At 70.7% G+C, this 54,910-nt stretch carries 53 protein-coding genes, 1 tRNA gene and 1 pseudogene (2 of these 55 running past the window's edge); 30 read left to right on the forward strand and 25 right to left on the reverse strand.

Annotated features, from left to right (window positions below):
* The 4 genes from AC3WXD_RS20105 to gcl form a co-directional block, all read right to left on the reverse strand.
* Positions 1–526, reverse strand: the 5' portion of a protein-coding gene (locus tag AC3WXD_RS20105; protein WP_492324525.1) for a glycerate kinase type-2 family protein. 785 nt of this gene lie to the left of the window's left edge; 526 of the gene's 1,311 nt are visible here — the first part of the coding sequence; it begins with the start codon at positions 524–526; its stop codon lies off the left edge, out of view.
* 82 nt (positions 527–608) lie between these two features.
* Complete coding sequence (gene glxR, locus AC3WXD_RS20110; protein ID WP_454732334.1) at positions 609–1,532, reverse strand: 2-hydroxy-3-oxopropionate reductase; 924 nt, start codon at positions 1,530–1,532, stop codon at positions 609–611.
* A 338-nt stretch (positions 1,533–1,870) separates the two neighbouring features.
* Positions 1,871–2,653, reverse strand: coding sequence for a hydroxypyruvate isomerase (gene hyi, locus AC3WXD_RS20115; RefSeq protein WP_020200380.1), 783 nt, complete (start codon positions 2,651–2,653; stop codon positions 1,871–1,873).
* 67 nt (positions 2,654–2,720) lie between these two features.
* On the reverse strand, positions 2,721–4,496 hold the full coding sequence (gene gcl, locus AC3WXD_RS20120) for a glyoxylate carboligase (RefSeq protein ID WP_492324526.1): 1,776 nt from the start codon (positions 4,494–4,496) through the stop codon (positions 2,721–2,723).
* Positions 4,497–4,851: 355 nt separating this feature from the next.
* Between gcl and AC3WXD_RS20125 the strand changes: the two genes are divergently transcribed.
* From AC3WXD_RS20125 to AC3WXD_RS20150, 6 genes are all read left to right on the forward strand, one after another.
* Positions 4,852–5,787: a hypothetical protein gene (locus AC3WXD_RS20125; RefSeq protein ID WP_492324527.1), complete on the forward strand. Its 936-nt coding sequence runs from the start codon at positions 4,852–4,854 to the stop codon at positions 5,785–5,787.
* A gap of 254 nt (positions 5,788–6,041) precedes the next feature.
* A complete protein-coding gene (locus tag AC3WXD_RS20130) occupies positions 6,042–6,881 on the forward strand; it encodes a hypothetical protein (RefSeq protein WP_492324528.1) in 840 nt (279 codons plus the stop codon).
* Positions 6,878–7,384 (forward strand): hypothetical protein, encoded by a 507-nt coding sequence (locus tag AC3WXD_RS20135; RefSeq protein WP_231586383.1) that lies wholly within the window; start codon positions 6,878–6,880, stop codon positions 7,382–7,384. The genes AC3WXD_RS20130 and AC3WXD_RS20135 overlap by 4 nt, the downstream gene beginning before the upstream one ends.
* Positions 7,385–7,888 carry a hypothetical protein gene (locus AC3WXD_RS20140; RefSeq protein WP_492324529.1) on the forward strand — a complete coding sequence of 168 codons (504 nt, stop codon included), beginning with the start codon at positions 7,385–7,387 and terminating at the stop codon, positions 7,886–7,888.
* A gap of 59 nt (positions 7,889–7,947) precedes the next feature.
* The gene (locus AC3WXD_RS20145) at positions 7,948–8,865 is read left to right on the forward strand and encodes a LysR family transcriptional regulator (protein ID WP_020200374.1); all 918 of its coding nucleotides are present in this window, start codon (positions 7,948–7,950) and stop codon (positions 8,863–8,865) included.
* Entirely contained in the window at positions 8,862–9,233 is a 372-nt protein-coding gene (locus tag AC3WXD_RS20150) for a DUF2784 domain-containing protein (protein ID WP_492324530.1), read from the forward strand. The genes AC3WXD_RS20145 and AC3WXD_RS20150 overlap by 4 nt, the downstream gene beginning before the upstream one ends.
* 3 nt (positions 9,234–9,236) lie before the next feature.
* On the opposite strand, the gene AC3WXD_RS20155 is transcribed toward AC3WXD_RS20150, so the two are convergent.
* From AC3WXD_RS20155 to AC3WXD_RS20170, 4 genes are all read right to left on the reverse strand, one after another.
* Positions 9,237–10,073 carry a crotonase/enoyl-CoA hydratase family protein gene (locus tag AC3WXD_RS20155; protein ID WP_492324531.1) on the reverse strand — a complete coding sequence of 279 codons (837 nt, stop codon included), beginning with the start codon at positions 10,071–10,073 and terminating at the stop codon, positions 9,237–9,239.
* Positions 10,074–10,245: 172 nt separating this feature from the next.
* Complete coding sequence (locus AC3WXD_RS20160; RefSeq protein WP_492324532.1) at positions 10,246–11,022, reverse strand: enoyl-CoA hydratase-related protein; 777 nt, start codon at positions 11,020–11,022, stop codon at positions 10,246–10,248.
* 605 nt (positions 11,023–11,627) lie between these two features.
* Positions 11,628–12,317, reverse strand: coding sequence for a GntR family transcriptional regulator (locus tag AC3WXD_RS20165; protein WP_020200370.1), 690 nt, complete (start codon positions 12,315–12,317; stop codon positions 11,628–11,630).
* Positions 12,318–12,362: 45 nt separating this feature from the next.
* On the reverse strand, positions 12,363–13,787 hold the full coding sequence (locus AC3WXD_RS20170; RefSeq protein ID WP_020200369.1) for a C4-dicarboxylate transporter DctA: 1,425 nt from the start codon (positions 13,785–13,787) through the stop codon (positions 12,363–12,365).
* A gap of 401 nt (positions 13,788–14,188) precedes the next feature.
* Here AC3WXD_RS20170 and AC3WXD_RS20175 point away from each other — a divergent pair, with 401 nt between their 5' ends.
* The 3 genes from AC3WXD_RS20175 to AC3WXD_RS20185 all read left to right on the forward strand — a co-directional run bounded on the left by AC3WXD_RS20175 (position 14,189) and on the right by AC3WXD_RS20185 (position 17,612).
* Positions 14,189–15,451, forward strand: a complete 1,263-nt coding sequence (locus AC3WXD_RS20175) for an allantoate amidohydrolase (protein WP_492324533.1) — start codon at positions 14,189–14,191, stop codon at positions 15,449–15,451.
* A gap of 53 nt (positions 15,452–15,504) precedes the next feature.
* Positions 15,505–16,773: a M20/M25/M40 family metallo-hydrolase gene (locus AC3WXD_RS20180; protein ID WP_492324534.1), complete on the forward strand. Its 1,269-nt coding sequence runs from the start codon at positions 15,505–15,507 to the stop codon at positions 16,771–16,773.
* 377 nt (positions 16,774–17,150) lie between these two features.
* Positions 17,151–17,612: a carboxymuconolactone decarboxylase family protein gene (locus AC3WXD_RS20185; RefSeq protein WP_020200366.1), complete on the forward strand. Its 462-nt coding sequence runs from the start codon at positions 17,151–17,153 to the stop codon at positions 17,610–17,612.
* A 129-nt stretch (positions 17,613–17,741) separates the two neighbouring features.
* On the opposite strand, the gene AC3WXD_RS20190 is transcribed toward AC3WXD_RS20185, so the two are convergent.
* Entirely contained in the window at positions 17,742–18,371 is a 630-nt protein-coding gene (locus AC3WXD_RS20190; RefSeq protein ID WP_020200365.1) for a GNAT family N-acetyltransferase, read from the reverse strand.
* 149 nt (positions 18,372–18,520) lie between these two features.
* On the opposite strand from AC3WXD_RS20190, the gene AC3WXD_RS20195 reads away from it, so the two are divergent.
* Both AC3WXD_RS20195 and arsC read left to right on the forward strand, forming a co-directional pair.
* Positions 18,521–19,426: a LysR family transcriptional regulator gene (locus AC3WXD_RS20195; RefSeq protein WP_059410864.1), complete on the forward strand. Its 906-nt coding sequence runs from the start codon at positions 18,521–18,523 to the stop codon at positions 19,424–19,426.
* Between the two features lie 109 nt (positions 19,427–19,535).
* Positions 19,536–19,895 carry an arsenate reductase (glutaredoxin) gene (gene arsC, locus AC3WXD_RS20200; protein ID WP_020200363.1) on the forward strand — a complete coding sequence of 120 codons (360 nt, stop codon included), beginning with the start codon at positions 19,536–19,538 and terminating at the stop codon, positions 19,893–19,895.
* Positions 19,896–19,980: 85 nt separating this feature from the next.
* On the opposite strand, the gene AC3WXD_RS20205 is transcribed toward arsC, so the two are convergent.
* The 3 genes from AC3WXD_RS20205 to AC3WXD_RS20215 form a co-directional block, all read right to left on the reverse strand.
* Complete coding sequence (locus AC3WXD_RS20205) at positions 19,981–20,283, reverse strand: hypothetical protein (RefSeq protein WP_492324535.1); 303 nt, start codon at positions 20,281–20,283, stop codon at positions 19,981–19,983.
* 234 nt (positions 20,284–20,517) lie between these two features.
* Positions 20,518–21,168, reverse strand: coding sequence for an exonuclease (locus tag AC3WXD_RS20210; RefSeq protein WP_492324536.1), 651 nt, complete (start codon positions 21,166–21,168; stop codon positions 20,518–20,520).
* Positions 21,169–21,209: 41 nt separating this feature from the next.
* A complete protein-coding gene (locus tag AC3WXD_RS20215) occupies positions 21,210–21,860 on the reverse strand; it encodes an MBL fold metallo-hydrolase (RefSeq protein WP_020200360.1) in 651 nt (216 codons plus the stop codon).
* A 356-nt stretch (positions 21,861–22,216) separates the two neighbouring features.
* On the opposite strand from AC3WXD_RS20215, the gene AC3WXD_RS20220 reads away from it, so the two are divergent.
* Entirely contained in the window at positions 22,217–23,026 is an 810-nt protein-coding gene (locus AC3WXD_RS20220; protein ID WP_492324537.1) for a septal ring lytic transglycosylase RlpA family protein, read from the forward strand.
* A 112-nt stretch (positions 23,027–23,138) separates the two neighbouring features.
* On the opposite strand, the gene rsmI is transcribed toward AC3WXD_RS20220, so the two are convergent.
* Positions 23,139–24,059 carry a 16S rRNA (cytidine(1402)-2'-O)-methyltransferase gene (gene rsmI, locus AC3WXD_RS20225; protein WP_059410859.1) on the reverse strand — a complete coding sequence of 307 codons (921 nt, stop codon included), beginning with the start codon at positions 24,057–24,059 and terminating at the stop codon, positions 23,139–23,141.
* Positions 24,060–24,074: 15 nt separating this feature from the next.
* Between rsmI and AC3WXD_RS20230 the strand changes: the two genes are divergently transcribed.
* The 14 genes from AC3WXD_RS20230 (at position 24,075) to AC3WXD_RS20295 (ending at position 34,146) form a co-directional block, all read left to right on the forward strand.
* Positions 24,075–24,458 carry a YraN family protein gene (locus AC3WXD_RS20230; protein WP_029043042.1) on the forward strand — a complete coding sequence of 128 codons (384 nt, stop codon included), beginning with the start codon at positions 24,075–24,077 and terminating at the stop codon, positions 24,456–24,458.
* Between the two features lie 100 nt (positions 24,459–24,558).
* Positions 24,559–25,146, forward strand: coding sequence for a phosphoheptose isomerase (locus AC3WXD_RS20235; RefSeq protein WP_020200356.1), 588 nt, complete (start codon positions 24,559–24,561; stop codon positions 25,144–25,146).
* A gap of 77 nt (positions 25,147–25,223) precedes the next feature.
* Positions 25,224–26,072 carry a BON domain-containing protein gene (locus tag AC3WXD_RS20240; protein ID WP_492324538.1) on the forward strand — a complete coding sequence of 283 codons (849 nt, stop codon included), beginning with the start codon at positions 25,224–25,226 and terminating at the stop codon, positions 26,070–26,072.
* 181 nt (positions 26,073–26,253) lie between these two features.
* Entirely contained in the window at positions 26,254–26,613 is a 360-nt protein-coding gene (locus tag AC3WXD_RS20245) for a c-type cytochrome (RefSeq protein ID WP_492324539.1), read from the forward strand.
* Positions 26,614–26,651: 38 nt separating this feature from the next.
* Positions 26,652–27,920 (forward strand): NAD(P)/FAD-dependent oxidoreductase, encoded by a 1,269-nt coding sequence (locus AC3WXD_RS20250; protein ID WP_059410854.1) that lies wholly within the window; start codon positions 26,652–26,654, stop codon positions 27,918–27,920.
* A 257-nt stretch (positions 27,921–28,177) separates the two neighbouring features.
* Positions 28,178–28,507, forward strand: coding sequence for a c-type cytochrome (locus tag AC3WXD_RS20255; RefSeq protein WP_454723602.1), 330 nt, complete (start codon positions 28,178–28,180; stop codon positions 28,505–28,507).
* A 124-nt stretch (positions 28,508–28,631) separates the two neighbouring features.
* Positions 28,632–29,087 carry a thiosulfate oxidation carrier protein SoxY gene (soxY, locus tag AC3WXD_RS20260; protein WP_029044342.1) on the forward strand — a complete coding sequence of 152 codons (456 nt, stop codon included), beginning with the start codon at positions 28,632–28,634 and terminating at the stop codon, positions 29,085–29,087.
* Between the two features lie 60 nt (positions 29,088–29,147).
* Entirely contained in the window at positions 29,148–29,459 is a 312-nt protein-coding gene (gene soxZ / locus AC3WXD_RS20265; protein ID WP_029044341.1) for a thiosulfate oxidation carrier complex protein SoxZ, read from the forward strand.
* Positions 29,460–29,572: 113 nt separating this feature from the next.
* Positions 29,573–30,046, forward strand: coding sequence for a DsrE family protein (locus AC3WXD_RS20270; RefSeq protein WP_059410852.1), 474 nt, complete (start codon positions 29,573–29,575; stop codon positions 30,044–30,046).
* A gap of 108 nt (positions 30,047–30,154) precedes the next feature.
* Entirely contained in the window at positions 30,155–30,979 is an 825-nt protein-coding gene (gene soxA, locus AC3WXD_RS20275) for a sulfur oxidation c-type cytochrome SoxA (RefSeq protein ID WP_059410851.1), read from the forward strand.
* 16 nt (positions 30,980–30,995) lie between these two features.
* Positions 30,996–31,700 (forward strand): sulfur oxidation c-type cytochrome SoxX, encoded by a 705-nt coding sequence (gene soxX, locus AC3WXD_RS20280; RefSeq protein WP_492324540.1) that lies wholly within the window; start codon positions 30,996–30,998, stop codon positions 31,698–31,700.
* A 10-nt stretch (positions 31,701–31,710) separates the two neighbouring features.
* A complete protein-coding gene (locus AC3WXD_RS20285; protein ID WP_492324541.1) occupies positions 31,711–32,214 on the forward strand; it encodes a TlpA family protein disulfide reductase in 504 nt (167 codons plus the stop codon).
* Positions 32,215–32,297: 83 nt separating this feature from the next.
* Positions 32,298–34,019, forward strand: a complete 1,722-nt coding sequence (gene soxB, locus AC3WXD_RS20290; RefSeq protein ID WP_492324542.1) for a thiosulfohydrolase SoxB — start codon at positions 32,298–32,300, stop codon at positions 34,017–34,019.
* Between the two features lie 51 nt (positions 34,020–34,070).
* Positions 34,071–34,146: transfer RNA gene (locus tag AC3WXD_RS20295), tRNA-Ala, on the forward strand.
* Positions 34,147–34,227: 81 nt separating this feature from the next.
* On the opposite strand, the gene AC3WXD_RS20300 is transcribed toward AC3WXD_RS20295, so the two are convergent.
* Together AC3WXD_RS20300 and AC3WXD_RS20305 are read right to left on the reverse strand one after the other, a co-directional pair.
* A complete protein-coding gene (locus tag AC3WXD_RS20300; RefSeq protein ID WP_492324543.1) occupies positions 34,228–34,602 on the reverse strand; it encodes a hypothetical protein in 375 nt (124 codons plus the stop codon).
* Positions 34,603–35,115: 513 nt separating this feature from the next.
* Entirely contained in the window at positions 35,116–35,745 is a 630-nt protein-coding gene (locus AC3WXD_RS20305; RefSeq protein ID WP_492324544.1) for a DNA-3-methyladenine glycosylase I, read from the reverse strand.
* Between the two features lie 142 nt (positions 35,746–35,887).
* Here AC3WXD_RS20305 and AC3WXD_RS20310 point away from each other — a divergent pair, with 142 nt between their 5' ends.
* Positions 35,888–36,250, forward strand: a complete 363-nt coding sequence (locus AC3WXD_RS20310) for a hypothetical protein (RefSeq protein WP_029044339.1) — start codon at positions 35,888–35,890, stop codon at positions 36,248–36,250.
* Positions 36,251–36,359: 109 nt separating this feature from the next.
* Here AC3WXD_RS20310 and AC3WXD_RS20315 read toward each other — a convergent pair whose 3' ends face one another.
* A complete protein-coding gene (locus AC3WXD_RS20315) occupies positions 36,360–37,676 on the reverse strand; it encodes an MFS transporter (protein ID WP_454732312.1) in 1,317 nt (438 codons plus the stop codon).
* Positions 37,677–37,946: 270 nt separating this feature from the next.
* Positions 37,947–38,186 (reverse strand): hypothetical protein, encoded by a 240-nt coding sequence (locus tag AC3WXD_RS20320; protein ID WP_492324545.1) that lies wholly within the window; start codon positions 38,184–38,186, stop codon positions 37,947–37,949.
* A 356-nt stretch (positions 38,187–38,542) separates the two neighbouring features.
* Here AC3WXD_RS20320 and AC3WXD_RS20325 point away from each other — a divergent pair, with 356 nt between their 5' ends.
* On the forward strand, positions 38,543–39,433 hold the full coding sequence (locus tag AC3WXD_RS20325) for a DODA-type extradiol aromatic ring-opening family dioxygenase (RefSeq protein WP_492324562.1): 891 nt from the start codon (positions 38,543–38,545) through the stop codon (positions 39,431–39,433).
* Between the two features lie 25 nt (positions 39,434–39,458).
* On the opposite strand, the gene AC3WXD_RS20330 is transcribed toward AC3WXD_RS20325, so the two are convergent.
* The 4 genes from AC3WXD_RS20330 to AC3WXD_RS20345 form a co-directional block, all read right to left on the reverse strand.
* Positions 39,459–40,595: an MFS transporter gene (locus AC3WXD_RS20330; RefSeq protein ID WP_492324563.1), complete on the reverse strand. Its 1,137-nt coding sequence runs from the start codon at positions 40,593–40,595 to the stop codon at positions 39,459–39,461.
* A gap of 297 nt (positions 40,596–40,892) precedes the next feature.
* On the reverse strand, positions 40,893–42,185 hold the full coding sequence (locus AC3WXD_RS20335; protein ID WP_231586378.1) for an MFS transporter: 1,293 nt from the start codon (positions 42,183–42,185) through the stop codon (positions 40,893–40,895).
* A gap of 106 nt (positions 42,186–42,291) precedes the next feature.
* The gene (locus AC3WXD_RS20340; RefSeq protein WP_020206461.1) at positions 42,292–42,702 is read right to left on the reverse strand and encodes a VOC family protein; all 411 of its coding nucleotides are present in this window, start codon (positions 42,700–42,702) and stop codon (positions 42,292–42,294) included.
* Positions 42,703–42,728: 26 nt separating this feature from the next.
* A complete protein-coding gene (locus tag AC3WXD_RS20345) occupies positions 42,729–43,148 on the reverse strand; it encodes a GNAT family acetyltransferase (protein ID WP_492324546.1) in 420 nt (139 codons plus the stop codon).
* Between the two features lie 127 nt (positions 43,149–43,275).
* On the opposite strand from AC3WXD_RS20345, the gene AC3WXD_RS20350 reads away from it, so the two are divergent.
* Complete coding sequence (locus AC3WXD_RS20350; RefSeq protein ID WP_059410839.1) at positions 43,276–43,890, forward strand: HD domain-containing protein; 615 nt, start codon at positions 43,276–43,278, stop codon at positions 43,888–43,890.
* Positions 43,891–44,006: 116 nt separating this feature from the next.
* Here AC3WXD_RS20350 and AC3WXD_RS20355 read toward each other — a convergent pair whose 3' ends face one another.
* Positions 44,007–47,600: an indolepyruvate ferredoxin oxidoreductase family protein gene (locus AC3WXD_RS20355; protein WP_492324547.1), complete on the reverse strand. Its 3,594-nt coding sequence runs from the start codon at positions 47,598–47,600 to the stop codon at positions 44,007–44,009.
* 326 nt (positions 47,601–47,926) lie between these two features.
* Here AC3WXD_RS20355 and AC3WXD_RS20360 point away from each other — a divergent pair.
* Positions 47,927–48,784, forward strand: a pseudogene (locus tag AC3WXD_RS20360) (NYN domain-containing protein); the annotation flags it as partial.
* Positions 48,785–49,993: 1,209 nt separating this feature from the next.
* Here the strand turns inward: AC3WXD_RS20360 and gspF are convergent.
* The 3 genes in view from gspF to gspD are tightly spaced (at most 20 nt apart) and all read right to left on the reverse strand, a layout consistent with a single transcriptional unit that may run on beyond the window.
* On the reverse strand, positions 49,994–51,211 hold the full coding sequence (gspF, locus tag AC3WXD_RS20365; protein ID WP_020206952.1) for a type II secretion system inner membrane protein GspF: 1,218 nt from the start codon (positions 51,209–51,211) through the stop codon (positions 49,994–49,996).
* Between the two features lie 20 nt (positions 51,212–51,231).
* Positions 51,232–52,758 carry a type II secretion system ATPase GspE gene (gene gspE, locus AC3WXD_RS20370; RefSeq protein ID WP_492324548.1) on the reverse strand — a complete coding sequence of 509 codons (1,527 nt, stop codon included), beginning with the start codon at positions 52,756–52,758 and terminating at the stop codon, positions 51,232–51,234.
* 8 nt (positions 52,759–52,766) lie between these two features.
* Positions 52,767–54,910 carry the 3' portion of a type II secretion system secretin GspD gene (gspD, locus tag AC3WXD_RS20375; RefSeq protein WP_492324549.1) on the reverse strand. It continues 337 nt past the right edge of the window, so only the last 2,144 of its 2,481 coding nucleotides appear in the window; the start codon falls outside the window, past its right edge — the gene reads right to left on this strand; the stop codon is at positions 52,767–52,769.

Consider the following 54,910-nt stretch of genomic DNA (forward strand, 5'->3'; position numbering starts at 1 on the left):
GCTTGCGCACGCAGTTGATCTCGCCGATGTCGGCGCCGCTCCTGAGCAGCGCGCGGTTCACCGCCTGCTTGTCGGCCAGCGTGATGCCGGGCGCGGGCGCGGCCAGCAGCGCCGAGCCGCCGCCCGAGATCAGGCACAGCACGAGGTCGTCGGCGCCCAGGCCGCCGACCAGTTCGACCATGCGCCGGGCCGCCTGCTGGCCGGCTTCGTCGGGCACCGGGTGCGCGGCTTCGACGACCTCGATCCTGCTGCACGGCGCGCCGTGGCCGTAGCGCGTGACCACCAGCCCGGACAGCTCGCCCTGCCAGTGCCGCTCCACCGCCTGCGCCATCGCGGCGGCGGCCTTGCCCGCGCCGATCACCACGGTGCGCCCCCTGGGCGGCGCCGGCAGCCGCGGCGGCAGGCAGTGGCTGGCGCTGACGGACGCCACGGCCGTGTCGAACAGGTCGCGCAGCAGCGCGCGGGGATCGCCGAGGCCGGCCGGGCGCGGCGCCAGCAGGGCGGAGTAGGAATCGGTGGCGTACATGGATGGGTCCGGAAATGCGGTCTCCCCGGCGCCGCCGGGGAGCGGTACTGGCCTGCCGGCGCGGCAGGCCGCGCTGGCGTGCTTACTTGCCGCCCTTGGCGATCTCGTGGTTCGACATGATCTCGATCGCGCGGCACAGCGCCGAGTGATCCTGCTTGCCCAGCCCGTTGGCCGCGCAGGTGTTGAACAGCTCCTGCGCGGTGGCGGTGTTGGGCAGCGCCACGCCGAGCGTCCTGGCGCCCTGCAGCGCGAGGTTCAGGTCCTTCTGGTGCAGCTCGATGCGGAAGCCCGGCTCGAAGGTGCGCTTGACCATGCGCTCGCCATGCACTTCCAGGATGCGCGAGCTGGCGAAGCCGCCCATCAGCGCCTGGCGCACGCGCGCCGGATCGGCGCCGGCCTTCGACGCGAACAGCAGCGCCTCCGACACCGCCTGGATGTTCAGCGCCACGATGATCTGGTTGGCCACCTTGGTGGTCTGGCCGTCGCCGTTGCCGCCCACCAGCGTGATGTTCTTGCCCATCAGCTCGAACAGCGGGCGCACCTCGTCGAACGCTTCCTGCGGGCCGCCCACCATGATGGTCAGCGAGGCCGCCTTGGCGCCCACCTCGCCGCCCGACACCGGCGCGTCCAGGTAGGCCGCGCCCAGCTTGTTGATGCGCGCGGCGAAGTCCTTGGTGGCGATCGGCGAGATCGAGCTCATGTCCACCACGATCTTGCCGTGCGCGGCTTCCTTGCCCGCGGCCTTGAGCGCGGCGGCCACGCCCTTGTCGGCGAACAGCACCGCTTCGACGTGCGGGGTGTCCGGCACCATGATGACGATGATGTCGGCGCGCTTGGCCACTTCCTCGGCGCTGGTGCAGACCGTGACGCCGGCCTCGACGAGCGCCTGCGGCGCGGGATTGACGTCATGCACGAACAGCGTGTGCCCGGCCGCGCGCAGGTGGCCCGCCATCGGCGCGCCCATGATGCCCAGGCCGATGAAGCCGACGTTGCGTTGGTTTGCCATGTGTTGTCTCCTTGGAGCGAAAAAATGAAATGAAGCCAGCGGTTTTTTTGAGTGGGCCCAAGCCGCCAGAGCCAGCCCAGGCAAGGTGTTCCCCCTCTCCCCCCACGGGGAGAGGGCCGGGGAGAGGGGCGGTTTGACTAGGAGCCACATCAAGCGGGGCCAGCGGTGTTGTCCAGCATGGAGGCCAAAAATGAAGCCGATGGTTTTTTCCCGCACGGCGGCATTCGCAAGCACCAGCCCTCTCCCCCGGCCCCTCTCCCGCGAGCGGGAGAGGGGAGCAAACAAGCGCGGTCTGCATCCTCTCCGGGGGAGGGGAGCAAACAAGCGGCGGGCAGTCTTTACTGCACGCCAAGCTCCGCGCGCCACCCCAGCCCGTCGACCGTGGTCGTCTTCGGCTTGTACTCGCAGCCGACCCAGCCGTCGTAGCCGATCTGGTCGAGCCACTGGAACAGGAAGCGGTAGTTCAGCTCGCCGGTGCCCGGCTCGTTGCGGCCCGGGTTGTCGGCCAGCTGCACGTGCCTGATCTTCGGCAGGTTGGCCTTGAGCGTGGCGGCGATCTCGCCCTCCATGCGCTGCATGTGATAGATGTCGTACTGCACGTAGAGGTTGGGCGCGTTGACCTGCGCGATCAGGTCCAGCGCCTGGCGCGTGCCCGACAGGAAGAAGCCGGGAATGTCGAAGGTGTTGATCGGCTCGACCAGCAGGTCGATCTGCTCGGCCGCGAGCGCCTGCGCGGCGAAGCGCAGGTTTTCCACCAGCGTTTCCTGCGCCTGTTCCTGCCTGACGTTCTGCGGCTGGATGCCGACCAGGCAATTCAACTGGCGCACGCCCAGCACCCTGGCGTACCGGAGCGCCTCGCCCACGCCGTCCTGGAACTCGCCGACGCGGTCGGGGTGGCAGGCAATGCCGCGCTCGCCCGCGTCCCACTTGCCGGCCGGCAGGTTGTGCAGCACGAGGTCGAGCTGGAAGCGGTTGAGCCGGTCCGCGATCTGGTCGGCGTGGAAGGCGTAGGGAAACAGGAACTCCACGCCGCGGAAGCCCGCGCGCGCGGCGGCTTCGAAGCGGTCGAGGAAGCCCGTTTCGGTAAACAGCATGGTCAGGTTGGCGGCCAGTCTTGGCATGTCTTCTCTCCGGAAAAATGGCATCCGCGCGCGCCCGCAAGCGCGCGCCGTGTGCTTGCGTTGCGGGTCAGGCCGTTTCGGCCTCTTCGCCGAGGACGGCTTCCTCGATGTCTTCGACCGGCTCGAACTCGTTGATGTTGTCGATCTCGGTGCCCATCGCGATATTGGTCACGCGCTCGAGGATGACTTCCACCACCACCGGCACGGAGAACTCGGCCATCAGCTCGCGCGCCCGCGCGAAGGCCGGCGCGATGTCCTCCGGCCTGAACACGCGCAGCGCCTTGCAGCCCAGCCCTTCGACCACCTTCACGTGGTCCACGCCGTAGCCGTCGAGCTCGGGCGCGTTGACGTTGTCGAACGCGAGCTGCACGCAGTAGTCCATGTCGAAATTGCGCTGCGCCTGGCGGATCAGGCCGAGGTAGGAGTTGTTCACCACGAGGTGGATGTAGGGCACCTTGAACTGCGCGGCCACGGCCAGTTCCTCGATCATGAACTGGAAGTCGTAGTCGCCCGAGATGGCCACCACGTCGGATTCCGGCGCGGCCACCTTGACGCCGATGGCGGCGGGAATGGTCCAGCCCAGCGGGCCGGCCTGGCCGCAGTTGATCCAGTGGCGCGGCTGGTTGACCGAGAGGAACTGCGCCGCGGCGATCTGCGACAGGCCGATGGTGGAGACGTAGCGCACGTCGCGCGGGAAATACCGGTTCATCTCGCGGTACACGCGCTGCGGCTTGACCGGCACGTTGTCGAAATCGCTCTTGCGCAGCATGGTGCGGCGGCGCTTCTGCACGTCCACCACCCAGCGCTTGCGGCACGGCAGGCGGCCGGCCATCTTCATCTCGCGCGCGATCTCGACGAACAGTGCCAGCGCGGCCTTCGCGTCGGACACGATGCCCAGGTCCGGGCCGAACACGCGGCCGATCTGCGTCGGCTCGATGTCCACGTGCACGAACTTGCGGCCCTTCGTGTAGACGTCGACGCTGCCGGTGTGGCGGTTGGCCCAGCGGTTGCCGACGCCGAGCACGAAGTCCGACGCCAGCAGGGTCGCGTTGCCGTAGCGGTGCGAGGTCTGCAGGCCCACCATGCCGGCCTGCAGCGGATGGTCGTCGGCCAGCACGCCCCAGCCCATCAGCGTCGGCACCACCGGCACGTTGACCAGCTCGGCGAACTCGACCAGCAAATCGGCCGCGTCGGCGTTGATGACGCCGCCGCCGCACACGATCAGCGGGCGCTCGGCCGCGTTGAGCATGGCGATGGCCTTTTCAATCTGCGCGCGCGAGGCGCTCGGCTTGTACGGCTGCAGCGGCTGGTAGGTGGCCGGGTCGAACTCGATCTCGGCGACCTGCACGTCGAACGGCAGGTCGATCAGCACCGGCCCCGGGCGGCCCGAGCGCATCAGGTGGAAGGCCTGCTGGAACACCTGCGGCACCAGCGCCGGCTCGCGCACGGTCACGGCCCACTTGGTCACGGGCTTGGCGATCGACTCGATGTCCACCGCCTGGAAGTCTTCCTTGTAGAGCCGCGCGCGCGGCGCCTGGCCGGTGATGCACAGGATGGGAATCGAGTCCGCCCACGCCGAGTACAGGCCGGTGATCATGTCGGTGCCGGCCGGGCCCGAGGTGCCGATGCACACGCCGATGTTGCCGGCCTCGGCGCGCGTGTAGCCTTCCGCCATGTGCGAGGCGCCCTCGACGTGGCGCGCCAGGAAGTGGTCGATGGTGCCGGCGCGGCGCATGGCCGAGTAGAACGGATTGATGGCGGCGCCGGGCACGCCGAACGCGGTGGTGATGCCTTCTTTTTCCAGTACGGCGATGGCCGCGTCGACTGCTCTCATCTTGGGCATGTCTGTCTCCAATGTGCCTGCAATGTGTTCCGGGCAATGCCGGGATGCTGGGAATGGCGGTGATTCACTGTTGGAGGCCATGCTATGCCCGCGGGCGGGGCGGGATAAAGGGAAGCGGGATCAGTTGATTCGATACTCCGAGTATGGAATCGCGCCGCGGGACGTGATTTGCGCTGCCGCGCAACGGGGGATTACCGCACGTTGTGTGACGGCAACGATACGTCCGAATTTGCGGGAAAAGCCCCGCGCCGCGCCACCGCGCATCCCTGCGCGCGCGCCAAATGGCGACAATGTGCGCACGCGCGCGCGCCACCGGCGCCGCGCGCGGAAATGACTCACCGCAAACCGAATTGCCATGCTGACCAGGCTCCCCACCACCCGCGAGCTGCTCGACGCGCTCAAGCGCAAGCCTTCATCCCCGTCCGACACTCCCGCCCCGCGCCACGCCGGCCTCGATCCGGCGCGGCTGCAGCGCGGCCTGTTCGGCCTGTTCTGGGGCTGCTCGCTGGCGGCGCTGCTGGTGGCCGGCGCGGTGCTCTACGCCCGCGCGCAGCACCAGGCGCCCGCGCCGTGGCTGCTGCGCCTGCTCTACTGCCTGCTGGCCGGCAGCGTGGCCGGGCTCGGCGGCGTGCTGCTCAGCCACGCGCCCGCGCTGGCGCGCCGGCTGCGCGACCCGCTCGGGCCGCTGGCCGAGCAGATCGACCGCCCCGACGACGCGGAAAGCGCGCTGCTGCGCGCGCTCGCGCGCATCCCGGCGCAGGCGCTGCGCGCGCGCGGCCGCCGCGTCGAGCTGCATCTGCGCATGTGGGAAGGCATGGCGAAGATCGCGGCGCTGCTGGTGGCGGTGAGTCCGCTGGCGCTGATGCTCGTCACCGGCCTGCTGGAGCTGCCGCGCAAGGGCGCGAGCCTGGTGCCGCTGCTGTCGCTGTACGGCGTGGCCTTCGTGGCCGGCGCCGCGCTGGTGGTGTTCCTGCAGTTGCAGGTGGCGCGGCCGCTGCGGCGGCTGGCCTACGTGCTGGCGGAAGCCGCGGAGATCAGCGCCCAGCTCGGCCGCGCCGCGGTGCCGGCAGGCGCCGCGACGGCGCGCGGCGTACCCGTTGCAGCGGTCCGGACCGCCGTGCCGTCGCCGGCGCCGGTGCCGCCGGACAGCGTGGACGGTCTGGACAGTCTGGACCGCCAGGAGGAAGGCCCGGCGTCGCCGGATCAGGCCGCCAGCCAGGCCATCGATCACGTCGACGGACCGGCCATCGATCAAGCCACCGGGCAGGTCGACGATCAGGCCACCAGATAGGTCCGCGCCAACCGCATCCGGCAGCGGCCCCTGATCGTTGAAGTCGTAACCGGAGCTGCGCGCCATGCAGCCGCCGGACTCGCCTTCGCCGTTGCCAGCACGCGATCAGAAGCGATAAGAGGCGAGACGACGCGCAAGATGGCGCGCATTACGGAAATATCCGCAACAGCGTTGGGAAAGGCCTGAGCAAGCGGGCGCGCGGTGCGCGCTAGCCTGATCCGCGGTGTCGACTTCACGGCACTTCAGGAGAATGAATGGCACGTTTTCTCAGGATGGACGGCAGCAGCCTGCCCGCCCGGATGACCCTGATCGGCGGCAATACCCTGTGGTTCAAGGTGTCGGGACTCGGACCCGACCGCAAGCACCTGCGCATCGCCAGCTCGTCGCCGGCGGTGCGCGTGTCGGTGGTGTCGGCGCGCGACAGCAACGTCGAGCAAAAGCTCAAGCTCGACATCGGCGACGTCCGCATCGCAACGCGCGCGACATTGACCGCGCATACGCAGGGCGGGGCGCCGGATCACGCCACGCAGGGCGTCGAGATCCAGCTCGAACCGGCGCTGGCCCTGCCGCCCGCCGGCGACGAAACCGGCATGCTGGCGCGCCTGCTGCTGGCCGAGGCCAAAGGCCCCGGCCAGCCGGGCTTCGTTTCCCAGTCGCGCACGCTGCTGTCGATGCAATGGATGCGGCATGTGCTGCTCAACCGGCTCAAGTTCGGGCCCAGGTTCTTCGGCGCCGGCAACGCGGGCACGCTGGCCGCGCTGATCGTGGCGCCGAATCAGGTGGAGGGGTTTGAGCAATATCCGACCCTTGCGGGCAACCTGAACAGGAATTTGCAGGACCTGGCGAGGATTGCCAACGACGCAACCGATTCACGCCACATCGCCACCCGGGAATTCGTGAAGGATGCGATCAAGGTAGCCAAAGGCACCAAGCCAGGTAGCGATCCGTGTCCCACAGGCTTGTACGCCTGGAAGACCGCCGAAGCGAAATCTCCCGGCCGGAACTTCGTGAAGTTTGCGACGGAGAGCGGCAATGATTTCTACACGCTCACCCAAGAGTTCCTCCGCGACCCATTGATGAAGGACCGGAAATGAGGACGATCGCAACCAAGATGGGACTATCCGGCTTGCTGCTGGCCCTGCTGCTTGCCTCCGCACCGTCGATGGCAGGCGACGCGCTGCCCGACGCATTCGGCAGCCCGCCCAAGGGGCGTTTTGTCGTTTCGCAGAATCCGTACTTCCTCGAGCCCGAGCGCGCGATCCGCAACCGCGTCGCCATTGACGGAAAGAATCGCGTCACCAACCACTTCTGCGTCGTCGGTTACGAATGGCCGAACGGAAATCTGCAGGTCTGGGTCAACTGGCGCGAGCAGAAGACCAACATCCTGTGGGACGGCAGTATCTACAAGGACACGCGCGAGAAGCAATTGACGATGGCACGCCGCAACCTGCGTCTGGGCAAGGATACGGTGGCGACGCAGGACGACCTCAACGGCAGCACCTATCTGGAGACGCACGCGTGGTGGCACGCGATCGCCGACGACTGCATGGCGAATGGGGAGAAGTACACCATCAAGCCATTCAGGCGGACCCGGTAGATGACCGGCGCGCGCATCGCTTGCATCGGCCTGGTGGCGGTCGTCCTTTCCGCACCGCTGCCGGCCTGCGCCGGCGCGGACCTGCCCGATACGTTCGGCAGCCCGCCCAGGGGCCGGTTCGTCGTTTCGCGGAACCCATACTTTCTCGGGCCCGAGCGCGCGATGCGCAACCGCGTCGCCATTGACGGAAAGAATCGCGTCACCAACCACTTCTGCGTCGTCGGTTACGAATGGCCCGATGGCAATCTTCAGGTGTGGGTGAACTGGAAAGAGGAGAAGACCAACATCCTCTGGGACGGAAGCGAATACCGGGACATGCGCGAGGCAGGACTGACCACCGCGCGCCGCAACCTCAAGCTCGGCCGGGACACCGTGGAAACGGTGGACGACATCAACGGCAGCACCTATCTGGTCACGCACGCGAGATGGCATTCCATCGCCGACGACTGCGCCGCGCACGGCGAAAAATACGTCATCGAGCCGTTCCGCTCCAAGCCGCGCTGACCCCTGCGCGCGCCGCCTGCGCCAAATGCGCCACAATGGCGGGCAGGAGACGGACGAGCATGGACAAACTCAAACAGATCGAGGCGTTCATCGCCGTGGTGGAACACGGCAGCATGGCCGCGGCGGCGCTCACGCAGGGCGTGACGCCGGTGATGATCGGGCGGCGCATCAATGCGCTGGAGGCGCGCATCGGCGTGAAGCTGCTGCACCGCTCGACGCGCCGCATCGTGGTGACGGAGCAGGGTGCGGCGTTCATGGAGCAGTGCAAGAAGGCGCTGGCGGACCTGGACCGTGCCGAGATGCTGATCGCCGAGGGCAAGCACAAGGCCACCGGCCACCTGATCGTGTCGGCGCCGGCGGCGTTCGGGCGCAAGCACGTGGCGCCGCATGCGCCGGCGTTCCTGGCGGCCAACCCGGAGGTGCAGATTTCCTTCAACCTGACCGACCGCGTGGTGGACCTGGTGCGCGAGGGGTATGACGTGGGCATCCGCATCGGCGGCGCCATCGACCCGAACTTCGTCGCCATCAGGCTGGCCACCAACAAGCGCGTGGTGTGCGGCACGCCGGCCTACTTCGCGCGCCACGGCGTGCCGCACACGCTGGACGACCTCGCGCAGCACAACTGCCTGGCGTTCAACCTGCAGGGCGGCCAGCAGCGCGGCTGGTATTTCCAGCAGGACGGCAGGACGGTGACGGTGCGCGTGAACGGCAACCTGGACTGCAACGACGGCGAGCTGCTGCACCGCTGGACCGGCGAGGGCTTGGGGCTGGGCTGGCGCTCCACCTGGGAGATCCTGCCGCAGCTGGAGAGCGGCGAGCTGATCACGGTGCTGGACGACTACGCGCTGCCGGACTACGACATCCTCGCGGTGTACCCGCAGCAGCGCCCGGTGCCGGCCAAGATCCGTTTCTTCATCGAGCACCTCAAGGCCGCCTTCGCGGCGCCGGGCTACTGGACCGGACGGCACGCGCCATGATGGCGGCGTGGCTGGCCGACGCGGTGGTGCTGGCGCATCTGGCCTTCATCCTGTTCGTGACGTTCGGCGGCGTGCTGGTGCTGCGCTGGCCGCGGCTGGCGTGGCTGCACCTGCCGGCGGCGGCGTGGGGCGTGGCGGTGGAGTGGAGCGGCTGGATCTGCCCGCTCACGCCGCTGGAGAATGCGCTGCGCGAGCGCGCCGGGCAGCAGGCCTACGGCGGCGATTTCGTGCAGCACTACGTCATGCCGCTGATCTATCCGGACGGCCTCACGCGCCACGCGCAGTTTGGGCTGGGCGCGCTGGTGCTGCTGCTCAACGCGGCGGTCTACGCGGTGCTGTGGCGCCGGCGGCGCGGCCGGCGCGCGTGAGCGCTAGGCGGCCGGCTTGAACACCGGCGCGCGTTTTTCCAGGTTGGCGAGCACCGCCTCGCGCTGGTTGGCGGTGCCGATCAGGCGGTCCTGCTCGACCGATTCCGCCCGCAGGATGGCGGCGCCGTCGTGGCCCTCGCCGTCCTCGCCGGCGCGCAGCAGCCGCTTGGCCGCGCGGATGGCGTCGGGGCTGCGGCCGGCGATCTCGCGCGCGGCGGCCAGCGCGGCGGCGCGCGGGTCGTCCACCAGCGCGGTGGCCAGACCGAGCGCGCAGGCTTCCTCGGCGCCGACGATGCGGCCGCTGTAGACCAGCTCGCGCAGCCGGTCCGGGCGCACCAGGCCGCGCATCAGCAGCATGCCGGCCATGTCCGGCACCAGTCCCCACTTGATCTCCATCACCGACATGCGCGTGTCCGCGCCGACGTAGCGCAGGTCGGCGCCGAGCGCCACCTGCAGCCCGCCGCCGAAGGCCACGCCGTGCACCGCGGCAATCACCGGCGCCGGCAGCTCGCGCCACACCATGCAGGCATATTGCGGCCGGTTGGAGATGCCGTGCGTGCGCGCGGCCAGCCGGCCCGCGGCGATGCCGCCGCCGGCGCCATCGGCAATGCCGGCCATGCTCTGCATGTCGAGCCCCGCGCAGAACGCGCGGCCTTCGCCGGACAGCACCACCGCGCGCAGGTCCGGCTCGTTCATGAGGCGCTGGCCGGTCTCGATCAGCGCGTCGAACATGGCGGGGTCGAGCGCGTTCATCTTGTCGGGGCGGTTGAGCCGGACCTCGGCCACGCCGCGGTCGATGGTGAGGGCGATGCGCTGCGCGCCGTGTGCGGGGTCGGTCATCGTTGTGGGCTTCCGTGTCTGGTGTCTGGTGTGTGGTCTGTGCGGTACTGTCGCGCGCGGGCAAGCGTCGGCACTTGCCCTCTCCGCCGCCTGCTTGCTCCCCTTTCCCGCTCGCGGGAGGGGGGGCAAACCACCGGCGCATCATCGTCCACGCGGGTGTCCGCGCGGCGGCTCAACGCCCCTTGAACTGCGGCTTGCGCTTTTCCAGGAACGCCGCCACGCCCTCCTTGAAGTCCTGGCTGCCCGAGGCGCGCGTCTGCAGCGAGGCTTCGCGCTCGAGCTGGTCGGGCAGGTTGCTGTCGAAGCTGGCGTTGAGCGCTTCCTTGATGAGGCCGTAGGCGAACGTGGGCATCTGCGCGAGGTGCGCGGCGAGCCTGGCGGTTTCGGCGGCCAGCGCGTCGTCCGCGTGGACCTTCCACACTAGGCCGATGCGGTGCGCTTCCTCGGCGTCGATCTTCTCGGCCAGGATGGCCAGCGCGCGGGCGCGCATCTCGCCGGCGTAGCGCGGCAGGAAGTAGGTGCTGCCGGCGTCGGGCACCAGGCCGATCTTGGAGAACGCCTGCAGGAACGAGGCCGAGCGGCCGGCCAGCACCACGTCGCCGGCCAGCGCCAGGCTCATGCCGGCGCCGGCGGCCACGCCGTTGACCGAGGTGACGACGGGCTTGGGCATGCTGCGCAGCGCCAGGACGATCGGGTGGTAGCGCTCGCGCAGCAGCGTGCCGGAATCCTTCATCTCGCCCTGGCGCCCGGCCAGGTCGGCGCCGGCGCAGAAGCCGCGGCCATTGCCGGTGAGCACCAGCGCGCGCACGGCGTCGTCCTGCGCGGCGCGCTCCACCGCGGCGCGCAGCTCGGCCAACAGTTCGGCGTTGAGCGCGTTGAGCACGTCGGGGCGATTCAGGGTGATGGTGGCGACGCCTTCGGCGGCGTGGTAGAGCACGGGAGAGGTCATGCTGGCATCCTTGTCGGTTGGAACGAAGAGAAACGGTTCGGGCCGGCCTGCCGGGCACGGCGGACGGATGCCGCGCGCCGGCCGGGGCGGCGCCGGGCTTGCGGCCGCCGTCGCGGGTCGGACGGGTGGAAATCGGGTGAGGCCCGGCGCCGGATGGGCGGGCCGCCGCTTCAGCCGCGGCGGTGCGCGGCGGGCGAGGCTGAACGGGTCATGTCTGTCTCCTGTCTTCTGCTTTTTTCTGTGGTGCCGGGCGGGGCCGGCCGGCGCCTGGTCCGGGCCTCCGACATGCTACTCCGATGCCGCGATTCGATCACGCGCATCTCAGGCAACAGGGGTGCGCATGGCGCGCAACAAGCGGGCAGGGGTAAACCTGGGGAAAGAATGGAGAGCAGGGCAGGGAGCGGGACAGGGAGCGGAGCGGGACGCGCCGCGCAAAACCGGCCGCGTAAACGAAAAAGCCCGCACCCAGGCCGGCGTGCGGGCGGGGGTCCACAGGGGGACCGCCCAGTGTCATGAAGCGCGCCCCCGCAGCTTCATGACGGTTTGAATATTGGGGCAGTCCGGCCCCGCGCGCATTGACCTCGGTCAAAAGGCCGGCGCGCCGCTCAGGCCAGCAGCGCCGTGACCAGGTCCTTGCCGCGCGCGGCGGGCAGCTCCTCGAAATGCAGGGCCGCCTCGACGTGGTTCAGATGCGCCACCATCAGCGTCACCGCGCGCTCGGCGTCGCCGGCGCGCGCGGCCTCGATGAACTCGCGGTGCTCGTCGGACGAGCAGGCGGCATCGCGGCGCGACTGGTAAAGCATGGTGATCACGGCGCTGCGCATCGACAGCTCCTGCAGCATGCCGGTCAGCACGCCGTTGCCGACCACCTCGGCCAGCAGGATGTGGAAGTCGCCCAGCAGGCGCGTGCGCAGCTGCGCGTCGCTGCCGGCCAGCGCCTTTTTCTCGGCGGCCAGATGGCGGTCGATGCGCTTGTAGTCGGCCGCGCCCGCGCGCGCCACGAACTCGCGCGCCAGCGCCGCCTCCAGGATGCGGCGCACCGCGAAGACCTCGCGCGCTTCCTCCGCGCTGGGCTTGGCCACGAAGGCGCCCTTGTCCGGCACGATCTGGATGACCTTGTCCTTGGACAGCATCAGCAGCGCGGCGCGCACCTTGGTGCGGCTGACGCGGTAGACGCTGGCCAGCGCCTCCTCGCGCAGCTTGGTGCCGGGCGGCAGCCGGTGCGAAACGATGGCCGCGACGATGTCGTCGGCGATCGCTTCGGAGGTCATGGCGGGGTCGATGTGCTCGGGCATGGTGGCGCGCCGGGGCGGCCTCTCGTGATCAGGAATGCCGAGATTCTAGCGCCCCGCGGCCGCGCCGGGCAGCGGGGCCGTCCCGGGAGTGGCCTGGTCTGCTTCGTGCGGGGCCGGAGCGAGGCCGGCGTCGAGCTCGGCCGCGTCGATGCGGCCGTCGAGCACGTCGTGCGCGCGCACGCGGTCGATGTCCTTCTCCCAGGCGGCCACCACCACGGTCGCCACGCAGTTGCCGATCAGGTTGCCGACCGCGCGCGCGATGCCGATGAACCAGTCCACCGACAGCACCAGCACCAGGCCGATGGCGGGAATCGCCGGGTGCGCCGACAGCGTGGCCGCCAGGATCACGATGGCCGAGCCGGGAATGCCATGCGCGCCCTTGGACGTGACCAGCGCCACCGCCAGGATGCCGAGCAGGTCGCCCAGCGCCAGCGGCGTGTTGGTGGCCTGGGCGATGAACACCGCGGCCAGCGTCAGGTAGATCGAGAACGCGTCGAGGTTGAACGAGTAGCCGGTCGGGATCACCAGCCCCACCACCGACTTCTTGATGCCCAGGAATTCGAGCTTCTTCATCACCTGCGGCAGCACGCTGTCCGACGACGCGGTGCCCAGTACCACCACCAGCTCGGCGCGCAGGTAGCGGATCAGCTTGAGCACCGAGAAGCCGCACAGGCGCATCACCGTGCCCAGCACCACCAGCACGAACAGCGCCACCGCGCCGTAGAACACCACCACCAGGTAGCCGAGCTGCTTGAGCGAGCCGATGCCGTACTTGCCCACCGTGAACGCCACCGCGCCGAGCACGCCCAGCGGCGCGAGCTTGATGATGAAGCCCATCATCTTGAACAGCGTGTGCGAGAACGTGTCGATGATGCCCACCAGTGGGCGGCCGCGCTCGCCCACCAGCGACAGCGCGCAGCCGAACAGGATCGACACCAGCAGCACCTGCAGCACGTCGCCGCTGGCGAATGCGCCCATCACCGTGTTGGGGATCAGCTTGAGCAGGAAATCCGCCGTGCCCGCGCTCTTGATCTTGCCGGCGCTGTCGACGTAGGCCGCCATCGCCGAGGCGTCGAGCGAGGCCGGGTTGACGTTCATGCCGGTGCCAGGATGGAACAGGTAGGCCAGCGCGATGCCCAGCGCCAGCGCGATGGTGGTGACCACCTCGAAATAGAACACCGCCTTGATGCCGACGCGGCCCACTTTCTTCAGTTCGCCCGCGCCGCAGATGCCGGCCACCACCACGCAGAACACGATCGGGCCGATCAGCATCTTGATCAGCTTGATGAAGGCGTCGCCGAGCGGTTTGAGCTGCGCGGCGAACTCGGGGAAGAACAGGCCGAGCAGCGTGCCCAGCAGCAGGGCGATCAGGACCTGGCCGAACAGCGAGCGCGCGAAGCGCGCGAGCGGGGATTGCGGAGCGGACTGCGGGCGGCCGGAAGCCTGCCCTGGCTGGACTGCTGGGTGCATCGTTGTCTCCATGCGGCGCGTCCATGCGAAGGCTGGCGCGACCTGTCGAAAGCAGCAGGAATGCCGGCGCGCGACGCCGGCCTGGCGTGCCGTGCGCCGCGCCGGGTGCGGGCGGCGGCGCGCGCGGGAGGCCCTCCTGTTGGAGCGGAACCCGCGCAATGCGTTGTCCGGACGGGATTGTCGGCGGCGCATTGTCGGAACGTGCCGGTCAATATAGTGCATATCATTTTTGTATGCAATTTTTGAATTCACTGTGCTACCATGCATCGCACAGAATAGCGCTCTCGCCGCGAGAGCCGCGGCGCCGGCGAGACCGGCCCGGCCAGCCCCGGCGGCGCTGGCGCGGGGCTTGCATGTGGCGGCGCCACACCGCATTCGCGCACTTCCAGCAGGAGACACGCATGGCAGCAACCCTCACGCCCGCCCCCGGCAGCGCCGAGACCGGCGCGCGCATCATGGCCTGGGCCGACGACCTCGCCGTCCACACCGAGCAGCCCGGCCTGCTCACCCGCACCTACCTGACCGGCGCCCACCACGGCGCCGCGGCGCAACTGGCCGCGTGGATGCGCGAGGCCGGCATGACGGTGCGGCGCGACGCCGCCGGCAACGTGATCGGCCGCTACGAGGGCACTGCGCCCGGCGCGCCGGCGCTGCTCACCGGCTCGCACTTCGACACCGTGCGCGACGCCGGCCGCTACGACGGCAACCTCGGCGTGATCCTGCCGATCGCCTGCGTGGCCGGGTGGCGCCGGCAGGGCAGGCGCTTCCCGTTCGCCATCGAGGTGGTGGGCTTCGCCGAGGAAGAGGGCGTGCGCTTCAAGGCCACGCTGCTGGGCAGCCGCGCCATCGCCGGCACCTTCGACACCAACGTGCTCGACAACGTGGACGAGGCCGGCAAGACCATGCGCGAGGCGATGCGCGAGGCCGGCTTCGACCCGGCCGGCCTGCCCGCCGCCGCGCATCCGCGCGCGCAGGTGCTGGCTTTCGTGGAAGTGCATATCGAGCAGGGTCCGGTGCTGCTCAACGAAGGGCTGCCGCTGGGCGTGGTGACGGCGATCTCGGGTGCCACCCGTTTCATCGTCGAGCTGGAAGGCCTCGCCGGTCACGCCGGCACGGTGCCGATGGACATGCGCCGCGACGCGGCGATGGCCGGCGCCGAGATCGGCCTGTTCATCGAGCGCCGCTGCGGCGGCCTGCCCGGGCTGGTCGGCACGGTGGGCCAGTTCGACGTGCCCAACGGCGCCACCAACGTGGTGCCGGGCCGCGCGGTGTTCTCGATCGACATCCGCGCCGGCGAGGACGCGGTGCGACGGGCCGCGGTGGACGACGTGCTGGCCGAGATCGAGCGCGTGTGCGCGCGCCGCAACGTGCGCGCGCAGATCCGCAAGACGCACGAGGCCGCGAGCGTGCCGTGCGCGCCGTGGCTGCAGGCGCAGTGGGCCGATGCCATCGCGCGCCAGGGCCTGCCGGTGCGCCACCTGCCGTCCGGCGCCGGCCACGACGCGATGGCGATCTCCGCCATCGCCGACGTGGCGATGCTGTTCGTGCGCTGCGGCAACGGCGGCATCAGCCACCATCCCACCGAAACCATGACCGCCGCCGACGCGGCCAGCGCGGCGGCGGTGTTCAGCGACTTCGTCGAGCACTTCGCGCCGCAGCGATAAGGCACGCCGCATTCCCCCGCATTTCCCAGACACGCAAAGATCAGAGACCAGACATGACCGCACGAGACAACGTGAACCCGCTGCAGACCACCCTGACCGGCTACATCGACGCGCAGCGCCCCGCGCAGGAAGCCTTCCTGGCCGAACTGGTCAAGGTGCCCTCCGACAACCCGCCCGGCGACTGCGACGCGCACGGCCGGCGCGCCGCGGCGCTGCTCAAGGGACTGGGCTTCCAGGTCGAGGCGCACAAGGTGCCCGACGCGCTGGTCAAGGCCGCCGGCATGATCAGCGCCACCAACCTGGTGGTGCGCAAGACCTTCGGCAGCGGCGGCTCCACCGTTGCCCTGAACGCGCACGGCGACGTGGTGCCGCCGGGCCTGGGCTGGACCCGGGACCCCTACGGCGCCGAGACCGGCGACAGCGAGCACGGCCCGGTCATGTACGGCCGCGGCGTGGCGGTGTCCAAGTCCGACTTCGCCACCTACACCTACGCCCTGCTGGCGCTGATGGCGGCCGAGCAGCAGGGCGCGCAGCTCAACGGCACGGTCGAGCTGCAGTTCACCTACGACGAGGAAACCGGCGGCGACATCGGCCCGAAGTTCCTGCTCGACCAGGGCCTGAGCAAGCCCGACTACGCCATCTCGGCGGGCTTCTCCTACGGCATCACCTCGGCCCACAACGGCTGCCTGCACGTGGAAGTCACGGTCAGGGGCAAGCAGGGCCATGCCGCCATGCCGCACACCGGCGTGGACGCGATCGAGGCCGCCACCCACATCCTGCAGGCCATCTACGGCCTGCGCGCCGAGTTGGCCACGCGCAAGTCGAAGACGCCGGGCATCGACACCGCCACGCTCAACGTCGGCCTGATCAAGGGCGGCATCAACACCAACGTGGTGCCGGACCTGGTGACGTTCCGCGTCGACCGCCGCATGATCCCCGAGGAAATCGGCTTCGACGCCGAGGGCGAGATCCGCGCCGTGGTGGAGAAGGCCGCGGCCGAGCGCCCGGGCATCGAGGTCAAGGTCGAGCGCATCATCCTGGCCGAGCCGCTGTCGGAACTGCCCGGCGTGGAAAAGCTGATCGGCGCGCTCAAGTGCCGCGCCGAGGAAGTGTTCGGCGTGGAGATCCCCGTGCACGGCGTGCCGCTCTACACCGACGCGCGCCACTACACCGCGCGCGGCATCCCGACCGTGCTGTACGGCGCCGGCCCGCGCACGCTGATGGAAGCGCGCGGCCACAACTCGGACGAGAACCTGCGCCTGAACGACCTGAACCGCGCTACCAAGGTGGTGGCGCTGGCGCTGTCGGACCTGCTGGGCTGAAATCGTTTCAGGCGCGCAGCGGGTGGCGCCACGGCGCGCCGCCCGCTTGCCGGCGAGGTGGTCCGCAAGGTTGCCCACGTTCCGGGCCGGCGCGCCGGGGCCCGCATGGCGCCGGCCCGGGACCCGGGCATTCCCGCCGGGTTTCCTTTCCCTGCTGCATGATGCCGATCATTCTCTGGACGAATGATCGGCATCAAAAAAATCGCAGCATCAAATTCTCCCGCATATAGTTCCAGCCCGGAGCGATGTCTCCGCGGCGTCTGCCGCTTGCTCTTTATATCAGTGCTCTTATATTATGTTCGAACCCTGATATAGCCGGCCGCCATCCCGGCCACCGGACCGCAAAGGAGCAAGCCAGCATGTCGAACCATTCCCGCATGGAGTTCACCGATTTCACCGGCATCGCACCCGGCGTGGCCGCCGCGCTGCGCGCGCTGACCAAGGCCGTCGACGACGCCGGACTGGAAAAGCCGCTGACCGAACTGCTCAAGCTGCGCGCCTCGCAGATCAACGGCTGCGCGTTCTGCCTGCAGTTCCACCTCAACCTGGCGCGCGCCGCCGGCGTGGACGCGCGCAAGCTGGACCTGCTCGCCGCCTGGCGCGACGCCGGCATCTACACCGAGCGCGAGCAGGCCGCGCTGGCGTGGACCGAGGCGCTGACGCTGCTGGGCCACGACAGCGCCTCCGACGCCGTCTACGCAGCGGTGAGTACGCAGTTCCCGCCCGCCGAGCTGGCCCATCTCACCGCGGCCATCGCCAACATCAACGCATGGAACCGCATCGCCGTGAGCCTGCGCTTCTCGCCGCCGGCGCCGGCGCAGCCGCGCGCGGCCGCCTGAGGACGGCGGCCGGCGCGGGTCGCGTGCATGCTGGCCGTCGGGCTCGGCTGCGCGCTCGGGCACTGGTTCCCGGGCAAGCCAAGCGTGGTTCAGGCGCTGCGCGGCCGCTGAGCGGCGTTCACGCCGCCATCACGCCGCCGGCGCGCCGGGCAGGCGCTCGTCGCCGTCGCCGAGCGCGCGCTGCATCAGCACGGTGTCGATCCACTGGCCGTGCTTGAAGCCGACCGACTGCAGCCGGCCGATGGTGCGAAAGCCCACGCGTTCGTGCAGCGCCAGCGAGCCGGCGCCCTCGCCACTGGCGGTGCACGCCACCACCGCGATCATCTGCCGCCACGGGCCGTTCTCGCAGCGCGACACCAGCGCCGCCAGCAGCGCCAGGCCGAGGCCCTGGCCGCGGTGGCGGTCGTCGATATAGACCGAATCCTCGATGGCGAAGCGGTAGGCGCTGCGCGTGCGGTAGGCCGAGGCATAGGCGTAGCCGAGCACCTCGCCGCCGCGCTCGGCCACCAGGTAGGGCAGGCCCTGGCGCCTGACCTCCGCGTGGCGCAGGCGCATGTCGTCCACGCCGGGTTCCACCTCCTCGAACGAGGCGCGGCCGTGGCGCACGTGGTGCGCGTAGATGGCCTGGATGGCGGGAATGTCGGCGGCGCCGGCGTCGCGCACGGCGAGGCCGGCGCTGCCCTGCACGGCGGCGGTGGCGTTGGCCACGGCCAGCGGGGTGGCGGAGGCGGCGGAGAGCGTGGCGAGCGGGGTCTTCATGGTGCGGGCTGGTCTGCGGGGCGGAGTCGGAACCCGGCGGGGCCGGGCGGCATTGGTGTTGTCATATCGACGATGGCGCTACCTTACCCCGCCGCGATGCTATAAAGGAAGCTTCGCCAACTTATGCCCGGCATAAGCATTTCTTTGCCATGCGCCAGCTCAATCCCGACTTCCTGCAAGCCTTCGCGCTGGTCTGCGAGCTCGGCAGCTTCTCGGCGGCGGCGCAGCGCCTCGGCCTGAGCCAGCCGGCGGTCAGCCTCCAGGTGCGCCAGCTCGAGCAGCGCTACGGCCTGCGCCTGCTGGAGCGCGTGGGCCGCCATGCCGTACCTACCGCTGCGGGAGAAGACCTGCTGGCCCACGCGCGCGGCGTGGCCGGCGCGCTGGCCGCGGCCGACGACAGCATGGCGCGCCACGCCGGCGGCGCGGTCGGGCGGGTGCGGCTGGGCACCGGCGCCACCGCCTGCATCTACCTGCTGCCGGCGGCGCTGCGCGAACTGCGCCGCGCCATGCCGGCGCTGGAGATCGTGGTCAGCACGCTCAATACCGGCGAAGCGCTCAAGGCGGTGGAAGACAACGCGCTCGACCTCGCCTTCGTCACGCTGCCGGCCGCGGGCCGCATGCTGGACATCACGCCGGTGCTGCCGGACGCCTTCGTCGCCATCGGCCCGGCCGACGGCGCGCCGCTGCCGGCCACGGTGGCGCCGGCCGACCTCGCCGGCCTGCCGCTGGTGCTGTTCTCGCCCGGCGGCAACACGCGCCGGCTGGTGGACGAGTGGTTCCTGCGCGCCGGCGTCGGCGCGCGCCCGGTGATGGAGCTCGACAGCGTGGAGGCCATCAAGGAGCTGGTCGGCGCCGGGCTCGGCTATTCGGTGCTGCCGGGCATGGCCCTGCCGCCGGGCCAGCCGCGCGCGCGCATCGCGGTGCGGCCGCTGGCGCCGCCGCTGGCGCGCACGCTGGCGCTGGTGCTGCGCCACGACAAGCCGCTGCGCGCCGGCCTGCGCGCCACCGTGGCGGCCCTGCGCGCGCTCGCGCCGGCGCCGGACGGCGCGGCCTGACGCCGCCTGAAGCCGCCTGCGGCGGCCAGAAGCGGCTGCGCCGGCGCCGGCGCGCTTGTATAGTGCGGATTTGCGCGCCCGCGGGCGCGTCCGGACGAGGAGGACCGCCATGATCACCATCTATCACAATCCCCGCTGCTCGAAGTCGCGCGAAGCGCTGGCGCTGGTGGAGACCGCCGCGGCGCGGCTGGGCGAGCCGGTCGACATCGTGGAATACCTGAAGACACCGCCCACGCTGTCCACCCTCAAGCAGCTTCACACCATGCTGGGCGTGCCGGTGCGCGAGATGGTGCGCGCCAACGAGGCGCCCTACAAGGAGCTGGGCCTCGACGATCCCGGCCTGACCGATGCCGAGGTGCTGGGCGCGGTGGCCGACAATCCGATCCTGCTGCAGCGTCCGGTGGTGGTGCGCAACCGCCGCGCCGTGATCGCGCGCCCGCCCGAGAACGTGGCGCCGCTGCTGGCCTGAGCCTGGCGCGGCCCCAGACAAAACCGGCCCCCGCATGGCGGGGGCCGGCCCGGTCAGACAGACGCGGCTGCTTCAGGCGAGTCGTCTATTGAACACCCAGCCAGTGCATGGCCTCCTGACCGAAAGCGATTGCCGCCAGCACCACCAGCAGGATCACCAGCGTCACGGCGCTGACGTAGAGCGTGGCCTTGGCGACCTCGGCGTCTTCCTGCAGGGAATGCCAGTGGGCGTCGCCGCGCGTGTCGCGCGGCGCGGATGTCTCGCGGGTTGCCTCGCGGGCTCCGCTCGTTTCCCGCGGGGGATGCGGCGCGCGCGGCGAGTGCGATGAATGCGGCCAGTGCAGCCGGCCGGCCATCTGCCTGAGGTGCAGGTCGGGATGGAAACGCATGGGCGACACCTCCTGGGCATGGCGCGCGCCGGCCGGGCATGCCGGAAGCCGCGCAGGGCGTGCACGATGGCGTGCATGACGGCATGCGTATATGGCTTGGCGGCGCGGCAGCCCTGAACTCGCGGGTTCGGGCCATATACGACTTAACTATAGGCCGCGCGGCGCAAGATGCGAGCTTCGCGTGACATGGCCCGCGGCGGCGATGCGGCGATGTGGCGCGCGCCGGCGGGCGCTTCAGGTCGCCGTGTCGCCCGGGGCCGCTTCCGCGGGTGTCGATGCCGCCGTCGCTGTTGCCGCCGCCGCCTCGCGCGCGCGCAGCTCGGCCAGCATGTTGCAGAACAGCGCGCCCTGCTCCAGCGCGTCGTCCAGCGCCACGTGGGTATGCGGCAGCGGGTCCTTCCAGGCGTCCGGCAGCGCCGGCTTGACCGTCTTGCGGTAGGGCAGGCCGGTCATGGCGAAGCCCAGCGTCTTGATGTCGAGCGCGGCCCAGCCGAACGGCGAGCGGCCGGCGAAGCGCATCATGTACCAGAACATCCAGGTGAAATCGAAGCCGGCCGGAAAGGCCACGAAGACCGGCTTGCCGGGCAGGCTTTCCACCCACTCCACGTAGCGCGTCATGGCCTGCGCCGGCGGCTCCAGGTCGCGGCGGCAGGCCGCCCAGGCCTCGGGCTGGGTCAGCCACCACTGCATCTGCGCCGGGTGGCCGGCGGCGCCCGGCAGCGTCTCCAGGTTGGCCGAGAACGTGCCGAGCACGGTCTTGTCGGCCAGCATCGCCGCCGAGGCGAACGACAGCATGGAGTGCGGCCCGGGGATCGGGCCGTCGGCCTCCACGTCGGTGCTCACGTAGATCTCGGGGCGGGTGTCGGGTGCCTGTTTCTTTGCCATGACTGGGAGAACGGGGCGCGGGGCGCGGGGCGTGGCGGCGCTCAGCCCACGTCGATCAGGTGGTCGGCCACGTAGGGATTGTTCCTGCGCTCGTCGCCGAAGGTTGAGACCGGACCGTGGCCCGGCACGAAGGTGACGTCCTCGCCCAGCGGCCACAGGTGCGTGCGGATCGAGCGGATCAGGTCGGCATGGTTGCCGCGCGGGAAGTCGGTGCGGCCGATCGAGCCGGCGAACAGCACGTCGCCGACGATGGCCAGCCGGTGCGCGCGCGAGAAGAACACCACGTGGCCCGGCGTGTGGCCGGGGCAGTGGTAGACCTCCAGCGTCTCGCTGCCGAACTGCACGGTGTCGCCGGTATCGAGCCAGCGCTGCGGCTCGAACGCCTCGGCATGGCTGAAGCCGAAGCGGGTGGTCTGCTCCGGCAACTGGTCGATCCAGAAGCGCTCGTCCTCGTGCGGCCCCTCGATCGGGATGCCCAGCTCGCGCGCCAGCGCCGCCGCGCCCGCGCAGTGGTCGAGGTGGCCGTGGGTGAGGAAGATCTTCTCCAGCGTCACGCCGCGCTCCTTGACCGCCGCGTGGATGCGCTCGAGGTCGCCGCCGGGATCCGTCACCGCGGCCCGGCCGGTGGTCTCGTCGATCAGCAGCGCGCAGTTCTGCTGGAAGGGCGTCACGGGAATCAGGAGGACTTGCATGGGCGGGCGGGGAGGGACGTGGAATGTGGGTTCTGCGGGCGCGTGCCCCGGTGGCCGGCATTCGTTGCCGGCTTCGTTGCCAATTTCCGTTGCCGGCCTTCGCCGCCGGCACGCGCGGTGCCGTGCATTGTAGCGTCTGGCGCGCGGCCGGATGCGCGGCGCGCCGGCGCCGGGCACGCGCGAAGCCGTGCCCGCGTCACACCGCAAAGCCTTGCCAGGCCTGGGCTGGCGCCGGCGCCACGCGGCCACGGGTACGCGCCGGTAGCCGGCGTTTTCGCCGTTTTTCAGCTTTGTTACAGACAATTCGTAACAAAATCAAGACCATACGCCCAACTGCCTGATGCTAGACTCGCGCGATGTTTCGGTTCCCCCCCTATCTTTCCCGCCCCGGGCGGATCGCCCGTCTGTGCGTGCACGCCACATGCGCGCTGGCGCTTGCCGCCTGCGCCTTGCCTCCGGCGGGCGACGAGCAGGAGAGCGCGCCGGTCGCCACCACCCCCAAACCAGCCAAACCGGCCAAGGCCGTCAAGCCCGCCGGCGCGAAGCCGGGCGCGCAGGAGCCGGTCCAGAAGGAGGCCGGCAAGGATGGCGCGAAGGACGCCGGCAAGGACGCCACAAACGGCTGGGGCCTGTTCCGCTGGGGCAACAACGAAGGCCTGGCCGATACCGGCCCGGGCTCGTTCGAAGGCCTGCGTCCCGACCTCGGCTCGTTCGAGCAGCGCGGCATGGCTTCCTGGTACGGCAAGGGCTTTCACGGCCGCCGCACCGCCAACGGCGAGCGCTTCGACATGCGCGCCATGACCGCCGCCCATCCGTCGCTGCCGCTCGATAGCTGGGTGCTGGTGCGCAACCTGCGCAACGGCAAGGTGGCGGTGGTGCGCATCAACGACCGCGGCCCGTACCACAGCAACCGTGTGCTCGATGTGTCATACGGCGCGGCGCGGCGCCTCGGCTTCACCAGCCACGGCTCGACCCAGGTCGAGATCCGCCGCCTGTCGCGCAGCGAGGTCGCCGCGCTGGGCCCGCAGACCACCGGGCCGGACGACGACAGCGGCGATGGCGGCGACGCCGGTGGCGGCGACCTTGCCGACGCGCTCGTCGCCGATCCGCCGCCGCGCGCGGCCCGCAAGGCGCGCAAGCCGGCCGTGCGGCGCAAGCAGCGCTGACGGCGCCGGCGGCGTGATGTGGACCCGGCACGCCCGCGCTGTCAGCCTCGCCGCTCGCGCGGTGGCCGGTATCCCGATTCCTGCTCCGGCCGGCGCCCGCGGCGGTCCGCCGCTAGTCTTCCCTGTCCTCGCCGTCGTCCCCGGCGCGCTGCGCCAGCGCCAGCCGGTACAGCGCGTCGGTCGGCGCGCCGGTGATGGCGGCGGCCAGCTTGGCCGCGCGCTTGGCCGGCAGCTCGGCCAGCAGCAGCGCCAGCACCTGCTGCGCGCGCGCGTCGGGCAGGCCGGCGTCCGGCGCGGCCGGCGCCGCGCCTTCCACCACCAGCACGAACTCGCCCTTGGCGCGCGACGGGTCGGCGGCCAGCCAGGCCGGCGCGTCGCCCACCGGCATCACCGGGATTTCCTCGAACAGCTTGGTCAGCTCGCGGCCGACCAGCAGGCGCCGTCCGGCCGGCAGCGCGGCGGCCAGCGCGGCCAGCGTGTCGGCGATGCGGTGCGGCGCCTCGTAGACCACCCAGGCGTGGTCGAGCGTGGCCAGCGCGGCGATGGCCTCGGCGCGCGCGCGCGCCTTGGGCGGCAGGAAGCCGGCGAAGGTGAAGCGCCCGCCGCCGCTGTCCAGCAGCTCGCCGGCCACCGACAGCGCCGCCACCGCCGCGCTCGGGCCCGGCAGCGGCACCACCTTGTGGCCGGCCGCGCGCGCCGCCTCGACCAGCCGCGCGCCGGGGTCGGAGATGCCGGGCGTGCCGGCGTCCGAGACGTAGGCGATGCGCTCGCCGGCGGCCAGGCGCGCGTTGATGCGCTGCGCCGCCTCGCGCTCGTTGTGCTCGTGCACGGCCAGCAGCGGCCGGTGCAGGCCCACGCGCGTGAGCAGCTGGCCGGTGTTGCGGGTGTCCTCGCAGGCAATGGCGTCGGCCAGGCCGAGCACGTGCAGGGCCCGCAGCGAGAGATCGGCCAGGTTGCCGATCGGCGTGGCCACCACGTACAGGGTGCCGGACGGGTAGGACTGGCCGGCCGCCAGGGAGATCCAGTCAGTCATGCTTGAGAACTTCCGTTGAATCCATCATTCAAATCCACCACGCAGGCGCGGGGAGCCCGGGCCGAGGCGCGCGCGCTGGCTTACCTGCAAGGGCGGGGCCTGGCGCTCGTGGTTCGCAATTATCGCTGCAAAGGCGGCGAGATCGACCTGGTCATGCGCGAGGCCGACGGCACGCTGGTGTTCGTCGAAGTGCGCGAGCGCGCCAGCCGCGCGTTCGGCGGCGCCGCGGCCAGCGTCACGCCGGCCAAGCAGCGCCGCATCCTGCTGGCGGCGGCGCACTTCCTGGCCGCGCGGCAGGCCGGCGGCGCGCCGGCGGAGGCCTGCCGGCTCGACGTGGTGGCGCTGGAGCCGGGCCGGCTCGAATGGATCCGCGGCGCGTTCGACGCGGACGGCGGCTAGCGCGCCGGCGGGCGCGGGCGCCTGCGTCATAATGCGCGGTATCGCGCGGCGCGCGCCGCGCGGCAACACAGGCAGGGATTCAGACAAGGCCGATCGAGCCATGCATATCGACAGCATCCAGCAACATTTCTTCGACAGCGCCGACACCAAGCGCGAGGCCGCGCAGGTGATGGCGCCCCACATCGCCGCGGCGATCGAGCGCATGGTGGTCGCGCTCACCAGCGGCAACAAGATCCTCGCCTGCGGCAACGGCGGCTCGGCGGCCGACGCCCAGCACTTCGCCGCCGAGCTGATCGGCCGCTTCGAGCGCGAGCGGCCCGGCCTGGCCGCGATCGCGCTGACCACCGACAGCTCCATCCTGAGCGCGGTCGGCAACGATTACGATTTCAGCGTGGTGTTCTCCCGCCAGGTGCAGGCGCTCGGCCAGCCCGGCGACGTGCTGCTGGCGATCTCCACCTCCGGCAACTCCGCCAACGTGGTGGCCGCGGTGGCCGCCGCCAAGCAGCGCGACATGTGCGTGGTGGCGCTGACCGGCAAGGGCGGCGGCGAGGTCGCCGGCCTGCTCGACGAATTCGACGTCAGCCTGTGCGTGCCCAGCGAGCGCACCGCGCGCATCCAGGAAGTCCACCTGCTGACCCTGCATTGCCTGTGCGACGGCATCGACGAGGCGCTGCTGGGCGAAGGCTGAGCCCGCCCGGCGCCGCCGCTTTTCCGCAACCGTGCTTCATGGCGCATTTCCGCCCCACCGCTTCCAGCAAGGACCGCATGACGACTCTGCCCAACCCGCGTGAATCCCGCACCGTCCGTCCCGCCGGACGCTTTTCCGGACGCCTCCGAGGTCTCTCCCGCCTGGCCCGCACCGCCACCACGGTGGCGGCGCTGACCGTGGCCGCCACCCAGCTTGCCGGCTGCTTCCCGGTGCTCGCCGGCGCGATGGCCGGCGGCGTGACCCTGGCCACCGACCGCCGGCCCACCGGCACCCAGGCCATCGACCGCGGCCTGCAGCTCGAGGCCGAGAACACCCTGAACTCGCGCTACAACGGCCAGGCGCGCGTCAGCGTCACGGTCTACAACCGCAAGGTGCTGCTGACCGGCGAGGCCAGGAACAACGAGGTCAGGCAGCAGGTGGAGCAATACGTGCGCGGCCTGCCCAATGCGCGCGAGGTGATCGACGAGCTGGAGATCGTGTCGTCGCCGTCGTTCGCCACGCAGAGCCAGGACACCTACATCACCAGCAAGGTCAAGACCCTGCTGATCACCACCGAGGGCATTCCGTCCAACTCGATCAAGGTCGTCACCGAGAAGGGCGTGGTCTACCTGATGGGCGTGGTCACGCCGGCCGAGGGCGACCGCGCCACCGACGTGGCGCGCAATGCCGGCGGCGTGGTCAAGGTGGTCAAGACCTTCGACTACATCAGCGAGGCCGAGCGCGCGCGGCTGGACGCCGCCGCGAGCTCGCAGAACCCGCCCCCGGGCGAAAGCGGCAGCAACGTGCCGGCACAGCCGGCGCCGCTGTCGCCGCCCGACACCACCGCGCCGGGCGCCACGGCCAGCCCCGTCACCGCGCCGGTCTCGTCGCCGGTGGCCTTGCCGCCGGGCCGCAACCTGCCCTGACGCAGCGGCGGGTACGCGCCGGCCGCCTTCGCCGGGGCCGGCGCGTACCCGTTGCGGCGCCGGCCCCGGCATCCTCCGTGCCGCGCAGCCGGCGCAGATCGATCTGCGTATTGCGCATCACATCCGCGCGCGCGATGTGATAGGGTTTGGCACGCCTCGCGGCGCCCCCCGGAGCCCACCCATGACCACCACCGCACGAGCCATCTTCGCAGCGCTGGCGCTGCTCATCGCGGCCGGCGCCGCGCGCGCGCAGGCGCCCGCCGCTGGCGCTGGCGCTGCCGATACCGCCAGCGCCAGCGCCAGCGCGCTGCGGGCGCGCAACTGGGCCGCCGCCTGCGCCGGCTGCCACGGCCCCGCCGGGCGCGCGCCCGCGGGCAGCCCGGTGCCGGCGCTGGCCGGCCGCGGCCAGTCCGAGCTGGTCGGCCTGATGCAGGACTTCAAGCAGGGCAGGCGCGAGGCAACCGTCATGCAGCAGATCGCCAGGGGCTACAGCGACGCGCAGATCGAAGCCATCGCCGGCTGGTTCGCCGGCGTGCGCTGAGCCGCGCGCTCCCACCCCTTCCCGCCAGGAGAACAACCATGCAAAGACGCGAATTCCTCGGCGCGCTCGCCGGCACGGCGCTGCTCGGCGCGCAGGCCGCGCGGGCCGCGGCCGCCACGCGCGCGGCGAAAGTGGTGGTGGTCGGCGGCGGCTACGGCGGCGCCACCGCCGCGCGCTACCTGCGCGAATGGAGCGGGCACGGCATCGAGGTCACGCTGGTCGAGCCCGAGGCCAGCTTCGTCTCGTGCCCGCTGTCCAACCACGTGCTGGGCGGCGGCAAGGCCATCGGCGACATCACGCTGTCCTACGATGCGCTGGCCGCGCGCCACGGCGTGAAGGTGGTGCGCGACCACGTCGGCGCCATCGACGCGGCGCGCCGCGTGGTGCGGCTCGGCGGCGGCGCCACGTTGCCGTACGACCGGCTGGTGCTGTCGCCGGGCGTGGAAGTGCTGTCCGGCGAGATCCCGGGCCTCGCGCAGCCCGGCGGCGAGCACATCCTGCATGCCTGGAAGGCCGGCGCGCAGACCGTGGCGCTGCGCCGCCAGCTCGAGGCCATGCGCGACGGCGGCACCTTCGCCATCACCATCCCGCTGGCGCCGTACCGCTGCCCGCCGGGCCCCTACGAGCGCGCCTGCCTGGTGGCCGACTATTTCCTGCGCGCCAAGCCGCGCAGCAAGGTGCTGATCCTCGACGCCAACCCGGACATCACCTCCAAGGGCGCGCTGTTCAGGCAGGCCTGGGCCGCGCGCTACCCGGGCATGATCGAGTACCGGCCGCAGTACAACACCGTCGACGTCGACCCCGCCACGCGCACGCTCAAGTTCGACGTGCAGGACGACGAGCGCGCCGACGTCATCAACCTGCTGCCGCCGCAGCGCGCCGGCGCGATCGCCGTGGCCAGCGGCCTGGCCACCGCCAACGGCAAATGGTGCGAAGTGGATTTCCTCACCTTCGAGGCCAAGGCCGCGGCCAACATCCACGTGCTCGGCGACGCCATCCAGATCGCGCCGCTGATGCCCAAGTCCGGCCACATGGCCAACCAGCACGGCAAGGTGGCCGCCGCCGCCATCGTCGCGCTGCTGGCCGGGCGCGAGCCCGACCCCGAGCCGCTCTACAACAACACCTGCTACAGCTTCACCTCGGCGCGCGAGGCCATCCACATCGCTAGCGTGCACCGCTACGACGCGGCGCAGCGCACCATGCTCACGGTGCCCGGCTCGGGCGGGCTGTCGCCGGCGCCCAGCGCGCTCGAAGGCAGCTACGCGCAGGCGTGGGCCGACGCGATCTGGCGCGACATGCTCGCCTGAGCGCGTCCGCCGCCCCATCCGCGGCTTCATCCGCTACCCCGCCCGTCGTCCCGCCCGCCGCGCCAGTTGCCGGCTCCGCGCCCGCCGGCCGGCGCGGCATCCCCCGTTGCGCGCCGCGCACCGTGGCCGACCGGATCTTGAGGCAAAATAGCGGGCTGGCCGCTTCCGTGCCCGGTGGGGCGGCCGGCATGCCCCCCGCGCCCCCGGGCGCGGCACATCGCCGTCCCCACGGCTCACATGGATTCGGAGCGAACAACATGAAGCAGTTTGTCATTGCAGCCCTGATGCTGGCCTGCGCGGCCTCGGCCAACGCGGCCGTCGATGCCGCCAAGGCCCAGGAAATCGCCAACAAGAACGCCTGCATGGGTTGCCACCAGATCGACAAGAAGCTCGTCGGCCCGGCCTACAAGGACGTGGCCGCCAAGTACAAGGGCGACAAGAACGCCCTGGCGACGCTGACCAAGAAGGTCAAGGGCGGCGGCTCGGGCGTGTGGGGTCCGGTGCCGATGCCGGCCAACGCGGGCCTGAGCGACGCCGACCTGAAGACGGTCGTGGAGTGGGTGCTGGCCGGCGCCCCCTCGAAGTAAGGCATTGCCCGGACCGGCCGCGGGCGGGCAGGCGCCGCCCGCGGCCGCCGGCGGGGAGCCGCCCCCCCCCCCCCCCCGCCGGCGCACCGGGCCGGAACGGAAAACGCAGGAAAAAGGTAGACAAATGAATCCGAAACGAAGAGATGTGCTGCGGCTCACCTCGGTGCTGGCCCTGATGGCCGCCACCGGCCTCATCAGCGAAGCCCAGGCTGCCGAGTGGAACAAGACCGCCTTCGACGGCAAGAGCGTGGCGGACGTGATCAAGGCGCTCGGCGGCAGCGGCACCGAGAAGAGCAGCGCCATCGTCTTCAATGCCCCCGACATCGCCGAGAACGGCGCCGTGGTGCCGGTCTCCGTGACCAGCAACATTCCCGGCACCGAGCAGATCGCCATCCTGGTGGAAAAGAACCCCTACACGCTGGCGGCCGACTTCACCATCCCGGCGGGCACCGAGCCCTTCGTCTCCACCCGCGTGAAGATGGGCCAGACCTCGGTGGTGCACGCCGCCGTCAAGGCCGGCGGCAAATGGTATGTGGCGTCCAAGGAAATCAAGGTGACGCTCGGCGGCTGCGGCGGCTGAAGCCCCGCCCCGCGATCGCCCACATCCCCCAGCCCCAACCTCACCGAGAGAGCACAGAACATGGCAGACCCGATGCGCGTACGAGCCGCCGAGAATGGCGGCGTGGTCGACGTCAAAATCCTGATGAAGCACGACATGGAAACCGGCCAGCGCAAGGACGCGAACGGCAAGACCATCCCGGCCTGGCACATCCAGAACGTGACCGTCGTGTGCAACGGCAAGGAAGTGTTCCAGGCCCAGTTCGGCACGGCGGTTTCCAAGGACCCGTTCCTGAATTTCAAGTTCAAGGGCGGCGCCAAGGGCGACAAGGTCACCGTGACCTGGGTCGACAACCGCGGCGACAAGCGCACCGACGAAGCCACCATTTCCTGACGCCGCCCACCGGCCAAGCGGCCCGCGGCATCCTCTGCTATGGTTCAGGGCGAATGTCGGGCCCGGGCCGGCGCATGTGGCGCGCGGGGGCCAGACCGGAAGGATAAGCAATCATGCGGCGAGCATTTATTCGGGCAACGGCGGCGCTGGCCGCCATCGGCCTGTCGGCCAAGGCGGCGGCGCAGGCGGCTCCGGCCCCGGCGGCGGCCGGCGGCAAGAGCGGCAAGGGCGGGCGCGTCAAGGTGGTCTACCAGTTGTCCGAAGGCACGGACCAGGCGGTGCGCGCGATGGCCAACCTGCGCAACCACCTCAATGCCGCGCCCGACACCAAGATCGTGGTGGTGGCCTTCGGCTACGGCGTGGACTTCATTGTCGAAGGCGCGCGCGACGCGCGCGGCAATACCTTCGAGGCGGCCATCGCCTCGCTGGCCAGTTCCGGCGTGGAGTTCCGCGTATGCCGCAACACGCTGGCGGCGCGCAAGATTCCCGAATCCAGCCTGTCGATGGAAGCCAAGGTGGTGCAGGCCGGCGTGGTCGAGGTGGCCCGCCTGCAGTTCGAGGAAGACTACGCGTACATCAAGCCCTGACGGCGAGCGGGCCGGAGCCGCCGGCCCGGCGGGAAGACAAGCAATAAGACGGCCTCGGCCCGGCGTGCCAGCGCGCGGGGCTCGCCAGGCCCTGAGGAGAAGAGCCCCATGAAGACCATCAGACGCCGCCATGCCGGCGCCGCGCTGGCGTTGGCCGGCACCCTGGCGCTGGCCGGCGCGGCCGTGCATGCCCAGGGCAGCACCGCCGAGGAAATCGCCAAGTACCGGCAGATGCTGGCCGAGGGCAATCCCGCCGAACTGTGGGAAGCCGCCGGCGAGGAACTGTGGAAAAAGCCGGCCGGCCCGAAGAACGTCTCGCTCGAGCAGTGCGACCTCGGCAAGGGTCCCGGCGTGACCAAGGGCGCGTACGCGGAATTGCCGCGCCTGTTCAAGGACACCGGCCGCGTGATGGACCTGGAGCAGCGCCTGGCCTACTGCCGCGTGACGCTGCAGGGCCTGACGCAGGAAGAGGCGACCAGGAACCCGTTCGCCTCCACCGGCAAGCCGTCCGACATCGAGCGCCTGGTCTCGTTCCTGGCCGGCGAGTCGCGCGGCGTGAAGATGAACGTGCAGCTCGACACCCCGGAGGAAAAGCGCGTCTACGCGCTCGGCCAGAAGATGTTCTTCTACCGCGGCGGCGCCTACGACTTCGCCTGCGCCACCTGCCACGCCGTGGACGGCCAGCGCATCCGCCTGCAGGACCTGCCTAACCTGCTGACGCAGCAGGGCGCGCAGGCGGCCTACACCACGTGGCCGGCCTACCGGGTCTCGCAGGGCGAGGTACGCACCATGCAGCACCGCCTCTACGACTGCCTGCGCCAGCAGCGCTTTCCCGAGCCCGCCTATGGTTCCGACGTGATCACCGCGCTGAGCCTGTTCCTGGCGAAGAACGCCAACGGCGGCACCTACGACGGTCCGGCGCTCAAGCGCTGAGCGGGAGAGAGCACAGATGAAACAGACCAATCAAGCGACACTCGCCACGCTCGCCACCGCCTTCGCCATGCTGGCCGGCGCGGGCGCGGCCCATGCGCAGGACAGCGCGAAGCCCGCCAGGGGCAGACCGGCCACCTTGGCCGCCAAGGCGGCCGCCGGCGCCGACGCCGGCACCAGCGACGCCGACATGCGCAAGCTGATCGAGAGCTCCTTCTCGTCCAAGGGCCCCGCCACCCTGGCCGGCGTGCTCGAGCGCGACGCCATGCAGGAAGCGTGCAGCGACTACCCGGACCGCACCAAGGTGCCGGCGGCCGTGGCGAAGAAGATCGAGGCCGCCGAGCTCAAGCAGGTCAAGTACCCGGCCGACGGCCACTACCTCGGCGACTGGAAGGAAGGCGAGAAGACCGCGCAGAACGGGCGCGGCATGCAGTTCTCCGACCCCGTCGGCGGCGTCAACGGCGCCAACTGCTACGCCTGCCACCAGATGACCAAGGCTGAGATCTCGTTCGGCAACATCGGCCCCTCGCTGTACCAGTACGGCAAGCTGCGCGGCAACTCCGAAGCGGTGGTCAGGTACACCTGGGGCAAGATCTGGGATTCCAGCGCGTACACCGCCTGCTCCAACATGCCGCGCTTCGGCCACAAGGGCATCCTCACCGAGCAGCAGATCCGCGACGTGATGGCGCTGCTGCTCGACCCGGCCTCGCCGGTCAACCAGTAAAGGCGCAGCCATGACCGCCGCCCGCCTGGCGCGCCGCACCGGCGCCGCGCTGCTGCTCGCCGCGCTGGCCTGGAGCGGCGCGGCCGCCGCGCTCGAAGTCGGCGACACCGTGCACCTGCCGCCGGTGCAGCTGCTCGACGGCCGCACGGTGGCGCCGGCGCAGTGGGCCGGCAAGCCGCTGGTGCTGGAAGTGTGGGCGTCGTGGTGCCCGTTCTGCGCCTTGCAGAACCCGCGCCTGCAGAAGCTCTACGACAGCATCGGCGGCGCCCGGGGCGGCCTGCAGGTGCTGGCGGTCAGCATCGACAAGGACCCGAAGGAAGCCGGCGCCTACATGGCCAAGCATGGCTACACCTTCCCCGCCACGATGGATACGCCCGCGCTGCGCGCCGTGCTCGGCAAGCGGCGCGGCCTGCCCGAGCTGTACGTGATCGACGCCGGCGGCAAAGTGGTGCAGAAGGAAGTCGGCGAGATGCTGGAGGAAGACGTCGCCGCGCTGGCCCGCTACGCGAACTAGCCGGCGATGACGCTGGCGATGAAGCGAGCACCCGACGCCGGGCCGCGGCCGGCACCGGCGCGCGCAGACCACAGGAAGAGACAATGAACCGACGCGAGTTCCTGCAGGTGCTGGCCATCGCCGGCGCCGGCGGCATGGCCTTTCCCGCCACCGACGCCCAGGCCGCGCAGGCTGCCGGCAAGCTCTACGACGTGCCGCGCTTCGGCAACGTGCACCTGCTGCATTTCACCGACTGCCACGCCCAGCTGCGCCCGCTCCATTTCCGCGAGCCCAGCGTCAACCTCGGCGTGGGCGACTACGCCGGCAAGCCGCCGCACCTGGTCGGCCAGGCGCTGCTGCGCCACTACGGCATCGCGCCCGGCAGCGCGCAGGCGCATGCGTTCACGTACCTCGACTTCACCGAGGCCGCGCGCCGCTACGGCAAGGTCGGCGGCTTCGCCCACCTCGCCACGCTGGTGCGGCAGCTCAAGGCCGGCCGGCCCGGCGCGCTGCTGCTCGACGGCGGCGACACCTGGCAAGGCTCCGCCACCGCGCTGTGGACGCGCGGCCAGGACATGGTCGATGCCGCGCTCGCGCTCGGCGTCGACGTGATGACGCCGCACTGGGAAATGACGCTCGGCGCCGAGCGCGTCACCGAGATCGTCGAGCGCGACTTCAAGGGCAAGGTCGCCTTCCTCGCCCAGAACATCAAGACCGCCGACTTCGGCGACCCTGTCTTCGACCCGTTCGTGATCCGCGAGATGAACGGCGTGCCGGTCGCCATCGTCGGCCAGGCCTTTCCCTACACGCCCATCGCCAACCCGCGCTACTTCGTGCCCGACTGGACCTTCGGCATCCAGGAGGAGAACCTCCAGCAGGTCATCGAGCAGGCGCGCGCCAGGGGCGCGCAGGTGGTCGTGCTGCTGTCGCACAACGGCATGGACGTCGACCTCAAGCTCGCCTCGCGCGTGCGCGGGCTCGACGCCATCCTCGGCGGCCACACCCACGACGGCATGCCCGCGCCGGTGGCCGTGAAGAACGCCGGCGGCACCACGCTCGTCACCAACGCCGGCTCCAACGGCAAGTTCCTCGGCGTGCTCGACTTCGACGTCAAGGACGGCAAGGCGCGCGACTTCCGCTACCGCCTGCTGCCCGTGTTCGCCAACTACCTCGCCGCCGACCCCGGCATGGACGCGCTCATCGCCCGCGTGCGCGCCCCCTATGAACAACAGCTCGGCGAAGTGCTCGCGCGCAACACCGGCCTGCTGTACCGCCGCGGCAACTTCAACGGCACCTTCGACCAGCTCATCCTCGACGGCCTGATGGACGTGCAGGGCGCCGAGATCGCCTTCTCGCCCGGCTTCCGCTGGGGCACCACGCTGCTGCCCGGCGAAGCCATCACGATGGAAAGCCTGATGGACCAGACCGCCATCACCTATCCGCACACCACCGTCGCCGCCATGACGGGCGAAACCATCAAGACCATCCTGGAAGACGTGGCGGACAACCTGTTCAACCCCGATCCCTACTACCAGCAAGGCGGCGACATGGTGCGCGTGGGCGGCCTGCAATACACCATCGACCCCAACGCCGGCATGGGCCGCCGCATCACCGACATGCGCCTCAAGGGCCAGCCCGTCGACGCCGCCCGCACCTACAAGGTCGCCGGCTGGGCACCCGTCTCGGAAGAGGCCCGCCACGCCGGCAGCCCGCCAATCTGGGACCTGATGGCCCAGTGGCTGCGCGCGCGCGGCGAGGTCACGGCCCGGCCGCTGAACCTGCCGACGGTGCGTGGCATGGAAGGCAACGCCGGCATGGCGGCATGATGCACAGGTGATTGATGCGGCGGTGAAAACTACGCTACAATCTCCGCTTACGGGCCGATAGCTCAGCTGGGAGAGCGCTGCGTTCGCAATGCAGAGGTCGGGAGTTCGATCCTCCTTCGGTCCACCAGGATTCAAAGTCAAAGGCCAACCGCAAGCGGTTGGCCTTTTTCATTGCGCGCCCGCCATTGCGCACAAGCGCGTACCCACATCACCCGCCCTCACGCCCCTGCGCGCAGCGGCTGCGGTAATCCGCCTCCAGCGCATGCGCCGCCGACTCGCGGGCTGCGCTGGGGCTGGTCAGCCCGGGGATGGCCTCGATGGTGCGCCGGGTGCCGACCAGCGACTGCTGTGCCTGCGCGGCGCGCACTCTCTGCAGCAGCGCTTCGCACGCGGCGCGCACGGATTCGCTGTCTTCGCCGGCCGCGGCGGGTGGCATGCGATAGGGTGTCTCGCCGCGCTGCACCGCGCTGGAGATGGCGTCGCTCACCGCGGCGCTGGCTGCGGTGGGCATCGTCGGCTGGGCATGGGCCGGGCCGGCCAGCCCCAGCAGGGGCAAGGCGAGCAGGGCGGAAATGCAAGGCACGCGCATCACATCGTTCTCCACCGGCAGCTTGGGCTCTTTCAGTGTAGGCGTTCGCGCACTTGGGCACAGGACAATTGTGTCCGCATGGACACGCACCGCCGTGCATCCGGCGCCTGACACGGAATGCAGACGTCTCGACCAGCCAGCATGCCGATTGTGGATAACTGCGCCGCCGCCTGGGGATAAGCGTGCCGGAAAGCTGTGTCCCGGCTGGGGGCGGGCTGTGGGACGTATACGTACAACTTCGCGGCGGCGGAAGCCGCCCAGGTATACGTTTCGAGATATCCCCGCGCCTAAGGGTATTCCCTAGTGACTTATCTTTTCCGCAAGTCACTGACTGGAAAGGGAAAAACCGGCTTATCCACGCGGGAAGGCCCTGTTTACCTACTACTACTATCTATGTATACGTAAACAATACAGAAAGACATAAGGCGACCATTGCCGGGAACGGACGTAAACGAAGCAGCGCGGCACATATGTACCCCTTGCCCGCCTGTTTCTGTTTACGTCCGTTCAGCGCGGAACCTTGAATGCCTTGCGCGCCCGCAAGACTTCCTCGCGCGTGGTGCAGCCGTCCTGGTGGTCGTTGACGAGTCCCATCGCCTGCATCAGCGCGTACATGGTGGTGGGCCCGACGAAGCGCCAGCCGCGTTTCTTGAGGTCTTTGGACAGCGCCGTGGATTCGGGTGAGATCGCCATCGTGCGCAGGACTGCGGGCGTCAGCACCGTGGGCCGGCTGGCCGGGTCGGGCTCGAAGCGCCAGAAATAGGCGGCCAGCGAGGACTCGGTTTCCAGCAGCTCGCGGGCGCGCTGCGCGTTGTTGATGGCCGCCTCGATCTTGCCGCGGTGGCGCACGATGCCGGCATCGCCGAGCAGGCGCTGGATGTCCTTCTCGCCGAAGCGCGCCATTTTCTCGATGTCGAAATTGGCGAAGGCGCGCCGGAACGCTTCGCGCTTGCGCAGGATGGTCAGCCAGCTCAGGCCGGCCTGGAAGCCTTCCAGGCAGAGCTTCTCGAACAGGCGGCGGTCGTCGTCGACGGGGAAGCCCCATTCGTGGTCGTGGTAGTGGCAGTAGTCTTCCAGCGTTCCGCACCAGCCGCAGCGCTGGCGTTCCGGCGGGGTGGCTTGCTTCCTGGCAGGCATCGTCGGGTTTCTCTTCTCGGCATGAATGCGCCATCTTAAGGCGGCGCGGCGGCGCTGTCGTGTGCGCGCCGCGGCACGGGCATTTTGATACGATGCGTGCCAGCGGCGTGCGCGCCCGACCCCTCAACTTGTGAACATCGACATGGAACCACGACTCGCCACCCTGGAAGACGACGGCTGGCAGCTCGACGACGGCGAAGCCATCGCCGAGGCCTATCCCGAGACCTTCTGGGTCCCGCCGCCCGAAGTGCGCCAGGCGCTGCAGCCGGGCCAGGCCGTCAAGCTGATCTTCCGCATCCTGACCACCGACGAGCAGGACCGCGACGAGCAGCACGTGGAGCGCATGTGGGTGGTCGTCACCGGCCGCGAGGGCGATCTCTACCGCGGCGAGCTCGACAACCAGCCCTATTGCACCGACGAGATGGCGCCCGGCATGCCGCTGTGGTTCGCGGCGCGGCACGTCATCAACATCCACGGCGACGACGAAGACGACAACGAGGCGTAGCCGGCAAAGGCGCGAGCGCCACGCCGCCGCGAAAGCAAAAAGGCCAACCGCGCGGTTGGCCTTTTTTGTGTCAGCGTGCGCCGGCGGACCTGCGTGCCGGCCCGCCGCGTCACTGCAGCGGCTTGCCGGTGCGGTCGTGCATGAACAGCAGCGCGATGAAGCTCACCGCGGCGGCGGCGATCACGTAGTAGGCCGGCGCCAGCTTGCTGCCGCTCGAGGTGATCAGCCAGGTCACGATCAGCGGGGCGAAGCCGCCGAAGATCGTCACCGCGAAGTTGTAGGCGAGCGACAGGCCGGTGGAGCGCACTTCGGTCGGGAACTGCTCGGCCAGCACCGCGGGCGCCGGGCCGGTGAAGGCCGCCAGCAGGATGCCCAGCACGATCTGCACCTCCAGCAGCGTCTGCGTGGTCGGCGAGACGTTGAGCCAGTGGAACAGCGGATAGGCCAGCACGCCGATGGCCAGCGCCACGGTGCCCAGCATGCGCTTGCGGCCGACGCGGTCGGACAGCATGCCCATCAGCGGGCACAGCACCAGGATGATGGCGCCGCAGATGGCGGTCGACTGGAACGTGGCGCCCAGCGGCAGGCCGAGCTGCTGCTTGGCGTAGGACGGCATGTAGAACACCAGCACGTAGGTGCAGACCGTCCACAGGATGGTCACGCCGAGGCCGGCCAGCACTTCGCGCGGGTGGTCGCGCAGCACCTGCGTCAGCGGCGAGAACTTGACCTTGCTGGCCTTGCGTTCGGCGCGGCGCGCCTCGAACGCGGGCGGCTCCTCGAGGTGGGAGCGGATGTACATGCCGACCGGGCCGATCAGCAGGCCGAACAGGAACGGGATGCGCCAGCCCCAGGCGTCGACCTGCTCGGGCGCCAGGCCGTTGATCACCAGCGCGCCCATCGCCGCGCCGAGCATGAAGGAGATACCCTGGCTGGCCTGCTGCCAGCTCGCGTAGACGCCGCGCTCTTCGTCGGGCGCGTGCTCGATCAGGAACGCGGTGGCGCCGCCGACCTCGCCGCCGGCCGAGAAGCCCTGGATCAGGCGGGCCAGCACGATCAGCGCCGGCGCCCACAGGCCGATCGACGCGTAGGTGGGGGCCAGGCCGATGATGGCGGTGCCGAGCGCCATCATCAGGATGGTCAGCGTCAGCGCCGCCTTGCGGCCCACGCGGTCGGCGTAGACGCCGAGCACGATGGCGCCGACCGGGCGCATGAAGAAGCCCACGCCGAAGGTGGCGACGGTCAGCAGGAACGAGGTGAGGTCGTTGCCGGTGGGGAAGAACAGCTTGGCGATGATGAGCGCGAAGAAGCTGTAGACGGTGAAGTCGAACCACTCGAGGCCGTTGCCGATGGTGGCGGCCAGGATGGCCCTTCGTCGCTGGGCTTTGGAAATGTCCGGAATCCGGGAGGTGGCAGCGTTGGCTTGCATGATGCTTTTGGTGCGATGGGAAAGGATTGCGGTCCACGCCCGGCGCGGGCGCCGGGGCGGACGGAAAGGCAGCATGGTAAAGGATTCGCCGGCCATGCCCCGCGTGGGCGCCTTCGGGGAGACATCCAGGAGGCCTCCGGGTGGCGCGGCGTCCCCCGCTTGTGCCTGCCAGATTACACCCGTATGACACGGGCATGCAGCGGGGCAAAGCGGGCAGGCGGACGCGCAGCAGCGCTGCAGGAGTGCCGGCGGGACGCCGGCGCGGCGCCTTCAGCCGGCGCGGTGCGGGGTGTGGTCGTGGGGCTCGGCGGCGGCGTCCGCCTGCGATTGCCTCGGGTCCTGCGGCGCGGCGTCGCGCCGGCGCGTGAACCACAGCCACGCGGCGCTGGCCAGCCAGCCGGCCACGAATACCGTGTCGCCGCCGTGGTTGAGCAGCGCGGCGACGTTCGGCAGGTTGAACAGGTCGGCCAGCCACGGCGCCGGCAGGCGCGCCGCGATCCACAGGAGCACGGCCGGTCCGCTGGCATACACGCCGGGCCGCCACCAATTCGCATGGGGCAGTCTCGGGCTGCGGGCGGTGCGCTTGACCACGATGTTCTCCGGACCGGACGCGCCGGGGCGCGCGTCGTCACCTTGGGTTGCGGGGCAGGCCGGTGCGGGACCGCGCCCCATGCCTGCCATCATAAGCCGATTGCCAGGGGCATGCCGGACTGTTTGAAGCGTTGTGTGGGCCACCCCACGCTCATGCGCCGGCACGGGGCGCGCCGGCTTCAAGATTTTTGACGGAGGTATCCGCAAATGGCCGCCGCCAGCGGCGCCGGGCTTTGCCACACTGGTGCGTATCCATGAATCAGAAGGCAGACATCATGCTTCCCGCCATCTATGTGTCCCACGGCTCGCCGATGCTCGCGCTCGAGCCCGGCCCCAGCGGCGCCGCGCTCGACGCGCTCGGCGAACAACTGCGCGCGCGCCGCCCGCGCGCGGTGCTGGTGATCTCGGCGCACTGGATCTACAGCACGCTGGTGGTCGGCACGCGCGAGCAGCAGGAGGCCTGGCACGACTTCGGCGGCTTCCCGCGCGCGCTCTATGAACTGCGCTACGACGCGCCCGGCTCGCCGGCGCTGGCCGGCCGCGTCAAGGCGCTGGTCGAGGCCGCGCGCGTGCCCGGCGCCGCGGTGGTGCTGGAGGACGAAGATCGCCCGCTGGATCACGGCGCGTGGATGCCGCTGCGGCGCCTGTTCCCGGCCGCCGATGTGCCGGTGGTGCAGCTCGCGCTCAACCCGTACCTGCCGCCGGCGGCGCAGATCGAGATCGGCCGCGCGCTCGCGCCGCTGCGCGGCGACGGCGTGCTGGTGATGGCTTCGGGCAGCTTCACCCACAACCTGCAGGAAGTGTTCGGCGCGGGCGGGCGGCGCGAGCAGCACGGCGGGCCGGCCGAGCCGTACGTGGACGCCTTCCGCGGCTGGATGGTCGATGCGCTCGGCGAGGCGCTCGCCAGCGGCGACACCAGCCGCATCGCCGACTACCGCGCGCAGGCGCCCTACGCGCGCCGCGCGCATCCGACCGACGAGCACCTGCTGCCGTTCTTCGTGGCGCTCGGCGCCGCGCTGGGGCCGTGCGATGCCGCGGCGGCGCCGCAGCCCGCCGCCGTGGCGCGCGTGGCCGACGACGTCACCTACGGCGTGCTGGCGATGGATACCTTCGTCTTCGAGGGGCTGGGCGCGCGCATGCCGGCGGCGCTCGGCGCCGCGGCCTGAACCGCGCCATCTGCGGCCCGGCGCGCTATTCGCCGGTGTCGCGGGTATTGCGGGCGCCGAGGTAGGGCCGCGCCAGGCGCGCGCCCGCCAGCGCGATCCAGCCCATCGTGAGCGCCACCACCCCGAGCCCGTAGCGCAGGCTGCTGGCGTGGGCCACACCGCCGATGATGACCGGGCCGAGCAGCAGGCCGATGTAGGCGAAGCGCGCCACCCGCGCGATCGCCTCGGCCGGCGCCACGCCCGGCAGGCGCGACGCCGCCACGAAGAACACCGGCACCATGTTGGCCGCGCCCAGCCCCATCAGCGTGAAGCCCGCCAGCGCCGCCAGCGGCACCGGCCACAGCAGCGCCAGCGCGATGCCGGCGAAGGCCACCCAGGCGCTGATCCTGAGCGTGCGCGCATCCGTCCAGCGCGCGCGCAGGCGGTCCCCGCCGAAGCGGCCGCAGGCCATGCCGGCCGAGAAGGCGGCGTAGCCGGCGCTGATCCACGCCGCCGGCGCCAGCGCCACGTCGCGCATGTAGACGCTGGTCCAGTCGTACATGGCGCCTTCGCCGACCAGCCCGAGAAAGGCCATCACGCCCAGCAGCCAGAGCGCCTTCACGGCGTGGTCGCGGTGGTGCGCGGACGGCGGCTGCACCGGATGGTCGGCCAGCAGCCACGGCGCCACGCCGGCGGTGACGGCCGCGGTCAGCAGCGCCATGCCGGCGGCGTGCGCCAGCGGCGGCACGCCCAGCCCCATCAGCAGCCCGCCGGCGGCCGCGCCGGCCATGCCGCCCAGGCTGAACATGCCGTGCAGCGCCGACATCACCGGCCGCGCGCGGCTGTTCTCCACCGTGGCGGCCTGCGCGTTCATGCCGACGTCGAAGGCCGCGTTGGCCATGCCGAACGCGATCAGCGCCGGAATCAGTAGCGCGAACGACGGCATGGCGAGGATGGCGGTCGTGGCCACCGCGTACACCAGCCCGCTCAGGCGCGAGGCGCGGGCGCTGCCCACGCGCGCCACCCAGCGGCCCACCGGGCCCATCGCCGCGATGGCGCCGCCGGCCACCGCCAGCATGGCCAGCGACAGCACCGCGTCGGACAGCCCGAAGCGCGCCTTGATGGTCGGGATATGGACGCCCCAGGTGGCGAAGGTGGCGCCGTTGACGAAGAACAGCGCCATCGTGGCGCGCGCGGCGTGCTCCACGCGGCGCGCGCTGTGCGTGGCGGCGGAGGGAAGGGAAGCGGGCGGGCGGGTCAGGCCGGCGGGGGAGGAATCAGGCATGTTGGCGAAGGGCGCGGACAGCCGCGCCGGTGTGGCGCGCCGTGCCCCGGGGAGCGCTGCGGAATGTTCGAGCCCCGCATCGTCGCACATCGGCCGGTCGCGCGCATGACGCGCGCATGACGCGCGCGGCCGGCCGGACTACGCCGGCATCGTTCCGGTTTCATCCCGGCGGCATGCGTGTTTCACGCCAGCACGTTACGCCAGCGCGGCATCGGCCGCGCGCAGCAGGCCGCGTTGCTGCAGCGCGAAGGCAAAGGCGCCCAGCGCGGCCAGCGCCAGCGCCACCATCACCCACAGCATCAGCCAGTAGCCGCCGGCGGCGCGCCACAGCAGCGCGCCCAGCCACGGCGCGGCGGCCTGCATCAGCAGCACCGGCGTCATCATCAGGCCGTTGAGCGTGGCGTAGTGGTGGCGCGAGATCAGCTCCGGCATGGCCATCGCGCGCAGCATGGTGTTGATGCCGTTGGCGCAGCCGTACAGCAGCGCCGCCGCCATCAGCCACTTGCCGTAGCCGAGCGCGAAGCACAGCAGGCCCACGCTCATCACCGCGTAGACCGGCAGCGACAGGCGCAGCGGATGGCGCACCGGGAAGCGCATCATCACCAGCCGCCCCAGCACCTGCGCCGGGCCGATCAGCGCCGCCACGATCAACTGCTCGCCCAGCGGCAGGCCCTTCTCGGTCAGCATCGGGATCAGGTGCGCGCCCAGCAGCGAGGCGATCACGGCCAGCGCCGTGAAGGCCAGCACCACCGCCCAGAACACCGGCTGGCGCAGCGCCACGCGCGCGATGCCGGGCGGCGCCGCGCCGGCCTGCGGCACCGGCGCCGGCGCGGCGGCGTAGCTGGCATGCGCCACGTAGCGCAGGCGCGCGTGCAGCGGCGCGCAGACCAGCAGGTTGAGCGCGGCGAAGCACACCAGCGTCTCGCGCCAGCCCAGGTGCAGCACCAGCCATTGCGCCAGCGGCACGAACACCGTGCTGGCGAAGCCGGCCATCAGCGTCACCGTCATGATGGACTTCTGGTAGCCGTCGCCGAAGGCCTGGCGCAGCACCACGAAGGCCGGCTCGTACAGCGTGGTGGACATGGCCAGCCCGAGCGGTATCCACATCAGCAGGAAGACCGCCGGGCCCGGGCTCCACGCCCACAGCAGCAGCCCGGCGCCGGCCAGCGCGGAGCCGCTGGCCATGACCACGCGCGCCGGCACGCGGTCCAGCAGGCGGCCCACCGCGAACGAGCACATCGCCCACACCAGCAGGCCCAGCGAGTAGCCGCCGGCGAGGAAGGGCTTGGAGTAGCCCAGCGCCGCGCTCATCGGCCCGATGAAGACGGTGAAGGCGAAATACAGCGTGCCCCAGGAGATGGTCTCGGTGACGCCGAGGGTCCAGACCAGCTGGCGCGGCGAGATGGGCGGGCGGCCCGAGGCAGCAGAGTCGGCAGCGGTGGAAGCCGGGCGGGGCGCCGGGCCGGGAGCAGCGTCTTGAGGTGTCATGGCGCGCCTGGCGCGGCGGCGGGGGAAGCGGGAATTGTAGGGGGAAGCGGGCCGCATGCCTAGTTCGCGTCACCCGTCATGCCTCCTCATGCCTTCTCATGCATGGTCATGCCTGCGTTGGCGGCCCTTTCAGCTCGACCACGTTGCCGTCCGGATCGCGCACGTAGATCGACGGCCCCTTGCCCTCGGCGCCGAAGCGCATCTCCACCGGCCCCGGCGCCACGCCATGCGCGCGCAGATGGGCGCCCAGGGCGTCGGCGTCGAACGGGTCGAGGCGCAGGCAGAAATGGTCGAGGTTGCGGCCTTCGGCGCCCGGCCCCGCGCCGCCGGCGCGCCCGAGCGGGCCGTCCAGCGTGACCAGGTCGATCAGGCCGCTGCCGGCGCGCAGCTGGGTCAGGCCGAAGGCGGGCTGCTCGCGCTCCACGCTGCAGCCCAGCACGTCCACGTAGAAGCGCCGCAGCGCGGGCACGTCGGCGCTGCGCAGGACCAGGTGATCGATGGCGAGGATGCGGAACATGATGGCCTGCCGATGGCGCGATGTGCCTACAGATCCGGGATCAGCCGCTTGCCGAGGCTGACCGCCTCGTCCTGCGCGTACCCGAGGCTGCGGTAGAAATCGATGACCTGATGGTTGCCGGTGCGCACCAGCAGGTTGATCTTGGGGCAGCCGCGCTCGATCAGCAACTGCTCGGCGTGCGCCATCAGGCGGCGGCCGTGGTCGCGGCGCTGGTGCTCGGGATGCACGGCCAGGTAGTAGACCCAGCCGCGGTGGCCGTCGAAGCCGATCATGGCCGAGGCCATCGGGCGGCCGTCCACCTCGCCGACCAGGAACAGCTCCGGCTGTTCGGTGAGCTTGCGGGCGATGTCTTTCTTCGGGTCGTTCCACGGCCGGGTCAGGCCGCAGGTTTGCCACAGGGAAACGATGTCGGCCTCGTCGGCGGGCCGGTAGGGGCGGATCTGCATGCTGCTGGCTGTGCCGCGCGCGGCGGCGGCAATGTTGGATCCTTGACAGTGTAGCCGCGAATCCTGTGCCAGAATCGGCTTCACCCATATCAAGACGACGGGACCAACCCGCAAAGGAGACAACCCCATGAGTGAAACCGCCGCGCCCGCCCGCGCCACCTTCAGCCATATGGAAAACGGCACGCGCGAGGACTGGGCCGCCATTTCCGCCGAGTTCATGCCGTTCGCGCAGAACCTGGCCGACCGCGTGCTCGCCCATCTCAAGCTGCTCGACGGCGACTGCGGCGGCTTCCCCATCGACCGCCTCGCCCACAGCCTGCAGACCGCCACGCTGGCGCACCGCGACGGCCGCGACGAGGAATACGTGGTGTGCGCGCTGTTGCACGACATCGGCGACACACTCGGCAGCTTCAACCATCCGGACATCGCCGCGGCCATCCTCAAGCCCTTCGTCAGCCCCGAGAACCTGTGGATGGTGGAGAAGCACGGCGTGTTCCAGGGCTACTACTTCTTCCACCACCTGGGCCTGGACCGCAACCTGCGCGAGCAGTTCCGCGACCAGCCCGAGCTGTTCGCGCGCACCGCCGAGTTCTGCGCCAGATACGACGGCGCCGCCTTCATGCGCGACTACGACAACCTGCCGCTGTCGTTCTTCGAGCCGATGGTGCGGCGCGTGTTCGCGCGGCCGCGCAACTCGATGTACGTGAAGGAAAACGAGACGACGCTGGCGCAGCCGGCGTGAGGGCGTGAGGGCGTGACGATCGGGCTGGCGGGCGCCGGCCCTGTCCCCTCCCCCCGGCCCCTCGCCCGCGGAGCGGGCGAGGGGAGAGGAGCATCGGCGTTTTTTCCCCCTACACCTCAAGCCACCCGCTGCGCCGTCTCCGGGTGCCGGAACTGTCCCAGCAGCGCCGCCCAGCGCGCGCGCACCTTGGCGAGGTTGGCGTCCTTGACGTGGCCGAAGCCGCGGATGTCGTCGGGCAGGTTCGCCAGCGCGACCGCGACCGCGTGGTTGGCCGCGCTCAGGTCGCGCGTCAGCTCGTCCAGCAGCGCGCGGTACTCGCCGATCAGCGCGCGCTCGGTGCGGCGCTCGGCGCTCCTGCCGAACACGTCGAGCGGGCCGCCGCGCAGGCCCTTGAGCTTCGCCAGCAGGCGGAACAGGGTCATGGTGGACGGGCCGAACGCGCGCTTGACCAGGTGGCCCTGTTCGTCGCGCCTGGCCAGCAGCGGCGGCGCCAGCCAGAACTTCAACTGGTAGTCGCGCCCGGGTTCGCCTTCGAACTGGCTGCGCAGCTTGTCGAGGAAGACCGGATCGGTGTAGAGGCGCGCGACCTCGTATTCGTCCTTGTAGGCCATCAGCCTGGACAGGTTGCGTGCCACCGCCTCGGTCAGCGGCAGGGGTTTGCCGCTGCCGGCGATCTCGCTCTCCTTCGCGCGCACGCGGTTCACGGCGTCGCGGAAGGCCTGCGCGTAGGCGGCGTCCTGGTACGCGGCGAGATGGTCGGCGCGGCGCGCGATCAGCTTCTCCAGCAGCGCGCCCGACGACGTGGGCAGCCTGACCACGTCGGCGCCTTCGGCGGTGCTCTGCAGCTTGCCGGTGAGCGACAGCACGTGCTCGGGGTCGTGCGCCATGTGACGGCCCCAGTCGAAGGCGGCCTTGTTCTTGTCCACCTGCACGCCGTTGAGCTCGATGGCGCGCACCAGCGCGTCCAGCGACAGCGGCAGCCAGCCTTTCTGCCAGGCGTAGCCGAGCACCAGCGGGTTGGTGTAGATGGTGTCGCCGAGCAGCGCCACGGCCAGGCCGCTGGCGTTGATGAAGTCGCAGGCGTCGCCCACCGCGTTGCGGATGTCCTGCTCGGCGGACAGGCCCGGGAACTGCCACTTCGGGTTCTTGATGAACTCGGCGGTGGGCGTCTGCGCGGTGTTGACGATGGCGCGCGTGCGGCCGGCCTGGGTCTTGGAGATGACGTCGTCGGTGGCGCTGACGATGGCGTCGCAGCCGATCACCAGGTCCGCCTCGCCCATCGCGATGCGGGTGGCGTGCAGCTCCTCGGGGCGCGCGGCGATCTGCACGTGCGAGAGCACGGCGCCGCCTTTCTGCGCCAGCCCCGCCATGTCGAGCACGGTCACGCCCTTGTTCTCCAGGTGCGCGGCCATGCCGAGCAGGCCGCCGATCGTGACCACGCCGGTGCCGCCCACGCCCGTGACCAGCACGCCGTAGGGATGGCCGAGGCCGGGCAGCGCCGGCTGCGGCAGCGCCGGCAGGTTGTCCATCGACACGCCGTGGCGCTCGGGCTTCTTGACCTGCGCGCCCTCGGCCGTGACGAAGCTCGGGCAGAAGCCGTTGACGCAGGAAAAGTCCTTGTTGCACGACGACTGGTTGATCTGCCGCTTGGTGCCGAACTCCGTCTCCAGCGGCTCCACCGACAGGCAGTTGGACTTGACCGAGCAGTCGCCGCAGCCTTCGCACACCGCGTCGTTGATGAACGCGCGCTTCGCCGGGTCGGGATAGGTGCCGCGCTTGCGGCGGCGGCGCTTCTCGGTGGCGCAGGTCTGGTCGTAGATCAGGATCGTGCAGCCGGGCACTTCGCGCAGCTCGCGCTGGATCTTGTCGAGCGCGTCGCGGTGGTGCACTTCCACGCCTTGCGGCAGCCGGATGGCGCCGGTGTATTTTTCCGGCTCGTCGGTGACGATGACGATCTTCCTGGCGCCTTCGGCCGCGACCTGGTTGGCCACGTCCTGCACCGACAGCTTGCCGTCGATGGGCTGGCCGCCGGTCATGGCGACCGCGTCGTTGTAGAGGATCTTGTAGGTGATGTTGACGTTGGCCGCGATCGCCGCGCGGATCGCCAGCAGGCCGGAGTGGAAGTAGGTGCCGTCGCCGAGGTTGGCGAACACGTGCTTGTCGCCGGCGAACGGCATCTGCCCGATCCACGCCGCGCCCTCGCCGCCCATCTGGCTGAAGGTGCTGGTGTTGCGGTCCATCCACACCGTCATGTAGTGGCAGCCGATGCCGGCCATCGCGCGCGAGCCTTCGGGCACGTTGGTCGAGGTGTTGTGCGGGCAGCCCGAGCAGAACCACGGCTTGCGCTCGGCCGCCACGCGCGGCACCGCCAGGCTCTTTTCCTTGGCGTCGATCACCGCGATGCGCGCGGCGATGCGCGCGCGCACGTCGGACGGCAGCTCGAACTTGTCGAGCCGCGTGGCGATGGCGCGCGCGATGATGGCCGGCGACAGCTCGTAGTGCGCCGGCAGCAGCCAGTTGCTCTGCGGGATCGACCATTCGCCGCCGGCGTTGTCCTTCTCGTCGAACTTGCCGTAGACCTTGGGGCGCACGTCGTCGCGCCAGTTGTACAGCTCTTCCTTGAGCGCGTACTCCATGATCTGGCGCTTTTCCTCGACCACCAGGATTTCCTGCAGCCCCTCGGCGAACGCGCGCGCGCCGTGCGCCTCGAGCGGCCACACGCAGCCCACCTTGTACAGGCGGATGCCGATGCGCGCGCAGGTCTGCTCGTCCAGGCCCAGGTCGCACAGCGCCTGGCGCGTGTCGAGGTAGGCCTTGCCGGCGGTCATGATGCCGAAGCGCGCGTGCGGCGAATCGATCTCGATGCGGTCGATCCGGTTGGCGCGCACGTAGGCCAGCCCGGCGTACCACTTGTAGTCGAGCAGGCGCGCTTCCTGTTCCAGCGGCGGGTCCGGCCAGCGGATGTTGAGGCCGCCCGGCGGCAGCGCGAAATCCTCGGGCAGCACGATGCGCACGCGGTGCGGGTCGAGCGCCACCGAGGCCGACGATTCCACCACGTCGGTCACGCATTTCATGGCCACCCATAGCCCCGAGTAGCGGCTCATGGCCCAGCCGTGCAGGCCGTAGTCGAGGTATTCCTGCACGTTGGACGGATACAGCACCGGCAGGCCGCAGGCCTTGAAGATGTGCTCGGACTGGTGCGCCAGCGTGGAGGACTTGGCGGCGTGGTCGTCGCCCGCCAGCACCAGCACGCCGCCGTGCTTCGAGGAGCCGGCCGAGTTGGCGTGCTTGAACACGTCGCCGGTGCGGTCCACGCCCGGCCCCTTGCCGTACCACATGCCGAACACGCCGTCGAACTTCGCGTCCGGGTACATGTTGACCTGCTGCGAGCCCCACACCGAGGTGGCCGCGAGGTCTTCGTTCAGGCCGGCCTGGAACACGATGTCGTGCGCGGCCAGGTGCGCCTTGGCCTTCCACAGCGACTGGTCCAGCGCGCCCAGCGGCGAGCCGCGGTAGCCCGAGATGAAGCCGGCGGTATTGAGGCCGGCGGCGCGGTCGCGTTCGCGCTGGAGCATCGGCAGGCGCACCAGCGCCTGCGTGCCGCTGATGTAGATGCGGCCGCTTTCCAGCGTGTATTTGTCGTCCAGGGAAACGTTCTCGAGCGCGCGGCGGATGGCGTCGCTGACCGGCGGAGTCAAGGGGGCATTCATGGGTGCTCCTCTATGGGGAATGCAGTCGGGATCGCCGACTCACTTCAGTTGTGGGCGGCCGCCCGCCGCCTCTTGTGAAGGCGTGGAACGACCGTGTCTCTTCGCAGCATGGTAGCACCGGCCCAAAAGGCGCGGCACCTTGCGTCGCAGCAAAAAATGCGCCCGTCGCCGGCGCGCTTTGCGGTGCCGTCACGGCTTCGCGTGTACACTGCGCTGCAAACAGCTTGCACAACGAACGGGCAGATGCGGATCGTGCGCCATATCCTGCGGGAGCGCGCCGCGGTGCAGCCGCCCCACCCGAGGCCGACCGGCCTCCAGGACCCTAAATGACCATTTCCTCCCGCCAGGGCACCGCGACCCTGGCCGTGCTGATCGACGCCGACAACGCGGCGCCCGCCATCGTAGAAGGCCTGCTGGCCGAAGTCGCCAAGTACGGCGTGGCCGCCGTCAAGCGCATCTACGGCGACTGGACCAAGCCCAACCTCGCCGGCTGGAAGGAGCGCCTGCTCTCGCACTCGATCCAGCCGATCCAGCAGTTCCGCTACACGGTGGGCAAGAACGCCACCGACAGCGCGATGATCATCGACGCGATGGACCTGCTGTACACGGGCCGCTTCGACGGCTTCTGCATCGTCTCCAGCGACAGCGACTTCACCCGCCTGGCCTCGCGCATCCGCGAGCAGGGCCTGACCGTGTACGGCTTCGGCGAGCGCAAGACGCCCAAGCCCTTCGTCACCGCCTGCGACAAGTTCATCTTCGCCGACGTGCTGCGCGCCGCCGACAGCGATGCCGACACCGACGCGGAAGCCGACGGCGTGGCCGCGCCCGCGCGCAAGCGCAACAGCGGCGAGCTGCGCCAGGACTCGCGCCTGGTGCGTCTGCTGCAGAACGCCGCGCAGGCCGTGTCCGACGAAGAAGGCTGGTCCACCCTGGGCAGCATGGGCACCCACATCGCCAAGCAGGCGCCGGAATTCGACTCGCGCAACTACGGTTACGGCAAGCTCTCCGAGCTGGTGGCGGCCACCGGCCTGTTCGAGGTCGAGACGCGCAACGGCGGCAACAACAAGACGCTGTGGGTGCGCCTCAAGCGCCGCGCGAAGGCGGGCGAGGGCGAGAACCGCCCCGCCGAGAACCGCCCGGCGGAGGCGCGCCAGCCGGAGAACCGCCAGGACGGCCGCCCGGCCGAAGGGCGTGACAATCGGGAGCACCGCGACAACCGGGATAACCGGGACAATCGCGAAAGCCGTGAAGGCCGGGACAACCGCCAGGGCGAGAACCGCCAGCCGGAAAATCGCCAGCCGGAAAGCCGCCCGGCGGAGAATCGCCCGGTGGAAAACCGGGAGAACCGAGAAAACCGGGACAACCGTGAAAACCGCGGCGAAGCGCGCCAGGGCGAGAACCGCGACCATCGCGAGAATCGCGAGAATCGTGAAAACCGCGAGGGCCGCCAGGGCGAGGGCCGCGACAATCGCGATAACCGTGACAACCGCGAAGCGCGCGACAACCGCGACGGACGCGAAGGCCGCCGTGGCGACAACCGGCGCGGCGAAGGCCGCCAGGGTGCCCAGCAGCCGCACGGCGCCCGGCCGGCGCAGGCGCAGCAGCAGCCCGCGCTGCCGATCCAGCCCGCGCCGCGGCCCGGCTTCGCCGCCGAGGAGCACGAGGAAGACGAAGTCCCGTCGTTCGTGGTCGATCCGCTGGACGCGCTCGGCATGGCGGATGACGATTTCGACGATGCCGACCCGCAGGCGGACGCCGACGCCGACGCCGCTGCCGACGGCGCGCGCCGCCGCAAGCCGCCCCGTCCCGAGGTCACGCTGAGCGAAACCCCGTGGCCGATGGACCGCTCGATCTTCGTCGCGCCCGCCGCCACGGTGATCGCGCCCGTGGTCGAGGAGCCGGTCGCGGTGATCGAGCCGGTCCGGCCGGTCCGGTCGGCCGAGCCCGTCGAAGTGAGCCGCGAGGCCGAGGCAGCCGCGCCGGCGCCGCGGGCCGAGGCGGTCGAGGAGGTCGAAGAGGTGGCGGCCGTGGCAGCGGCGCCGGTGGCGCAACCCGCCGCCGCGGCACAGGTTGCCGAAGCCGGGGAAGCCGTCGAAGAAGCCGCCGAAGAAGCGCCGGCGGCCGAACCGAAGGCCAAGCCCAAGGCCAAAGCCAAGCCCAAGGCACCGGCCAAGAAGGCCGCCGCGCCCGCCAAGAAGGCGCCGGCTGCGAAGAAGGCCGCGCCCGCCAAGACGGCCGCCAAGAAAGCCGCCGAACCGGCAGCCAAGAAGGCCCCGGCCAAGCGCGCACCGAAGAAGACCGCCAAGGCCGCCGAATAAGCGGTCCCGCACCACCCCTGTCGGAAAAAACGGCGCCGCAAGGCGCCGTTCTACGTTGTGGACAAGGCCGGCCCGCTACCGCACCAGCTGGTTGATCTCGATGATCGGCATCAGCACCGCCAGCACGATCAGCAGCACCACCACGCCCATGCTCAGGATCAGCAGCGGCTCCAGCAGGCTGGTGAGGAACATCGTGCGCCGCTCCAGTTCCTGGCCTTCGCCCTCGGCCGCGCGCTCGAGCATGATCGGCAGGTTGCCGGTGGCCTCGCCCGAGCGGATCAGGTGCACCAGCACCGGCGGGAACTGGTTCTGCGCGGCCAGCGCGCGCGCCAGCGAGGCGCCTTCGCGCACGCGCGTGGTGGCGTCGTCCACGTTGTCCTTGAGCGCCACGTTGGTCAGCGTCTCGCCGGCGGCCTGCAGGCTGCGCAGGATGGGCACGCCGGCCGACACCAGGATGGCCAGCGTGCTGGCGAAGCGCGCGGTGTCGTAGCCGCGGATCAGCTTGCCCACCAGCGGCGCGGTCAGCAGCCAGCGGTGCCACGACAGCCGCACGCCGGGCTGGCGCAGCAGGCTGCGGATGCCGAGCGACACCGCGACGATGAAGGCCAGCGCGGCCCACCACCAGTTGCGCACGAAATCCGACAGCGCCAGCATGATGATGGTCAGCGTGGGCAGCTTCTGCTTGGTGTTGGCGAACACGCTCACCACCTGCGGCACCACGTAGGAGAGCAGGAAGATCACGATGGCGAAGGCCACCACGGTGACGATGGCCGGGTAGGTGAAGGCCAGCCGGATCTTGGCGGTCAGCGTGTTGCGCGTCTCGATGTAGTCGGCCAGCTTTTCCAGCACCAGGCCGAGGTGGCCGGAGTGCTCGCCGGCCGAGACCAGCGCGCGGTAGATGTCGGGGAAGTCGCGCGGATGCTGCTGCAGCGCCAGCGACAGCGAACTGCCGCCCATCACCTCGGCGCGGATGCCGGCCAGCAGCTCGTGCACGTAGCGGCGCTCGGCCTGGTCGGCCAGCGCGGCCAGCGCTTCGTCGAGCGGCAGGCCGGCCACGATCAGGCTGGCGAGCTGGCGCGTGAACAGCGCCTGCTCCTGGGTGGACAGGCGCCGCACGAAGGACGCCGTGCTGCTTTTCTGCACGCCGCCCGCGCCGGCCAGCGGATCCACGTTGAGCGGCGTGAGGCCGCGCGCGCGCAGCTGGCCGCGCGCCTGCTTGGGGCTGTCGGCCTCGATCACGCCGCGGTCGGTCTTGCCGGCGGCGTCGACGGCCTCGTAACGGTAGGCGGGCATGGCTGGTTTCCGTGTCCGGGCTAGTCGCGCGTCACGCGCAGGACTTCTTCCAGCGCGGTGGCGCCGCTGTCGATCCAGCGCTGCGCGTCGCCGCGCATGGTGTGCATGCCGCGCGCCAGCGCCACCTGCTTGATCTCGGATTCGGGCGACTGGCGGTGGATCATGGTGCGGATCTCGTCGTCGACGGTGAGCAGCTCGTACACGCCCATGCGGCCCTGGTAGCCGGAGTGGCCGCACTTGTCGCAGCCCACCGCGTGCCACACGCGCTGCAGCGGCTTGCCCTGCGCGAGCAGGGCGCCGGCTTCCTCGGGCGTGACTTCGATCACTTCCTCGCGCTTGCAGTGCGCGCACAGGCGGCGTACCAGCCGCTGCGCCAGCACGCCGAGCAGCGACGACGACAGCAGGAACGGCTCGATGCCCATGTCGACCAGCCGCGTCACCGCGGAAGCCGAATCGTTGGTGTGCAGCGTGGCCAGCACGAGGTGGCCGGTGAGCGAGGCCTGCACCGCGATCTGCGCGGTCTCGAGGTCGCGGATCTCGCCGATCATCACCACGTCCGGGTCCTGGCGCAGGATGGCCCGCAGCGCCTTGCCGAAGGTCATGTCGATGCGCGGGTTGACCTGGGTCTGGCCGATGCCGTCGAGGTCGTACTCGATCGGGTCCTCCACCGTCATGATGTTGGTGGTGCGCGAATCGAGCCGCGACAGCGCGGCATACAGCGTGGTGGTCTTGCCCGAGCCGGTCGGGCCCGTGACCAGCACGATGCCGTGCGGCTGGCGGATCAGGTCGTCGAAGCCGCGCAGCGTGCCCGGCGCCATGCCGAGCTTGGCCAGGTCGAGGCGGCCCGCTTCCTTGTCCAGCAGGCGCAGCACCGCGCGCTCGCCGTGGCCGGTGGGCAGCGTGGAGACGCGCACGTCCACCGGGCGGCCGCCCACGCGCAGCGTGATGCGGCCGTCCTGCGGCAGGCGCTTCTCGGCGATGTCGAGCTGGGCCATGATCTTGATGCGCGAGATCAGCGCGCCGTGCAGCGCCTTCTTCGGGCGCACCACGTCGCGCAGCGTGCCGTCCACGCGGAAGCGCACCACCGAGGACGACTCGAACGGCTCGATGTGGATGTCGGAGGCGCCTTCGCGCGCGGCCTGTGTGAGCAGCGCGTTGATCATGCGGATGATGGGCGCGTCGTCCTCGGACTCGAGCAGGTCTTCCACGGCCGGGATGTCCTGCATCAGGCGCGACAGGTCGACCTCGCCTTCCACCTCGCCCACCACCTGCGCGGCGCTGCCGCTGTCCTGGCGGTTGTAGGCCTCGGACATGGCCAGCTCGAGCGCCTCGGGCGTCAGCACGCGCAGGCGCAGCGGCCCGTGCACGCGCGTGAGCTCGGCCAGCGCCGCCGGCGAGGTGCCGCTGCTGACCCACACTTCCAACCCGTCGGCGCGCTGGTGCGCGATCAGCAGGCGCGCCTCGCGCGCGAAGCCGTAGGGCACCAGGCGCGCGGCCAGGGTCGAGGGCGGCTCCGGCGGCGCGGCAGGGGCGGTGCTAGTTGGCATGGCGTGTCTCAGTTCGCCCCGCGCGCGGCGTCCACCGTCGCGTTGCCGAGATGGATGCCCGGCGGCAGCGGGGTAGCGTCGGGCGCACCACCGGCCGCGCCGGCGGCGCTGGCCTGGCCCCGCGCGCCGGCATTGTCGGACGCGCCCGGCACGGGCTGCTGGCGCGTGAGCGGCAGCGTCTGCTCCAGCGGCAGCGGGCCCGGCACTGGGCCGCGCGAACGCGGGTCGACGAACGGCGCGGCCGGCGCGTCGGCCGGCGGCAGCACCGGCGTGTTGGTGTCGCGCGTCATGGTGTTGGGCGAGACGTAGCCCTGCTGCAGCCCGCGGATGTAGTCGTAGCGGTCCTGCGTGAGGCGGTCGGTGGCGCCGGCGGTGCGCATCACGTAGGGGCGCAGGAACACCAGCAGGTTGGTCTTGCCGCGGTTCTTGTTCTCGTAGCGGAACAGGCCGCCGATCCACGGCAGGTCGCCCAGGCCGGGCACCTTCTGCACGCCGTCGCCGTAGGTGTCCTCGATCAGGCCGCCGAGCACGATGATCTGGCCGTCGTCCACCAGCACGTTGGTCTCGATCGAGCGCACGTTGGTGGTCGGGCCCTGCGTCAGGGTGGCGGTGCCCGCCACCACCGAGGACGACTCCTGGTAGATCTGCATCTTGACCAGCCCGCCGTCGGTGATCTGCGGCTTGACCCGCAGCGTGATGCCGACGTCCTTGCGGTCGAAGGTCTGGAACGGCGTGACCGAGGCCGAGCTGCCGGTCTGCGCGTAGGAGCCGGTGGTGATCGGGATGTTCTGGCCGATCAGGATCTTGGCTTCCTCGTTCTCCAGCGTGATCAGGTTCGGCGTGGACAGCAGGTTGACGCTGCCGTCGGTGCCCAGCGCGCGCAGCAGCGCGCCCAGGCCGACGGCCTTGTTGACGATGCCGAGATTCAGGCCGGCCAGGTCCGGCACCAGTCCCGACGCCGAGGCGATCGCCGAGGTGCCGTTGGCGGCGATGCCGGCCACGGCGCCGGTCAGGTTGATGATGTTCTGGCCGCCGGTGCCGAAGTTGGTGCCGGCGAACACGTTGGTGTTGTTGCCGCTGGAGCTGAGCAGGCCCTGCCACTGGATGCCGAGCTGCCCGGTCTGGGTGGACGACACCTCCACGATCATCGATTCGATGTAGACCTGCGCGCGGCGCAGGTCGAGGTCGTCGATCACGGCGCGCAGGTTGCGGTAGACCGGCTCGCTGGCGGTGATGATGAGCGAGTTGGTGGACGGGTCGGCCTGGATGATGCCGCCGGTGGTCGGCAGGTTGTTGGTGGCGAACGAGGCCGAGAAGGCCGAGCCGCCGCCCGAGCCGAAGCCCGATCCCGAGCCGGACCCGTAGCTGCTGCTGCCGCTGCTGCGCGAGCCCGTGGTGCCGCCGCTGTACTGGCCGCTGGTGGACGTGGAGGTGTTGAGCAGGCCGCCGGCGCCCGTGCTGCCCGTGCCGCCCGCGCCCTGCTGGCTGGTGCTGAACGAGCTGTCGGCGGCGACGATGGCGCGCAGCGTCTGCGCCAGCTTGGTGGCGTCGGCGTTCTTGAGCGGCACCACCCAGATGTTGCCGGGCCGCGCATAGGGCTGGTCGAGCTTCTCGATGAGCTGGCGCGCCTGCTGCAGGCGCGCGCGGCTGGGCGCGCGGACCATCAGCGAGTTGCTGCGCGGCTCGGCCACCACGGTGGTGCGCAGGCTGGCGTCCACGCCCGGCGCGCCGCCCGCGGTGCCGCCCGCGGCGGCCGGGTCCATCAGCTTCTGCAGCACCAGCGCGGTGTCGCTGGCGATGGCGTTCTTGAGCGGCACCAGCTCGACCTCGCCCGAGGCCGGCGCGTCGATGGCGGCGATGATGCGGGCCAGGCGCTGCAGGTTCTCGGCGTAGTCGGTGATGACCAGCGTGTTGTTGCCCGGATAGGCGGTGATGGTGTTGTTGGGCGCGATCATCGGCCGCAGCACCGGCACCAGGTTGTTGGCCGACTCGTAGTTGAGGCGGAACACCTGGGTCACCACCTGGTCGCCGCGCGAGCGGCCGCCGCTGACCACGATCGGCGAGCCCTGCAGCTTGGCGTCGGCTTCCGGCACCACCTTGGTGAAGCCGTTGCTCTCGACCATCGCGTAGCCCTGCATGCGCAGCACCGAGC

This window comes from Cupriavidus sp. FW216-B1 (assembly GCF_058789195.1).

Coding starts and splice junctions, on each gene's coding strand:
- glxR (WP_454732334.1), bottom strand. CDS start 1,532: ATGGCAAACCAACGCAACGTCGGCTTCATCGGCCTGGGCATCATGGGC.
- hyi (WP_020200380.1), bottom strand. CDS start 2,653: ATGCCAAGACTGGCCGCCAACCTGACCATGCTGTTTACCGAAACGGGC.
- gcl (WP_492324526.1), bottom strand. CDS start 4,496: ATGCCCAAGATGAGAGCAGTCGACGCGGCCATCGCCGTACTGGAAAAA.
- AC3WXD_RS20125 (WP_492324527.1), top strand. CDS start 4,852: ATGCTGACCAGGCTCCCCACCACCCGCGAGCTGCTCGACGCGCTCAAG.
- AC3WXD_RS20130 (WP_492324528.1), top strand. CDS start 6,042: ATGGCACGTTTTCTCAGGATGGACGGCAGCAGCCTGCCCGCCCGGATG.
- AC3WXD_RS20135 (WP_231586383.1), top strand. CDS start 6,878: ATGAGGACGATCGCAACCAAGATGGGACTATCCGGCTTGCTGCTGGCC.
- AC3WXD_RS20140 (WP_492324529.1), top strand. CDS start 7,385: ATGACCGGCGCGCGCATCGCTTGCATCGGCCTGGTGGCGGTCGTCCTT.
- AC3WXD_RS20145 (WP_020200374.1), top strand. CDS start 7,948: ATGGACAAACTCAAACAGATCGAGGCGTTCATCGCCGTGGTGGAACAC.
- AC3WXD_RS20150 (WP_492324530.1), top strand. CDS start 8,862: ATGATGGCGGCGTGGCTGGCCGACGCGGTGGTGCTGGCGCATCTGGCC.
- AC3WXD_RS20155 (WP_492324531.1), bottom strand. CDS start 10,073: ATGACCGACCCCGCACACGGCGCGCAGCGCATCGCCCTCACCATCGAC.
- AC3WXD_RS20160 (WP_492324532.1), bottom strand. CDS start 11,022: ATGACCTCTCCCGTGCTCTACCACGCCGCCGAAGGCGTCGCCACCATC.
- AC3WXD_RS20165 (WP_020200370.1), bottom strand. CDS start 12,317: ATGCCCGAGCACATCGACCCCGCCATGACCTCCGAAGCGATCGCCGAC.
- AC3WXD_RS20170 (WP_020200369.1), bottom strand. CDS start 13,787: ATGCACCCAGCAGTCCAGCCAGGGCAGGCTTCCGGCCGCCCGCAGTCC.
- AC3WXD_RS20175 (WP_492324533.1), top strand. CDS start 14,189: ATGGCAGCAACCCTCACGCCCGCCCCCGGCAGCGCCGAGACCGGCGCG.
- AC3WXD_RS20180 (WP_492324534.1), top strand. CDS start 15,505: ATGACCGCACGAGACAACGTGAACCCGCTGCAGACCACCCTGACCGGC.
- AC3WXD_RS20185 (WP_020200366.1), top strand. CDS start 17,151: ATGGAGTTCACCGATTTCACCGGCATCGCACCCGGCGTGGCCGCCGCG.
- AC3WXD_RS20190 (WP_020200365.1), bottom strand. CDS start 18,371: ATGAAGACCCCGCTCGCCACGCTCTCCGCCGCCTCCGCCACCCCGCTG.
- AC3WXD_RS20195 (WP_059410864.1), top strand. CDS start 18,521: ATGCGCCAGCTCAATCCCGACTTCCTGCAAGCCTTCGCGCTGGTCTGC.
- arsC (WP_020200363.1), top strand. CDS start 19,536: ATGATCACCATCTATCACAATCCCCGCTGCTCGAAGTCGCGCGAAGCG.
- AC3WXD_RS20205 (WP_492324535.1), bottom strand. CDS start 20,283: ATGCGTTTCCATCCCGACCTGCACCTCAGGCAGATGGCCGGCCGGCTG.
- AC3WXD_RS20210 (WP_492324536.1), bottom strand. CDS start 21,168: ATGGCAAAGAAACAGGCACCCGACACCCGCCCCGAGATCTACGTGAGC.
- AC3WXD_RS20215 (WP_020200360.1), bottom strand. CDS start 21,860: ATGCAAGTCCTCCTGATTCCCGTGACGCCCTTCCAGCAGAACTGCGCG.
- AC3WXD_RS20220 (WP_492324537.1), top strand. CDS start 22,217: ATGTTTCGGTTCCCCCCCTATCTTTCCCGCCCCGGGCGGATCGCCCGT.
- rsmI (WP_059410859.1), bottom strand. CDS start 24,059: ATGACTGACTGGATCTCCCTGGCGGCCGGCCAGTCCTACCCGTCCGGC.
- AC3WXD_RS20235 (WP_020200356.1), top strand. CDS start 24,559: ATGCATATCGACAGCATCCAGCAACATTTCTTCGACAGCGCCGACACC.
- AC3WXD_RS20240 (WP_492324538.1), top strand. CDS start 25,224: ATGACGACTCTGCCCAACCCGCGTGAATCCCGCACCGTCCGTCCCGCC.
- AC3WXD_RS20245 (WP_492324539.1), top strand. CDS start 26,254: ATGACCACCACCGCACGAGCCATCTTCGCAGCGCTGGCGCTGCTCATC.
- AC3WXD_RS20250 (WP_059410854.1), top strand. CDS start 26,652: ATGCAAAGACGCGAATTCCTCGGCGCGCTCGCCGGCACGGCGCTGCTC.
- AC3WXD_RS20255 (WP_454723602.1), top strand. CDS start 28,178: ATGAAGCAGTTTGTCATTGCAGCCCTGATGCTGGCCTGCGCGGCCTCG.
- soxY (WP_029044342.1), top strand. CDS start 28,632: ATGAATCCGAAACGAAGAGATGTGCTGCGGCTCACCTCGGTGCTGGCC.
- soxZ (WP_029044341.1), top strand. CDS start 29,148: ATGGCAGACCCGATGCGCGTACGAGCCGCCGAGAATGGCGGCGTGGTC.
- AC3WXD_RS20270 (WP_059410852.1), top strand. CDS start 29,573: ATGCGGCGAGCATTTATTCGGGCAACGGCGGCGCTGGCCGCCATCGGC.
- soxA (WP_059410851.1), top strand. CDS start 30,155: ATGAAGACCATCAGACGCCGCCATGCCGGCGCCGCGCTGGCGTTGGCC.
- soxX (WP_492324540.1), top strand. CDS start 30,996: ATGAAACAGACCAATCAAGCGACACTCGCCACGCTCGCCACCGCCTTC.
- AC3WXD_RS20285 (WP_492324541.1), top strand. CDS start 31,711: ATGACCGCCGCCCGCCTGGCGCGCCGCACCGGCGCCGCGCTGCTGCTC.
- soxB (WP_492324542.1), top strand. CDS start 32,298: ATGAACCGACGCGAGTTCCTGCAGGTGCTGGCCATCGCCGGCGCCGGC.
- AC3WXD_RS20305 (WP_492324544.1), bottom strand. CDS start 35,745: ATGCCTGCCAGGAAGCAAGCCACCCCGCCGGAACGCCAGCGCTGCGGC.
- AC3WXD_RS20310 (WP_029044339.1), top strand. CDS start 35,888: ATGGAACCACGACTCGCCACCCTGGAAGACGACGGCTGGCAGCTCGAC.
- AC3WXD_RS20315 (WP_454732312.1), bottom strand. CDS start 37,676: ATGCAAGCCAACGCTGCCACCTCCCGGATTCCGGACATTTCCAAAGCC.
- AC3WXD_RS20325 (WP_492324562.1), top strand. CDS start 38,543: ATGCTTCCCGCCATCTATGTGTCCCACGGCTCGCCGATGCTCGCGCTC.
- AC3WXD_RS20330 (WP_492324563.1), bottom strand. CDS start 40,595: ATGGCGCTGTTCTTCGTCAACGGCGCCACCTTCGCCACCTGGGGCGTC.
- AC3WXD_RS20335 (WP_231586378.1), bottom strand. CDS start 42,185: ATGACACCTCAAGACGCTGCTCCCGGCCCGGCGCCCCGCCCGGCTTCC.
- AC3WXD_RS20340 (WP_020206461.1), bottom strand. CDS start 42,702: ATGTTCCGCATCCTCGCCATCGATCACCTGGTCCTGCGCAGCGCCGAC.
- AC3WXD_RS20345 (WP_492324546.1), bottom strand. CDS start 43,148: ATGCAGATCCGCCCCTACCGGCCCGCCGACGAGGCCGACATCGTTTCC.
- AC3WXD_RS20350 (WP_059410839.1), top strand. CDS start 43,276: ATGAGTGAAACCGCCGCGCCCGCCCGCGCCACCTTCAGCCATATGGAA.
- AC3WXD_RS20355 (WP_492324547.1), bottom strand. CDS start 47,600: ATGAATGCCCCCTTGACTCCGCCGGTCAGCGACGCCATCCGCCGCGCG.
- gspF (WP_020206952.1), bottom strand. CDS start 51,211: ATGCCCGCCTACCGTTACGAGGCCGTCGACGCCGCCGGCAAGACCGAC.
- gspE (WP_492324548.1), bottom strand. CDS start 52,758: ATGCCAACTAGCACCGCCCCTGCCGCGCCGCCGGAGCCGCCCTCGACC.